The sequence below is a fragment of the Paenibacillus sp. DMB5 genome, assembly GCF_001517085.1.
In the GTDB taxonomy this organism is placed as follows: Bacteria; Bacillota; Bacilli; order Paenibacillales; family Paenibacillaceae; genus Paenibacillus_AQ.
The window spans coordinates 1-57671 of record NZ_LRAC01000133.1 but is presented as its reverse complement, the minus strand read 5'-3'; the positions used below and the strand labels follow the sequence as shown (position 1 = coordinate 57671).

Below are 57671 nucleotides of genomic sequence, written 5' to 3'. Positions count from 1 at the left end.
TCGGCGTGAACAAGGCTTACGGAATCGGCGAGGTCTGCAAGCTGCTGGGTATCGAGATGTCCCAAGTGGTGGCTGTGGGCGACAGCCTGAATGACCTGGCCGCGATTCAGGCTGCAGGTCTGGGCGTTGCAATGGGCAATGCCCAAGAGACGGTACAGCAGGAAGCGGATGCGGTCGTTGCCTCAAATAACGAGGACGGCATCGCTGAGGTGATTGAGAAATATATATTAGGTGTAACTGTAGAATAGCTGCAGAAGGTACACTTGAATTTGGCTACTATGCTATCAAAACGAAGAGTACGCTTCGAAGGAAGTTTGCGAAGGAATTCGGAGAAGCGGATGCTATCAAACAAAGCGTATGCTTCCGAGGCTGTTTTGCGAAGTATGTTTCACAGAAGTATATGCTAACAAAACTGGAGGCTAAAGGAATGGCAATCCTGGGTTGGATTCTGATCATTGCTTTGTTTGCGGTAGGGCTGGCGGGGGCGGTATATCCCATCCTGCCCGGTGCGCTGGCGATTTACCTGGCCTTTTTTGTATACGGCTGGTTCTTTTCGTTCGGATCGTTCGGGGTATGGTTCTGGATTATCCAGACACTTATAGTGGTTGTGCTGTTCGTAGCCGACTATGTAGTCGGGGCATGGGGCGTCAAAAAGTTTGGGGGCTCGCGTGCTTCCGTTATCGGCAGTACTATTGGCATCATTATTGGGCCGTTTGTCATTCCGGCTTTCGGCCTAATTCTCGGCCCTTTTATCGGTGCATTCATCGGAGAGCTGATCGCCGGCTCCCAGCCGGGTAAAGCGGTTAAGGTCAGCTTCGGCTCTCTGCTCGGCTTGTTCAGCAGTACCGTAGTCAAAGTAATTCTGCAAATTATGATGGTGGTCCTTTTCTTTATCTGGATCAGCGTAAATTAACAGCGAAGAAGGCGAAACAGTTTGTCGAAGAAAGAGTCTTTTGTCAAAGGCACGCTTATTCTGGCGGCAGCCGCGCTTATAGCCCGAGTTCTCGGGCTTGCCCAGCGGGTGCCGCTGGAGCATTTATTGAATGTTACAGGTGAAGCTGCATTCACACAGGCCAACCAGGTATATCTGCTGCTGCTTCCGCTGGCCACCGCTGGGATTCCAAGCACGCTCAGCAAAATGGTATCCGAACGCTATGCCCTCCACCGGCCGCATGAGGCGCAGCAGGTGTACCGGGCAGCTTTGATTTTCTCTGCAGTCGTAGGTGTGCTGATGAGTGTAGCCCTGTACATAGCAGCTCCTTATTATGCAGAATATGCGAAGGTCCCCGAGAGCACCCTCGCGATACGGGCTATCGCTCCAGCGCTGCTGTTGTTCCCCACCATCGCCATAATGCGCGGCTATTTCCAGGGACGGAACAATATGATGGCCGGCGGGATTTCCCAGATTGTTGAGCAGATTGCCCGGGTATCTACTGCGATCCTGCTGGCCTATATTCTGCTGAAGCAGGGCTATGACAATACATGGATGGCGGCAGGGGCTTCGTTCGGCAGCGTGTTCGGCAGTGTCGGAGCATTCGGAATTATGCTGTATTATGCAATGAAAATGCGCCGCACGGAAGATAAGGCAGCATTGTATGATTCAAGTTCCGCCAGACTTCCGTTGCTCGGTATTTATAAAGATATTTTTAAATTATCCATCCCGATTGTACTGTCTTCTGTAACTGTGCCGGTCGTGAACTTTATCGATTCATCACTCATTGTACCGCTGCTCAGCGGTCAGATCGGAATAGATGAAGCTACAGGTGCCCTTGCGATTTATGGCAGCCGGGCGATCAGTGTTGCCGGCATTCCTCCAGTGCTTGCAATCGCGCTGAGCACTTCACTGATTCCGATTATTTCAGCCGCTTATGCCCGCAGGGATGAGCAGCATCTGCAACGCCAGGTCACATTGGCTATGCGGATTTCCATTTTGACCGGGACACCTATTGTAGTTTCGCTGGTGGTCGCTGCCTATTCGATTAACGGCCTGCTGTTCACCACTCTGGACGGCAGCGGCATCGTCGCCATGCTGACAATCGGGACAATTTTCCAGATTACCATGATGACGACGAACTCCATCCTGCTGGGGATGGGAAAATCACGGATTTCGATGTATTATGTGCTGGCCGGGATTCTGGTTAAGCTGGCGGCAAGCTTCCTGCTAAGCAAGGTGTTTGGCATTTACGGAATTATCGGGGCAACAGCACTCTGCTTTATTGTCATTACGCTGCTTAATCTGCGTATGCTTAAGAATATCGTATCCTTTACTATTATGGGCAAACGCTGGGGCGGCTTCGCGGTTGCCGTGCTGGCTTCCGGCGGAATCGGCTATGGCCTGAACGAAGCGGGAATTATGCTGACCCGTCTGATGCCGGACCGGGTTGCTTATCTAATTACCTGTCTGGTCGTGGGAGCGGCAGTTGTCATCATCTACCTAGTGCTGCTGATTGTACTGGGCGTGCTTGGCCGTCAGGAGATTGCCGGTTATCCGCGCGTTCTCCAGAAGGTATTGAACCCGCTAATGAGACTGCAGCCTGCCAGGGTGCGTGCAAGCGAATAATGCTGTGATTTTTGTCTTATTTTGTTCCTTTTTGATTGACTTCCTGTGCACAATTTGCTTCACTTAGAGAAGAGTAAGATACAGTTTAACCTGGAAAGGATTGACCCTTACATGGATAAAATTTCTTCCGCTGCGGAGTTTCAGGTTGCGATCCAATCGCCGCGTTTAACGGTTGCCGTATTTAAGGCAGACTGGTGCTCTGACTGTAAATTTATTGATCCGTTTATGCCTGAGGTTGAGACCAAATATGCGGATCGCCTGACACTGGTTGAAGTCGATGTTGATGCTGTGGGCGAGGTCAGCCAGGAACAGAACATTCTGGGCATCCCCAGCTTTGTCGCTTACAGTGACGGCCGGGAGCTTGTACGCTTCGTCAACAAGCTGCGCAAATCCCGTGAGGAGATTGAGAATTTCCTGAACCGGGCGCTTGAGGTATATCTGAGTATTCACAAGTAAAGTAACAGTCAACTGACCAAAGCACCGCCTCCGCCCAGCCAGAGCAGAAGCGGTGCTTTTTTTAAAAGATAATAAAAAAGGCAAGCTGTAATCATAAATATCCTTCCTTTTATTCCTATACATGCGGGTGATCTGATGAAAACAGTTCATTTGAAATGGCTCAGCTACATAACCTGCCTCGTAATGTTTCTCGCCTTGTTTGGAGGCGCTGTAGTAACCAAAACAGGCTCAGGGCTGGAATGCGGGAACGAATGGCCGCTGTGCCATGGCAAGCTGATTCCGGCTTATACGCTCGGCTCCCTGATTGAATATACCCACCGATTGTTCAGCGGCTTTGCCGGCCTGCTGTCACTTGCCTCGATGTTTGCGTTCTGGCGTTATGCGCGTCAGCGGAAGGATCTGCTTGCCTATGCCCTGTTAACCCTTCTGTTTGTAATTGTGCAGGGAGGAATGGGAGCGCTTGCGGTCGTCCGGTCACAGTCTGCGGCAGTAATGGCGCTGCATATGGGTTTCTCGCTGATTGCTTTTGCAAGCTCGCTGATGCTGGCTCTCGGGACGAAACGGTGGCATGATTCCGCCGGTCTGCAGGATGCTACCGGAGCATCAGTGAGCCGGGGGTTCCGCAACTTAACCTGGATTACAGCGTTATATTCTTATATCGTCGTTTATATCGGAGCCTATGTCAGCCATACAGATTCACAGGGGGGCTGCTCCGGCTGGCCGCTCTGCAACGGCGAATGGATTCCTGAGCTCAGCGGCGGAGTGGGCATTGTGTTTATGCACAGGGTTGCAGCAGCACTATTGTTTATTTTGACAGCTGTATTGGGGCATCTGGCGTTCTGGAGATATACCAGGCTTCCGGAGCTGCGGATGCTGGGTATAGCCGCGGTTACGCTTTGCCTGCTGCAGGTCTTCAGCGGTGCGGCTGTGGTCCACACGCTCTATAACGATAAATTGTACATATTTGCCGCGCTTTCCCATATCGTGCTGATTGCCGGATTATTTGGAATCCTGAGCTACATGAGTGTACGCGTATGGCAGCTAAGCATGAATAACAAGTAATCTGTTTGTGTTAGGAGGTACAAGATAGTGGGATACGGAAATATACGCCAGTGGATCGAGCAGCTGCGCAAGGATAAAGAGCTTGCCGTAATAGATGCTCCGGTGGATCCTTATCTGGAGCTGCCGGAGATTCACCGGCGTGTGGTCCGGGAGGAAGGGCCGGCATTGCTGTTCACCAATGTTACAGGAACCCCGTTCCCTGTTGCGACCAACCTGTTCGGAACGGCCCGGCGCGTGGACAGGGCTTTTGGCCAGAGACCGGAGCAGCTGCTGAAAGCGGTAGCCGGGGCAGCCGAGACCCTGCTTCCGCCTTCGCTTCCCAACATGTGGAAGGAGAAGAAGCTGGTTGTCAATCTGTTGAAAACAGGCATAAGGAATGTACCGCAGGGTGAAGCCCCCGTTCTTGGAGTCTGCCGGACCAGTGATCCGCTAAGTGAGCTGCCGCATGTTACAAGCTGGCAGGAAGCAGGCGGACCTTATATCACACTTCCGCTTGTCTATACCGAAAGCCAGACCGCTCCGCAGAAGCACAGCCTCGGAATGCACCGGCTCCGCTTAATCGACCAGAGTACAGCCGAGATAGACTGGAATAGACACCAGGGGGCAGGGCTGTACCATCAGGAGGCTGAGGCCCGGGGAGAGGCGCTGCCGGTCTCTGTCTTTATCGGGGGCCCGCCTGCACTGATAGCGGCAGCCAGCGCCTCCCGCACAGCCTGGCTGCCGGATCTGGTGCTGGCTTCGCTGATACTCGGCAGCCGGCTGCCGATGGTTAAGGACCCGCTGGGCGGTCACTCCATTCCGGCCGAAGCGGAATTTGCGCTGCGTGGGCTTGTGCCGCCAAGGTCCGCACCACAGCAGGCACCGGTTATGCATGTACAGCGGATCTGGCACCGCAAAGATGCCGTCTATCCGGCGACCATTGCCGTTACTCCGCAGGAAGAAAATTTCTACCTGGTCGATTATCTTCAGCAGCTCCTCTCTCCTGTACATCATCTTGCGATACCTTCAGTGAATGCCTTCTGGACTTATTCCGAATCGGGCCCGAATGGACTGGCCGCAGCGGTCGTACAGGACAGCTCCCCGCATGAGGCGCTGAGTACTGCCTTCCGCATATTAGGGGATCGCCAGCTCTCAGGCAGCAGACTATTGCTGCTTACAAGCGAGCCGGCTGCTTTTTCCGATTTGCCCGCTATTCTGGAAAATGTCCTGGAGCGCTTCAATCCGGCGACCGACCTGTATGTATTTGGCAGCGGGGCGCGGCTTGGGGAAGAGCATACTGAAGGCAGGCAGGGTCCTGACAGCCAGGCTGTGCTGCTGGGTGTTGGACGTGCCGTAAGGGAGCTGCCGCGTACCTATTCAGAGGGCGTATTGCCAGGAATTAACGAGGTCATTCCTTATTGCGGGGGATGCTTAGCCGTTTCCGGTGCATCCTATGAAGAAGACCCTGAGCTGCCCGTCCGGCTGGTCGCCCAGCTCCGCGGGCAGCAGTCAGCCTGGCCGCTGGTTATTCTTACAGATCATGCCGCAGATGCAGTACGAACCCAAAGCTCCTTTTTGTGGACGGTATTTACCCGGTTTAATCCCGCCGAAGATATCTATGCCGAATCTGAAATCAGGCAGCATCAGCTCGGTTACAAGCTCCCTATCGTAATCGATGCACGCATGAAGCCGGGATACGAACAGGAGCAGACACCCTGCAGCAGTACACTGGATCTGGTCGACCGGAATTGGAGGCATTATTTTCAGCAGTAAAGTTCATGGTTTCATTCAAGACTGGAATTATACATCTTCTTTATGTTAAGGGGGACAAGTCATGCTGCGGATCTTACTGGGGGAGCCTCCGCGCCGCAACAGCGGCGTGCTGGCTGAAGCAATGGACAACATGGCGGAGGTAGCGTCCATGCTGCGCAAGGAAATGAACGCCCATGAAGACCATGACCATGAATTCCGCAAGCTGGAGATCTGGACCCGCGGTCTGATCTCATCGCTGGATGAGCTGGAGCAAAGCTGCTTCGCAGCCGGCTTTTACCGTAAACTCGTGGTTGCAGGATACATGGATGATATGTCCACCCAGGAGCAGGGGGATTATGCGCGCTACGTCTATTTTTACAAAAACGGCTTTATCCGCGTCTTCTCGCTGCTCGACAAGCTGGGAACAGTGCTGAACAGCCTGTACAATTTGAACACAAGCCAGAGTAAAGCCCATTTCTCCTATTTCACGGTGCTTCGGCAGTTTCAGCTGCTGAAGGAGCATGTTCCGCTGTCCGAGGAGCTGGAGCGTATCAAGGATTCTTACCGTGAGCCGCTGCAGAATCTGCGCAAGCGCCGTAACGCCGAGATTCATTACATGAACGCTGAAATGCAGGATGACCTGTGGCAGAGACACCAGGGGCTGCATGACAAAATAAGACTTGAGGATCTGGACAGCCATCTGGAGGATTTGAAGCAGGGACTGGAAATGGTCTGCAAATCCTTATGCGCAGCCTTCCGCTACAGCAATGAGCAGTGGCATAAGAACAAGGCTATGACTTCAAAAAACGCCGGGACAGAGTCGCGTTAATAGGGCAAAATCTACCTTTGACAAAAAAGCGTAAACTCACTATACTTAGGCTTGCATTATATTCTTACATTCTGCGACAACTAGTTTCATATTTTTCTTATCGAGAGCGGCGGAGGGATAGGCCCGATGAAGCCCGGCAACCGATTTGTGTCCAGCATTTAATTCTTTGCTGCATGCAAATGTCATGGTGCTAATTCCTACAATGCGGCAAGCTCTGGGCATTGGCAGATGAGAAGGCATTGTAAATATACGCACAGGGCCTCTTACGATCTGCAATGATCGAAAGAGGCTTTTTTGATTTTGGCATCAGAATAAAGGGGGAACGACGGAAATTGATAGAGCTGAAAGAGTTGACTAAGGTGTACGGAAAGGGCAGCAAGGCTGCTACAGCGCTCTCGGGCTTGAATCTGTCCATTAAGAAGGGCGAAATCTTCGGTGTAATCGGACACTCCGGCGCCGGAAAAAGCACGCTGATCCGCTGTATCAACCTGCTGGAGCGCCCGACTACCGGCGAGGTCTGGGTGGACGGTATCGAATTGACTGCACTCAGCAAGGGGCAGCTGCAGGAAAAGCGGCGCAAAATCGGAATGATCTTTCAGCACTTCAATCTGCTGTCCTCCGCCACGGTATATGATAATATTGCCTTCCCGCTGCGGCTGGCCGGAACTGCGAAGGCAGGGATTGATCAGAAGGTCAAAGAGCTGCTGGTATTGGTCGGCCTGGAGAACCATGCGAACAAATACCCGGCCCAGCTCTCAGGCGGACAGAAGCAGCGGGTGGGTGTAGCCCGGGCGCTGGCCAGCGACCCCGATGTGCTGCTCTGTGACGAAGCGACCTCGGCGCTTGATCCGCAGACAACCGATTCAATCCTACGGCTGCTGCTGGATATTAACCGGAAGTTCCATCTGACCATTGTGCTGATTACCCACGAAATGCATGTCATTCAGAGCATCTGCGACCGGGTGGCCGTTATTCACGGCGGCGGGATTGTAGAGCAGGGCGAAGTGGCTGAGGTATTCCTGAAGCCCAAGCATGAGGTAACCAAGGACTTTATCCGCAGTGAAACCCAGCAGGACGGTCCGTTGCGGGCAGCACTGGAGGCGGGAAGCAGAGACAATGCCCAAGCGGTCAAGATTACGTTTCTGGGACAAAAAACATACGAATCCACCTTATCCGATGTGGTTCGCGGTACGGGCGTCAGCTTTGCCATTCTCCAGGGGACTATCTCGACGATCAAAGATGTGCCGTACGGCCAGCTGATTGTCCGGTTTGAAGGAGAAACCGGCGCTATTAACGCCACGCTTACTGAACTGGCAGCGCAAGGACTCGATGTGGAGGTGATTTCGTAATGGGCGGTCTCAATTTTAATGATATTAACTGGCAGGAAATGGTGGAGGCATCGGGTGCTACACTAAAAATGTTGGCTTATTCCGGAATTTTCACAATTATTCTTGGTTTACCACTCGGAATTGTGTTATATTTATGGGGAAGATCAAATAACAGTATTATCAGAGTAGTTTACTCGGTATTATCGTTGGTTGTTAATATCCTGCGCTCCGTCCCGTTCCTGATTCTGATGGTGGCCCTGATTCCGCTGAGCAAGACAATTATGGGGACTTCGATTGGTGTACTCGGAACGATTCCGGCGCTGGTTATCGGCGCAGCCCCGTTTTTTGCCAGACTGGTGGAGACATCGCTGCGGGAGGTTGACCGCGGGGTGATTGAAGCAGCTCAGGGCATGGGGGCATCAACAGGCCAGATTGTCATGCGTGTGCTTTTGCCGGAAGCCCGTCCAGGTCTGCTGGCCGGAGTAACGATTACGCTCGTAACTCTCGTCTCTTATACAGCAATGTCGGGGATGATTGGCGGCGGAGGTCTTGGTGACCTTGCTATCCGTTACGGTTATTACCGTTATGAGAAAGAAGTTATGATTATCTCTGTAGTGCTGATGGTAATACTGGTTCAACTGCTGCAGATGGCCGGCGACAGGCTGGTTCAATATTTCACCCGGAAATAAGGTACTACCAAATATAGCCTTATTCATAAACACATTTTAGAGGGGGATTTACAGATGAAAAAAGTACTACTGACGCTATTCAGCCTGACCTTGGTAATGGTGCTGGCTGCTTGCGGCAACAATAACACTGCCAATAACGCTGCGAACTCTGCAGCAACTAACGCTCCGGCTGCTGATGCTTCCGCCGAGCCGACTACAGAGCCTGCTGCTGATCCGGTAACGCTTGTTGTGGGTGCTTCTCCTGTACCTCATGCCGAAATTCTGAACGCCATCGCTCCGCTGCTTGAGGCACAAGGCATCAAGCTGGAAGTTAAGGAATTCACTGACTACATCCTGCCTAACACACAGCTGGCCGAAAAAGCACTTGATGCAAACTTCTTCCAGCACAAGCCATACCTGGATGACCAGAACACCAAGAACGGAACAGATCTGGTATCTGTAACTGCTGTTCACGTTGAGCCGTTTGGCGCGTACTCCAAGAAGATCAAATCGGTCGACGAACTGGCTGATGGTGCAAAAGTGGCAATTCCTAACGATGCAACCAACGGCGGACGCGCTCTGATCCTGCTGGCCAAGAACGGCCTGATTACGCTGAAGGATGACACTAACATCACTTCCACTAAAGCGGATATTACCGAAAACCCTAAGAATCTGGAAATCATCGAACTGGATGCAGCAATGCTGCGCGCCAGCTGGATGAAGTTGACCTGGCTCTGATCAATACTAACTTTGCGCTTGAAGCCGGTCTGGTTCCAACGAAGGATGCCCTGTTCATCGAAGGTGCTGATTCCCCTTACGCCAACCTGCTGGTTGCCCGTCCTGACAACAAGGATTCCGATGCGATCCAGAAGCTGGCTGCAGCCCTGAACTCTGCAGAAGCCAAGGCATTCATCGAAGAGAAATACGAAGGCGCCATTATCCCTGCATTTTAAGCAGCGGATTAAAGCGGCTATGGAATGAACAAGAGGCTGTTCCGGACAGGTCATCTGATGACCCTGCGGGACAGCCCTTTTTGTACTTTGCCAGTAGTATGCGGGTTGTGGCTCTGCATGAAATCCTCTATAATAGAAAAAATCCCGCCCCCTGAATTAGGGAGACGGGACGGTATAGAACGGGATTAGAATACTTGGATAACTTCTTCCACGCCTTCTACTTCTTCAATCAGGGCGCGTTCGATCCCGGCTTTCAGCGTGATCGTGGAGCTCGGGCAGCTGCCGCAGGCACCCATAAGCTTCAGCTTGACGATGCCGTCTTCAACGTCGATCAATTCCACGTCGCCGCCATCGCGCTGCAGGAACGGACGAAGTTTATCGAGTACTTCCAGAACCTCATCATACATCGTGGTGCTTTGTGCATTCTCACTCATTTCTCAATCACTCCTTTCGTAAACTTATTATAGTACAAAAAGTTAAAAAATAAAATGGTTAGCACAGAATAAGGAGAACAACATGAGGCCAATTATTGAATTTTGTGCCAGTAATATCGGGCACGGGACAGGACCGCTTATGAACAAGCTGGAACAAAATCCCGAATATGACGTTGTAGAATACGGCTGTCTGAATAACTGCGGAGAATGCTATCTTAGACCGTTCGCCATGGTTGACGGCGAGATTATTGAGGCCGATTCTCCGGAGGAGCTGGAGCAGGCCATTGAGGCTGCCATCAAAGAGCAGGAGGCCTGGGACAGCCTCGAAATCGACTAAGCAGCCTGGCAGCAGCTTAGCCGAAATGCCGCTTGGACATCCAGAGCACTCCGCTCTTGAGCAGGCGGGGGACCCGTCCCATTACAGAGCGGCGGCCCATCAGGCCGAACCCGGCATTCTTGCCCAGCGATCCCAGTGTTCCCTTCAGCTTCATGGCATGCAGTCTGGGGGTATCCCCCCGCCAGAGTGAACGGAGCACGTATGCCACCTGTTCTCCCTGCGCGCCTGCAGCCTGTGCGCTCGGTGCAAAAGGCAGGCTGGCGCAGTCACCGATTACGTATACCTCCGGATAATCGGCCAGATTAGAGTGCGGGCCAACAATGAGCCGGCCGCCGCGGTCTTTAGGCAGCTCCAGCTGCTGGACAACCTTGACCGGCTGGATGCCCGCAGTCCATACCGTTACATCCGCTGCAATCGCCTGGGTGCCGTTAAAGACGGCATCCTTTTCGACGTGGGACACAGAAATCCGCCCAAACGTCTTAACCTGGTGCTCGCTGAACCATTCCTCTACATACCGGGACAGCTTGGCCGGAAAAGCGGACAGAACACGCTCCCCGCGGTCCAGAATGCTGATGTTCAGATCCGGACGGCTCTCTCGCAGCTCTGCAGCGATTTCAACCCCGCTCAGTCCTCCGCCTACGATATTGACTGATCCGTAAGGCTTGATGTCATTCAGGCGGCGGTATGTTTCGCGGGTGGCGGAGAAGCTCTGGATGCTACAGGTATACTGCTCTGCTCCCTGGATACCATGGTAATTATCCGTGCACCCGAGGGCAATTGCCAGAATATCATAGGGAACCGGCTCTCCTGATTCCAGGAAGACCAGCCGGCTGTCCAGATCAATCGAGCCGACCTCCCCGTAGCGTACGGTGAGGCGCGGATGAACAGGGAATTGGATACGCAGATGATAGTCATTCACAGTACCTGCGGCAAGCGCATAATATTCCGTCTTGATTCCCTGATAAGGCATCCGGTCAATCAAAACAATCTCCACATCGTGGGGCAGATGGTGGTTGAGCAATTCCTGGATCAGGGCAAGGCCGCCGTAGCCGCCGCCAAGGACAAGTAGTGTTCTCATGGGACCAGTCTTCCTTTCGCATATGGTTGTAATATGGCATTGCAACAGGCACTGCAGTACTAATCTATTAAACTATTCGTACACTTTAATTTCATTGTAGAAGGTATCCCGTTCAACCGGAATACGGCCGGCGCCTTTGACCAGCCAGATCAGCTCTTCGCGGGTCATACCCTCCGGCGTCAACGCCCCGGCGGCGTGGCTGATCCGCTCCTTCAGGATTGTTCCGTGCACATCGGATGCGCCGAAGCTCATGGCAACCTGGGTCAGCTGCACACCTATATTAATGAAGTAAGCCTTGATATGGTCAAAATTATCGAGCATCAGCCGGCTGACCGCAATCGTCTTGAGATCCTCATACGCAGAGTTGCGGCGCATAATGCCGGCATTGCGGTTCTTCGGCTGCATGGACAGCGGAATGAACACCATGAAGCCGTTCGTTTCGTCCTGCAGCTCACGGATCTGCAGCATGTGGCGGATGCGATCCTCCCGGGATTCAATCGAACCGTACAGCATCGTAGTATGTGTTCTCATGCCCATTTTGTGGGCGGTCCGGTGAACCTCCAGATACTCCTCGACATTCGCTTTATCAACCCGCATTTTTTTGCGGTACTGGTCGGACAGAATTTCTGCTCCGCCGCCGGTCAGTGACTTCAGCCCTGCCGCGCGCAGCTGTTCCAGCACCTCGCGGATGCTGAGTCCGCTGATGCGGGTGAAGAAATCAATCTCTGCTGCTGTATAAGCCTTGAGCGTTACCTCAGGGAAGCGTTCATTCAGCGCTTTGAGTGAATCAACGTAATACTGGAAGGGCACCTTATCATTATGGCCGCCGACAATATGGAACTCGCGGACGCCCGGATGAATATGCTGTTCGACATATTGCACCATTTCCGGACCGGACAGGGTGTAGGCTCCTTCTTCGCCGTCATCTTTGCGGAAATTGCAGAATGCGCAGCGCGATTCGCAGACATTGGTGAAATATAGGCTCATATTTTCGATAAAATAAACCTTTTTCCCGTTTTTGCGCAGATTTACCTCATTAGCCAGCTGGCCGATCGTGAGCAAGTCATCGCTTTCATATAAATAAACGCCATCTTCCAGATTTAACCGTTCTCCGCCGCGGACCTTCTCAATAATATGCGCCATTCTGGCATCGGTGTGTGGGGTTATAAGTGTAGACATATGAATTCCTCCTGAAGGTTAGACTTCCTGAACCGGCGGTTCATGAACATAAATAAAGAGGCAACCAGCCTCTATGACAAATTTCCGAATTTTACAGATCATCGCTTAACCTATTATAAACCTCTCTCCAAAGGTGAGCAACCGCTGCTGAGCGTTAGCATTTCCTGCCGTGGCTGCTGCTGCTGGGGAGTTATGACTTGAGCGGCGGGGCAGAGTGGAGTATACTGAATTTTATATAGAGTATAACTTTTAGCCGGAAGGCTTATGACATTATATAACTTATAGGAGGCTAGGCCATGATTACAATCAGTGAAACAGCTGCCGGACATCTGAAGACGATGCTGGCTGAACAGGAAGTACCCAATATGTTCCTCCGTCTTGGCGTAACAGCGGGCGGCTGCAGCGGATTCTCTTACGCAATGGGCTTTGACGATAACGAGACCGAGCAGGATGTTTACATGGATGTTGAAGGGCTCAAGGTAGTAGTCAGCAAGGACGATATCCGTTACCTGAACGGCCTTACGATCGACTTCGAGGAATCCGGCATGACGGGCGGGTTCACCATCCATAATCCGAATGCAACAGTAACATGTGGATGCGGATCGTCGTTCCGTACGAAGGAAGAAGCGGGGAATCCGAGCGCAGAGCCTTGTTAAGCAAGGCGTAAGAAGCAGTGTGGATTGAACACAATAATCTATAATCAGAACCTCTTGGAATGTGTACATTGCAGAATACACTTTCGGGAGGTTTTTTATTTGAAGGAGGAGATATAATGATGAGAATGTTGCCCTTTGAACGGCCGACGGAGCACTATGATGAACGGATTATTGAATTGGATGAGCAAATATGTGCGTTGATCCAGCAGCGGAAGGAAGTTTCGGACAATAATCCGGGTTGTCCGCCTCTTGAAAGGATTGCTGAGTGGTCAAGCCGTTTTGGACTCTACGAGGAGTTTCTGAGATCCATGTTCGCCGCTATGCTGAACGAGGAGAATTTTCGGCCGATCGTGAAGCCTGCTGATTTCAGAAAACATATTCCCCTTCTGAAGTCAGTGGAGCAGGGAAAACGCTTCTACACGCTGACTTCCATTCACCAATACAGTAATGCCAGTGTAATTATCCTTAATATAGACTGGGAGGCTCCGGAGCAGCCATTCGAGCGTCCTGAGATTAGACAGCATTACAGCTACGAATTATCCATAGGGGAGGGTTATGACTGCCGGATGATGACTAGCGGGAGCAGGTCGGATCATGCCTCCTACAGATTTTTGGTGTCTCCACCATTGCCTGATGACCCGTCCGGAACGGAGTTCAGGTTTCAAGAAAGCAGTGGCCGATTTGATAAAATGGAGGCGGGAGAAGAGATTGTTTTTAAGATGTGAGCATGGCTGAGGATTGCGGGTCTGCGGTTTCCGTGTGCGGCAAAGAGCGGTCGGCAGATTTTAACGGACCGTATCGCTTTTGCCATTTTGGCGAAATAGGATCATCTGGGTCCGTTAGACGGAATCCGGCGGTTATGCAGCCACTGTACAACTCAGGGAGATGGTGAGATGCTGACATTCAGGTACATTAAGCGAAGTAAGGCCCGTAAGGAGTTGATGGAGCTGCAGAGGGATTTGCTTTTTTATGAGCCTCTCTATTTAGCAGTGCATCCTTTCCATGAATGGTTCCAAGAAAAATGGGAGCTGATGCGTGCCAGGAGTAAAATGAAGCTGGAAACAGATTCTGACCTCTACAGAGAAGTGATATTGCACATCCCGGTGCATCTTATGGTGTTTAAGCAGGCTATTAGGGATTACGGGAATGAGGCAGACACCAGTTTTTTTGAAGAGACAATCGAATATATAGAACATTTGCTGGATACAGGCGATGAAAAACATCATTATATGATTATATTTGATCAAATGCAGATATTTGAGCGGGCGGAATTTTATTTATATCTGAAAAAAAGGGAAGCGGAGCTGCTAACCCTATTGGGCATTAAAGGGGATGAAAACTAATTAGTATGGGGCATTAGCGTCCGTTATAGTTCTTCACCAATTCATCCATAACACGGCTTGTGCGGATAGCGGTTAGACCCGTGCTGAGAGCGGTGCCGCGCCCAAGCAGCTCGTCGGTAATGGACTGGATCAGCGGCTGCTGGATATGAACAGGGTGGGGAATAAATACCGGCTGCTCGCCGTTCTCTGTCCGTAGAATAACCGGCTGCTCTGAAAAGGTGGAGAAGGTGATGCTGCCAAGGCTGCCCACAATTTCAGTTACATCTTCGTTGGAATAGGCGTTGAAGCACCAGATTCCGGTTCCATGGACGCCAGATTCAAACTGGTATCGTCCAGAAACAGTATCCTCCGGCGCATAAGGGCTTCCCAGGTTGGAGGCATGTCCATCCGCGTCCTTGACCGGGCCGAGCAGGAAATCCAGCAAATCCAGGGTATGGCTGCCCAGATCCATAAACAGGCCGCCGCCTGAAATGGCCGGATTTACCCGCCAGTAATGCCCGTCTACAGCTTCGAGCGGTTTGGTCATATGCAGAGTACGTACAAACCGGGGTTCGCCGATCGCCCCCGAATCCAGCCATTCCTTAACCTTACGGTAACGGGGTAGTCCTCTCCGGTAATAAGCCACATACAGCGGAACACCGGCCTGCTCACAGGCAGCCAGCATGGACTCGCACTCTGAAGTGTTTAGACCCATGGGCTTCTCGACATAGACGGGTTTACCGGCCCTTGCCGCAGCCAGTGTGTATTCCATATGCGTAGAGGGCGGTGTGGCTATATACACGGCGTTAACGCCAGGATCGGCAATCAGCTCAGATGCACTGGAATACCAGCGGGGCACGCCGTGCCGCCGTGAATAATCTGCTGCAAGTTCGCTGTTACGGCGCATGACGGCAACAAGCTGCGAGCCTTCCGCCTTCTGGAGCGCAGGTCCGCTCTTGACCTCGGTTACATCCCCGCAGCCGATGATACCCCAGTGAATGATTTTATTCATATATATCCCCTTCCGCCAATAAGGCCAATCTCCTGATACATGTAATATTAAATAAATAGTATATATAGTAGAAAAAAGTTTTTGAGCGGATTAACCAGTCTATCTGCACAAGCCATCGGCCGGATTTTTCATAGAGTAAATAGTATCCTCGAATGACAGCAGGTTAAGCGGGGATAATGAACTTGAAGTTGATCATAAATACGATCAGGGCGGCGGTGGCGAGAGAAAAAGCGATACAGCCAGCCCCCAGAATCCGGCGGCGGTCGCGGATAAATCTGATGCCGAGTGCACACACAAGGATAGTAGTACCTGCCAGAACAACAGACATGCCGACCATTGCGAACCAGTACAATACCTCGAATAATTGAGCCATCATGAAGCCCCCTCTCACATGGTAATAATACAGTTAATTTTTAGGGATTTCCAGTGAGGAGGTCAGGCGGAAGCGGATGAATTTCAGATGTTGATACCAGTGAACTAATACTTGGGGCTTGGCCCGTACTGGTTGTCTCCTTCGCTGTCAAGGCAGGCGAAAATAAACAGGATCAGGAAGCCGAGATAAGGGATAAAGGCGATGAGAACCCACCACCCCGTTCTTCCGCTATCATGCAGCCGGCGGACCAGTACGGCCCAGGAAGGAATGAATATAAACCAGTGATAGATCGTGCTCAATAAGGGAGAGATATCCAATAGAGGCTTCTGCAAAAGCGAGCAGAAATCCGATTAAAGTGTTGACCAGTGCAAACATCCAGAATTCGGTGCGTTTCTGCGTTCCTATTTTACAAAAATATGTATATGCGGTATAGCGTAATCTTGCGTTGAAATTAGCTGGCGGATAGAGAAGAGTGCATTTACCACGGACATAAGGCCCGCAGCCATATGCCCTTTTTTGCTGTGAGCGGGCTTTACACGGACAATCATACAGGAGGGCGGCTCCTTTTCTGAGTAATCTATAGGGTAGGCTGGGATTGCGAAAGGAGAGGGGAAAATGGCGGGAAGACAACTGGCCAGCAAGTGGCTGAAAACCGAGGCGCTGCTCAGCGATTCACGGGTTGCCGGTTACATTCCGAGAACGAAGGGATATAACGCTGCCGCACTGTCAGCTATGCTGAAAGCGTATGGGAATGTAGTAATTAAGCCGATTGTGGGCGGCGGGGGCCATGGTGTGATAAAAGTGTTCCGGGACCACCGGGGGTACGGATTCACCTACAATCACAGCACCCGGGTATATGGTGATTTCGGATCGATGAAGCGCGCGCTTGACCGGGTGAAGCTGAAGACGGCGGCTATATGATCCAGCAGGGGATCTCACTTGCCCGGATTGCCGGACGCCCGATCGACTACCGGGTTAAGGTTGTGAAAAACGGCGACCACTGGGAATTCCGGTCCATGGTGGGCAGACTGGCTCGCCCGGGTTTGTTTGTCACCAATCTGTGTAAAGGCGGTACGATGATGAGCTGCCGGCATGGTCTGCGCCTTTCACTTCCAAGAATCAGTACGTCGGCCAAAAAAGCGGAAATGCGCCGGCTGACACATGTCTGCATCGAGCTGCTGGAAAGACATTTTCCGGGCATCGGCGAGCTGGGGTTTGACTATGCAGTGGATCACCGGGGAAAAATCTGGATTTTGGAAGTAAATACAAGACCAAAGTAATTAATGTTTTTTTTTGAATTGACGATAATGATAACTATAGGCTAAAATTGCGTTTAGTTATGCTGCTTTCGAGGTAATATGAGGTAGAAAATTCTAAATTTTGTGAACGTTTTGGATTTTTTTTACTTGCTGCCAGTGTGGAAATCTCCTGTGCATAACTATTATCCCCATATTCCACTGTGTAGGAAATGGCTTTATTATCCTTACTAACAAATTATGCACAGGATTTCCACAGTAGCTTGTGGATATTGAGAACGCTTGTTCGATTTATGATAGTTTGCTATGATAGATTCAGATTCAAACAAAGGAAAGGTAGGTGAACGTTGTGGTTGAATTGTCGGATGAGATGCTGCTCGACTCGTACCAAAGAGCGATAGAGCTACAATTGGAGCATGATTTCATCGCTCTGTTGCTCGCTGAAATTCGCAAACGGAACTTACACTCTCCAGTACATGCGGTTCTACACTAGGACATTGGTTTATTTTTCTGCAGCAGCTGCTCTGTCTAACCGCAAGCGGCACAAAATAGGGTATCTTTTCAAGTTGGAGTGGAATCAACCTGAAAGGATACCCTTTTATTTGTTTTATAGCTTACGGTTATGTGCTAAAGCTTGAGGTTACTGCTATGTCCCGGTGAAAGCTTGGCATCCGGATCAAGGTATACCTTTGCATTGTTGACAGCCGTAGGCGCTTCCCCGAATCCGACAGCGATCAGCTTCAGCTTGCCCGGGTAAGTAGTGATATCGCCGGCAGCGAAGATGCCGGGAATATTGGTCTCCATGCGCGAATCCACCACGATGGAATTGCTCTCGATCTCAATGCCCCACTGCGCAATCGGGCCCAGCGAGGATACAAAGCCGAAGTTGACAATTACACTGTCCACTTCAATTTCCTGTGTCTCCTTGGTCTTGATGTGGGACAGGGTCACCTTGGTAATGAATTCATCCCCGTGCAGCTCGGTAATCTCTGAAGGGGTAATAACATTTACCTTCGAAGCCATCAGCTGCTCTACACTATGCTCATGCGCGCGGAACTTGTCGCGGCGGTGAATCAGTGTAACCTGCTCAGCGATCGGCTCAAGCATGAGGGCCCAGTCTACTGCGGAGTCGCCGCCGCCGCTGATCAGCACCTTCTTGCCCTGGAAGGCATTCAAATCACTTACAAAGTAATGCAGGTTGGCTTTCTCGAACCGCGGTGCTTCCGGAAGCTCCAGACGGCGTGGTTCGAAGGCGCCTACACCGGCAGTTATAATAACAGCCTTGCTGTGGTATTCCGCCTTGTCAGTAGTGGTTACGAAGTGGCGCTCGTCCCGCTTCTCAACAGATACAACCTTCTCTTCGAGGCAGATATTGGACTGGAACAGATCCATTTGCCGGGACAGGTTGTCTACCAGCTCCTGTGCGGTGATTTTCGGGAAACCAGCCACATCATAGATATATTTTTCAGGATAAAGAGCGGCGAGCTGCCCCCCCAGCTGGGGCATGCTTTCAATAAGGGTTACCGACGCCTGGCGCATACCGCCGTAGAAGGCGGCAAACATGCCGGCAGGACCGCCGCCTATAATTAACAGGTCGCTCATAGGAACGCCGGATTGCTCTAGTGTCACGTAATATTACACCTCCGAGTGATAGTTTCAAAATGCCATACTTAACTTACCTACTCATTATAAACATTGTGGGACTGCCCTGCAAAGGCTTAAAATGGCCGGATAAGTGTGACGTTATTTTGAAATATAAGAATTTATATGTTGCCCATCATAAATTATCCTTCTATTTCTCGAGAAACGATACCGTCCCTTAATGGTCGGCAAATCCGTTTCTTCTTGTATGATTATATTTGATTAAAACGATACTAAGGTTTACAATGGATATGGTTATTTTAGAAATCCTTTAAGTTTTATTGGAAATTCTCCTGAATTTAAGTGTATAAATTCACAAAAGACACTAAAATATTTTACAAAAAATAACACATAGACAGATTCACCTGTTGGAAGGAGCCGGAACATGAGCAGTATTCCCAAAATTGTCATCCTAGGCGCGGGATATGGAGGTATATTGACCGCCCAGCGGCTGCAGAAAGCTTTGAATTATAATGAAGCTGATGTGACGCTGGTGAACCGCCATGAATATCATTATTTCACTACCCATCTGCATATGCCAGCTGCGGGAACAGACAGCATTGAACATACACGCGTATCTATATCCAAGCTGATAGACGAATTTAAGATCGATCTCGTGAAATCTTCCGTGCAGGAAATCCGCACCCAACAGAAAAAAGTGATTCTTGAAGACGGCACGCTCTCTTATGACTATCTTGTTATTGCCCTCGGCGGCGAACCGGAGACCTTCGGTATTCCGGGACTTGATAAATACGCGCTGACCATCCGCAGCATTAATTCCGTGCGGCTGATCCGCGAGCATATTGAATATCAGTTTGCCAAATACAAAAATGAAAACAACGCGCAGGAGCATATTAATTTTGTAGTTGGCGGAGCGGGCTTCAGCGGCATTGAATTTGTAGCAGAGCTGGCTGACCGGATTCCTGCCCTCTGCAAGGAATATGATGTGGACCCGAGCCTGGTGAATATCTACAACGTGGAAGCTGCCCCTACGGCGCTGCCAGGATTCGCGCCTGAGCTGGTTGAGCATGCGATGTCTGTGCTGACCAAGAAGGGGGTTACCTTCAAAATCGGCGTAGCGATCAAGGAATGCCTGCCGGGCGGTGTCATTCTCGCAACCGGTGAAGAAATCAAAGCCTCCACCATTGTCTGGACCGGCGGTATCCGCGGCAATCGGCTGATTGAAGCCGCAGGGTTTGAAGCGATGCGCGGACGGGTGAAGGTGGACGAGTACCTCCGCGTTCCGGGGCATGAGAATATTTTTATCATCGGAGACGGTTCCCTGATGATTAACCCGGAAGGGCGGCCGTACCCGCCGACAGCGCAAATCGCCATGCAGCAGGGCGAATGCTGTGCCCATAATCTGGTGGCAGCGATCCGCAGCCAGCAGCCGAAGAAGTTTGTCTTCAGCAACAAGGGAACTGTAGCCTCGCTCGGCAAAGGCCAGGGTATTGCCGTAGTGGGTGACAAGACATATAAGGGCTGGACGGCAGCGCAGCTCAAAAAAGTAGTCGATATGCGCTACCTGTTCATCATCGGCGGCATTCCGCTGGTGCTGAAGAAGGGAAGATTCTTCTAGGATGCGCCACTGCAGTGTTCAGGTCCGCGGGCTGTTGACGCGTGAGGAGCTCGACCGCTATAATGCCCTGATTGAAGTAGGCTCCTACCTGGAGGACCAGAGCCGGTACGATCTGGCTTATAACATCCAGAAGGAGATTGATCTGCTTATTCTGCCGGCCATTGAACGGCTGAAGGATAAGAGCCGGGCCCGCGACCGGGCAACGGCGGAATATCTGGAGAGCCTTCGCGGAGAGAATGACGAGGACGAGGACGAATAACGTTACGCGGCATGCATAAGGTGCGGAGAGCCAAGCTGCTAACACGGCTTTCCATTTACAATAGGATAAAGACCGCTACCTTTAACGGGGGCGGTCTTTTTTTGCGCCGGAACGGGATTTACAACTAAACAAAAAGGATGATCTCCCGCAGGAAACCACCCTTATCTTCAATATAAATTACAGTTTAAGCATCTCTTCGAACGTCTCCGGTGTCAGCAGGTTGCCGACATAGAACGGGCCGAACTCACCGTAACGGGCGCTAACCTCGTCAAAGCGCATCTCGTAGACCAGCTTCTTGAACTGCAGCGCATCCTCGGCAAAGAGGGTTACGCCCCATTCCCAGTCGTCGAAGCCGACGGAGCCGGTAATGATCTGCTTCACTTTGCCGGCATAGCCGCGGCCGATCAGCCCGTGCGAGTGCATCAGCTCCCGGCGTTTATCCATATCGAGCATATACCAGTTATCGGCCAGCTCGCGCTTCTTGTTCATCGGGTAGAAGCAGATATGCTTCGCCTGCGGCAGAACCGGCTTCAGGCGTGCCGCCACATGCGGGTTCTGCATCGGATCACTGCCGTCTCCGGCACTTCCGCCTGCAGCGTAGTTGCTTAGCTCGACGATACTGACATAAGAGTAAGCTTTTGTGGTGTATTGGGCGAAGGCAATTTTGTTAAACGCGGTTTCAAGGGCGTTCAGCGCTTCCAGGCTTTCCCGCAGAAACATCATCACGAAATCGGCCTTCTGGCCGACAATGGAATATACTGCCGTGCTTCCTTCCTTGGCTTCCTCTACCGGTCCCCATTCCTCCATGAAGGCATGCAGCTCTTCCAGGGCTACTGCGCGCTCCTCGTCATCGGCGGCTGTCCACGCCTTCCAGTCCAGTGAGCGGAAGTCATGCAGGGCATACCAGCCTTCCAGGGTCAAAGCGGCTTCGTTCATGTTCTCACTCCTTCAAAGTTTTACGAAGCATGAGCTCCGTTGAATGTACTGCGTGTAAAACTTGCTTCGAAAGCATACGCTCAGTTTTACGAAGCATGGGCTCCGTTGAATGTACTGCGTGTAAAACTTGCTCCGAAAGCATCAAGCTCTAGCGTAAAATCCGGTTCCAAAGCATACGCTTCTATGTATGATCCGGTTAATCTATATGCATTGTATCGCAAGCAGACGGCCAAGAGCAAACGCTGAGCCGCCGATTTGCCTGAAAGCGGATTCGAATGGCAATAATGTTCATTGCTTCGCTACATTTTTTCTAGTAAACTTACTATTAATCAGGTTTTGGTGTGCGGTTCTTTATAGAGAGAGGGGATGGCGGTACGATGGGATTTATTCCTGTATTTGTTCTGGCCGTGTTGTTCTTTGTCATGATGTTTGGCATCGGCTTTATCCTTAATATGTTAATGAAGACCACCTGGTTTCCCGCCTACCTGTTCGTAATTGTCATCCTGCCGGTAGTGGTCTATTCCATCTGGGACAGGAACGCCATGACCCTCTGGGAGCATCTGGGCAGCTTCCATATTGTTGATTACCTGACCGGGATTGCCGGGCTCGGCGGCGCGGTGCTCAGCGGCTGGACGATCCAGAAGCTGCGTCTGGGCGGCTATAAGATGTTCTAAGTATCAAGATTATGCTGAAAACGGCTGCTATTCCTGCTAGGGGACGGCGAAGCCGTTTTTTCTATTATTGGCTCAGATCCGGTGCCCGACGTTTTTCTTATTTTCCGCTACAGTCAGCAAGGTTTCAAAAGTTGTCGATTATAGGCTGAAAACCGGGTTATTTGGTTCTTTTTTTACATTTCCGGCCGGGTGTTTTGTGATAGAATAGAAATCTGCATGAATTCGTGTAAAAAAGGGGGAGTTAACCGCAGATGCGCATGAGTAACCTGCATCATTTCACCGAAAACCACCGGTACTGCGTTTCCCGCGAATTCGGTCTTAGCCATGTAGATTCACGTATGCTGGGTTCCGTCTATCAGCCAATGGTAGGAGCCTTTGCAATCAGCCTGTATAGGCTGCTGTTTGAGCATATTCCGGCTGAATCGATCGGCTATTCTGCTGTAGAGCAGCAGCGCAGGCTGTTTATGACGCTTGGCGTTGAACCGAACGAGAAAGGCCGTAAATATTTAGTTGATCAGGCTTCCCTGCTTGAGGCAGTAGGCCTGCTTGCGACCTGCCGGATATATACGCCGGAGAATGATGATTACCTGTATGAATATGAGCTGCTGCCGCCGCTTACGCCGGCTGACTTTTTTGCGACCCAGCACCTGACACTGCTGCTGCGTGACAAAATCGGCAAGTTTGCCGTCCTGTCGCTCCGGGAGCAGTTCTGGAACCGGGAACCGGAGGATTGGGGCCGCCGGTCGGCCCATAAAGAGAATATTTCCCTGCCCTTTTATGATATCTTCCAGTTAAATACACATGTGATCGACTATGAGCTGGAGCAGGCGCTGGCTGAAGTGGCTACAGTGAAGCAGCCGGGCATCAGTCAAAGCAGTGAAACGGCTATCGGGTATAGCGACATTATTCTGCGCTTTCCGCGCGAGTCGGTGAACCGGATGCATGTCGAGAAGCTGCGCTTTGACCATGCCCAAATGGGTGTGATTAACTATGTGGCCCGCAAATATGATCTGGGACCGCAGGATTTATGCCGTTTGCTGGATGAGGACGGAATGTTCACTCCGGACGGCGAGGTGATTCTGGATACGCTGCAGTACAGGGCAAGCCAGCATTTCCGCCAGGATATGAAGCGCCAGGAGAAGCGGGAGATCGCTGCGGCCAAGGTTGTGTCGCTGCGTGCAGCGGCGGCGGGTGACCATGAAGAGCCGGTGATTCCGCAGGAGCAGCCGGTGGAGATGGAATATTACGTTGAGGTTCCTCCGCAGTTCCTGTCCAAATGCGATATTCACCAATATAATATGATGCTGCGCAACGAGCCTTATACACGGCTGCTGCAAACCTTTTTTCCGGGAACGGTTCCGGGCCAGCTGATGGATATATTCGAGAAAATTGATCTCAACTACAAGCTGAGCGGTGAAGTCATCAATGTGCTGATCCATTATCTGATGACAATGGTGGCTTCAGGCGGAGAACAGCGGATGAACCGTAATTTTGTGGAGGCAATTGCCTCCAACATGCTGGTCAAGCAGGTCAATACCTACGAGAAGGCCGTACGGTACATCCGTGACCAGTCCAAGGTCAAAGGCAAGAGCGCTGCCTCCGGCACGGCCGGAGCAGCTTCCGGAACGCGTCAGCGTTCGTATAATAAAGGCGGCGGCCGGGCCGCGAAGCCGGAGATTCCGATTGTGACCGATGACGGAAGCGCCGGTGCCGTATCGGAAGAAGAATTCGCGGCGATGATGAAGAAAGCGGCCGAAATTAAGGCCAGCAAGAAGAAGGGCGCCCTGAGGACGCCGTAAAGAAAGCGAGGTGCAGCAATGGAGTCGATGGGCGAAGTGCTGCGTTCGATGAACAATCCGGCCCTGCGCCAGCGTTCCCGCGATCTTCAGCAGAACCTGCTGAATGATCCGCTGGTGAAGCAGCTTCAGGCTGAGCACCCGGAGCTGGATGATTCGCGGCTGAAGCTTCACATGAGCCGGCTGTTCCAGTATGTGCGGGAGAGCCGGAACTGCGCGAACTGTCCGGGCCTCGAGCATTGCCCGAATGATTTTCAGGGCCATTACAGCAAGCTTACGGTAGAGAATGTTAACGGCTCGCCGGATTTGTTCGAGCGTAAGACAGCCTGTAACCTGAAGATCGCCCAGGACAGCCAGGACAGCATCCGCAGACGGATCCGCAGCTTTTACGTGGATGAACGCGTGCTGAACGGCGGCTATGATGAGATGGATATTATGGGCAAGGACCCGCGCCGGGCTTCTGCCGTAAATAAAATTTTTGATTATATTACCGGGGTAAAGGAAGACGGTCTGAGTCCGCAGGGAATCTATCTGCACGGCACCTTCGGCACAGGCAAAACCTTTCTGATGTGCTACCTGCTCCACGAGCTTGCGGTTGCCGGGTATAGCGGCGTCATTGTCTATATGCCTGATTTCATTGAGGATCTGAAGTCGATTATGCTGGACGGGCAGAAGCTGAAGGAAACCGTGGACACGCTGAAGAACTGCGACCTGCTGATTTTTGACGATATCGGTGCGGAAAATCTCAACCCGTGGGCGCGTGACCATGTGCTGGGGGCGATTCTGAATTATCGGATGAACCGCAAGCCGACCTTCTATACCTCAAATTATCCGCTGGACGGCCTGGAGAAGCACCTTAGCTTCACCAGCAAGGATGGCGAGGAGCTGTACAAGGGGCAGCGCCTGATGGACCGGATTGCTCCGTTTGTGGACGTGATTCCGCTGCACGGGGAGAATCAGCGCGGCCGTAACCGGTAGGCTGAGGAATTGTAATAAATAAACAGCGGTGCAGGGACGGAGAGTCCCTGGCACCGCTGTTTATTTTGCCAGCCTGTTAATCGAGAAAGACAAACTTGACTATTACCATTCCAAAGAAAACCAGAGTCATGAAGCCGGTCATTCCGAAAAAGCCGGTCAGTAAATCACCCAGATCGTTGCGGGGTTCCTCGTTAACATGCTCCCGCGGGTCCCGTGCCTTGGCATTGATCTCCATTGCTTCCTCCTCCTTGCCTTGCAAGACTGCACTGCAATAGGTTACAGTAGTACGTGTGAGAGAAGTCATTGACAATAAATGCGTTTTCCTAAAGTATACGAAGTCTCATGAGCGTTGTAAAGAAGCGATATCTGTTAAATAATTGATTTTATACAATGTAATTGTCTAAAACATTTCCCAAAAGCACAGTATCTATGTTATACTGGGGATGTGTCGGTAAATGGTAATCTGGTTATCATATTACATGAAGCATTTTTTCCAGCTAACATTACGGAGTGAATTCGTTTCGGCTAGCGCACGCTATAGAGGCGTATACAGCTCCGCAAAATTAAAGGAGGAACAATATCATGGCTATCGTAAACGTGTCTGACCAGTCCTTTGTAGGCGAAGTTGAAGGTCAGGGTACTGTAGTAGTAGATTTCTGGGCACCTTGGTGCGGCCCTTGCAAAATGCTTTCCCCGATCCTCGAGGAATTGTCCGCCGAGCTGGGAGACAGCGTAAAAATTGCCAAGCTGAATGTTGACGAGAATCCGGAAACGGCTTCCCGCTTCGGAGTAATGAGCATTCCTACCCTGATCTTCTTCAAAGACGGTCAGCCGGTGGATAAGGTTGTCGGCCTGAACTCCAAGGATTCCCTGAAGAACATCGTAGCTAAACACCAATAATAAGTAGTTATCACTACTGAATAAGATCTGATTACAAGCGCCTTCGGTTTATCCGGGGGCGTTTTGTGTGTTAAAATTACTATAGTAAGCAGTCCCGCTGACCCGGGGAAGCTTCATGAATGTGCAAGTGACAGGTGGGGGAGAAATTATGGATTATAGCGATAATATCCGCAACAAGCTGGCGCTGCTGCCGGATCTGCCCGGGTGCTACCTGATGAAGAATGAAGAGGGCACCATTATTTACGTGGGCAAGGCGAAGGTGCTGAAGAACCGCGTCCGCTCTTATTTTACAGGCAGTCATAACGGCAAAACCCAGCGTCTGGTCGCCAACATTGTTGATTTTGAATATATAGTTACTTCCAGCAATATGGAAGCGCTCATTCTGGAGTGCAATCTGATCAAGAAGCATATGCCGCGTTACAACGTGCTTTTGAAGGATGACAAGACGTTTCCGTATCTCAAAATAACGAACGAAGCGCATCCGCGCCTTGAAGTTACACGCCGGGTGCTTAAAGATAAAGCCAAATATTTCGGGCCGTATCCGAATTCTTATGCCGCCCAGCAGACCAAGAAGCTGCTCGACCGGATGTATCCGCTGCGCAAGTGCGGTGTGATGCCGAAGGAGGTCTGTCTCTATTACCATATGGGCCAGTGCCTTGCCCCGTGCGAGAAGGAAGTGCCCAAGTCGTCTTATGATGAGATTATCCGCGATATATCGGCTTTCTTAGGCGGCGGGCATGAGGCAGTCAAAAAGGATCTGCAGCAAAAGATGCAGGAGGCCGCAGAGGAGCTGTACTTCGAGCGCGCCAAGGAGCTGCGTGACCAGATCATCACATCGATGCCCTGATGGAGAAGCAGAAGATCAATACGGCTGATACAAAGGACCGCGATGTGTTCGGTTACGCCGTGGACAAGGGCTGGATGTGCGTGCAGATTCTGTATATGCGCCAGGGGAAAATGATCCAGCGGCACTCGTCCGTATTCCCGTTCTACGGCGAGGCTTACAGCGACTTCATGTCGTATGTAACGCAGTACTACAGCGAGAATCCGGCGCTGCCGCAGGAAATTCTGCTGCCGGAGCTGGTAAGCGAAGGCACCGAGAAGCCTTCGGCTGCTTCCGCCGGAGCTGCAGTGGCCGCGAGCAGGCTGGCGGCGGCTGTTGACGAGGAGGATGAAGAGTTAGCTGACGGGGCAGAGGCTGTGACGGCTGCGGAGTATGAAGGCGGGCGGGCTGTATCCGCTTCGGAAACCGGTGAAGCCGGGACTGCGGAGGAGGCTGCTGCGCGCGAAGCTGCGGCGGCTGAGGCTACCGCAGTTGGTATGGTGGACCCGGCCGGCGGGGCGGCAGCCCTGCAGGAATGGCTGGGCCTGAAGGTGCTGGTGCCGCAGCGCGGACTGAAGAAGCAGATGGTCGGCATGGCCTGCCAGAACAGCCGGGTCGCGCTGGATGAGAAGTTCCGGCTGATCGAGCGGGACGAGGAGCGGACCTCCGGCGCGGCGTTCAGCCTCGGCCAGAGTCTGGGGCTGGAATCGCTGAACCGGATTGAAGCGTTCGATAACTCGAACATCCAGGGTGCCAATCCGGTGTCGGCGATGGTCGTGTTCATTGACGGCAAGCCTGCCCGAAAGGAATACCGCAAGTATAAGGTCCGCACCGTACAGGGTCCGGATGACTACGAAACGATGCGCGAGGTTATCCGGCGGCGGTATGAGCGGGTGCTGAAGGAAGACCTGCCGCAGCCCGACCTGATTGTGGTCGACGGCGGTAAAGGGCAGATTTCCTCGGCGATTGATATTCTGCAGAACGAGCTGGGGCTGTACATTCCGGTCTGCGGCCTGGTCAAGGATGACAAGCATAAGACGGCGCAGCTCCTGATCGGCGACTCCGCCGAGCCGGTTCCGCTGGCGCGGGACAGCCAGGAATTCTACCTGCTGCAGCGTATCCAGGACGAGGTTCACCGCTTCGCAATCACGTTCCACCGCGAGCAGCGGGGCAAATCGATGGTGACCTCGAAGCTGGATTCGATCCCTGGGATCGGGGAGAAGCGCCGGAAGGCGCTGCTGAAGCATTTCGGCTCACTGAAGAAGATCAAGGAGGCCTCTGTCGAGGACTTCCGCGTACTCTCCATAGGCGAGAAGCTGGCCGGGCAGATCCTGGCTGCACTTAATGATGAGGAGCCGGCCGTAGAGGCTGTTTCTCACAGTGAGGATGAGGCATAATATGTATTTTCGGGCTGGCCCTATGGGGCCGGCCTTTTTGTTATGTTGCGGCTGGCGGAAGAGCTGAGCGGCGAAAGGAGAGGCAAAAATGCCCTTGATTTCGCTCCAAGTGGGGAAATGGGCGAAATGAAAGACAAAAATGCCCTTGATTCCAGCCGAAGCCGAGCTGAGCGGCAAACTGGAAGGAAAATAAAGGATATTGTAAATTGAGCGGAAATATTTATATATATAAAAAATAATCATATCTGGAGACAGGAGGTTACTTGTGGAATACATATTGCTGCTTCCCCATTTTTTGATGGAGGTATTTATGATAGTGGTTGCTCTGGTAATTTATGACCGGTTTTTCAAGAGAAGATAAATGGAGGTCCGGCAAACAAAGAGTAATCCGCAAAATAAAAGGTGCTCCTGGCTGCTATATCAGCAGACTGCGGAGCACCTTTTTTATTAAGGGGAATCTAGCCCTGCGGGCTGGAGCGGCCCGTCAGGACCTTGAGAGTCCTGGCGGCCGGTCCGGTCCGGCGGATTGAACCGGTACACGATATAGCCGACAATGAGCGGCAGGAGGATGGTGACAGTACCAGCGGCTACATTTACACTTTCCCGCATGAAGATCAGGGTCATGCCGATCAGAATGCTGTCAAATACGACGTGGGCGAACATGACGGCGATAAAGCCGTAACGCAGAAAAATATAGCTGAACAGCAGCCCGATGACAGTCAACTCAATCGGCCTTGAGATAACCGGGTAGATCGGGTACAGGGTATGCCCGAAAGCCCAGATCAGTGTGGTGATCAGGGAGGCGATCAATGTGTTTTTGACGAGCTTTTTGAGCATCTGGATGCCGAACAGGCGGTAGACCGCTTCCTCGGACAAGCCGGCAAGCCAGGCAACAATCGGCATCAGCAGGGCGTACCTCATATTATAAGGAGACTGGCTGGCGTCTGTTGTGGACCAGTTATCCAGGGTGAACGTCAAAATAATAAACATAATGGTCTGCACGCCAAGCAGGATAAGGGCCCAGATATAACCGGCAGACATGCTGTCCAGCACATATTTGCCGTACCCCGGCTCTTTGGCACGCGGCCACGGGTTCAGCCCTTCCTCCTTACGCCACAGTCCGTTGCCCCCGACGAGGGAGAAATAGAGCAGCGACGACATCAGCAGGCTGTAAAGGGCATAGATAATAAACATAATTACAGAGGTTATTCGGGCCTCAGCAGTGTCGGAAACCGGCTCGGGCAGCATATTGTAGGTGCTGATCATCATGATGGTGAAATGGATCGAGCTTAAAGTGATGCCGCGTACAAAAGAAGTATGACTGCGCCGCAGAATGCTGAAGATCAGCGCCAGCAGGCCGAGTGCCAGCGTCGGCAGGGCATAGCCGAACAGGGTCAGCTTCGTAGCCAGCGATTTCTGGTCCTCCACGTAGGAGTCATGCCAGGCCGGGGCGGAGAATCCGGCACGGAAATAAGACAGCTCTCCGTCCAGAAAATGAAACTGATAGCACAGAGCAGCTTCTCCTACTTTGACGGAGCTGTCGGAATAGACGAGACCGTAGCCATCGGAATCTGCTTCAATCTGCAGCTTGGCGGGGTTTGCTCCCCATAGCTGCAGCCAGGGTCTGGCGAGGGTTTCCTTTTGCTGCAGGCTGAGTCCGCCGTTCACGCTGCTGTCCAGATAGACGCCTTTCGAATTCCCGGGTGCCGGCGGATCGCCATAGTCCCTTCCGTCACTTGCATGGGCATATCCGCCCAGGGCAAAGGCGGTAACCTCGCCTGTATACATATTGAGATCAACGGCAAGAACAGGATCGGCTTCACCGTCAGTATAAAGAACCGCATGATAGACGTCGAACGGATACCGCTGATCAAGCTTATTGTCATTGTAACTCTGCAGGAGCTTTTCACGGGACATATAGCCATAGAAGGAAGAGTCGGTCTGGTAGCTTACTGTCCAGTGATCCTGGTCTGTCTCCTGATGGCCGAGCTGCTGTGCTGCGAATGCGGCCGCTTTGCCGCGGGCTTCGGTCTTGCTGATCGTGGATGCCGATCCCCCGCTGTAAAGCTGGGGTACAACCTGGAACATAAGGAAAACGATAAGACCGATTATACCGGCGAAAATAAGTCTTTTGGTAAGGGGCCGCTGCTGTAAAGGCTGGCCGACGGAATTCATGAAACGCCTCCTTGCATGGATTCATTTGTAGTATGCATATTCTGTTTCATTATACGGGACAGGCCTGGCAGTTACAAAAAATACCTGTTAGAAGATGCGGGCTTATCTAACTTTACTTTTACGTAAACGAGCCCCGGCTTATGCCTGCTTTTTCCCGGCGGGCCGGCTCAGGCTGAGGTGATAATATCTGGCGCCTGCCGGAATACAGCAAAATGCTGCAGGCAATCCGATCAAGGCGATCCAGCCAAGCAGACTCCAGTCGGGCAGAATCCCGGTGTGCAGCTCAGCAGGCAGAAAAATGAATTTATTCAGGAAAACACCGCCCATAAGCCCTAATAAAGATACCGGGAACATCAGAATACCCACACCGGTGCTTTCAAAGTATAGTATTCCAGCTGCAGCAGACACAGCATGACAGTTAACGCCAATACATAAAACAGGAAGAAATATAACAGCCAGATCAAGGTTTGAGACCAGTCCTGCAGCCCGGTATTGCCGGCAATCAGGGCGGCGACGCTGCCGGCAACGGCTGAGAGCAGCAGGATACCCATAATCCGCATCGCAGTAGTCCATACCACGGCCACACCGCTTAGCAGCAGAGCCAGCCGGCTCTGCGGAAAGCCCAGTAGCTAAGGTAATTGTTTGCGCTCGCTGCTGCTGCGCAGGAGAACCCAGACGCTGCTGAAGGTAATCACCAGCCCAAACAGTGATCTCATGAGGGACAGGACTACGGATTCCACATTTGAGGTTATGCCGAAGTAAAAAACGGCTGCCACCATGGGCGGAACAGCGAATTTCAGGCTGAGTACAGCCGGATGCTTCTCTGTCCGGCGCTTCCGGCCGGCATAGAGCCGGTACAGCATCATGAATGCGGGGGTATCCTTCTGCAGACCGGCATTCCGGCCAATCCGCAGCGTCCCGGATCTGAAACGGCGTGAAGCGCGGAAGGACTGGAAGAACGGACTTCCTGCCCTTCCGCTTCCAGGCCTCTGGCGGCAACCAGCAGCATCAGCAGATGGCCAAGCGGCCAGCCGGCAGCGGCTGCTGCAAGTGAAGCATACAGCATAAAACCGGGTGAGCCGGGGGCTGCTGCCTGCACACCGGAGTACCCGGTGCCATAAATGCCGTCAGCTATAAACGGTGACATCCATAATGCAGTGTACGGAATGAAGAGCAGCAGTGCTAATTTGGCCGGCTGCAGAAACAGGCAGATTGCGAGTCCGAATATCACGGCGAACGGCAGAAAAATCAGAATGAACAGCGTATATGCCGCAACCAAATAGAGAAGTTCAGGCATGGATAACGGTGGATACCAGCCGCTTCGGACAGAATAGAGATATAGCATAACGGCGGCCAGGAGAACTGCAAGCGTCAGCTGAAGGCTATGTCCGAGAAGACTGATCATTTTGGCATACAGCAGCTTCAATCTGGAGTGGGGAAAGGAGAGTATCCAGTCGCGGGAGCCGGCGTTCATAAAGCTTAACATACTGACTGCCGAAAGGACTGTCACCGCTGACCATACCAGCAAAGCGGCATAGATGAAGGGTGTGCGTTCCGATGATCTGGAGCCGGGAAGGTAGATGCCGATTAACACCGTGCCGAAGACCAGAATCAGGGCTGTCAGCAGCCTGTAATGTTTACCAAGTCTTGAAAGGTTATAACGGCTGTACTCCAGCCGGACCAGCGTCTTCATCGCGTTCATGCGAACACTTCCCTGTAGTGAGATTCGACCGATTTCCCGGAGCGGCGCAGCCTATCTACATCTTCAATGCTGCGGATCGTTCCTTCGCCGATCAGAATCAGCCGGTCGAACAGCAGCTCCATTTCCCGGATGTCGTGAGTGGCAATCAGAAAGGTGCGCCGGCCGTCGGCAAGCTCACCGACTACAGCGGAAGCAATCCGTTCGCGGGAGAGAAGATCAACACCGGTGAACGGTTCGTCGAGGATAATCAGCGGTGCTTGGCGGGACAGGCAGGTCAGCAGCTGCAGCCTTGCCTCCTCGCCGCGGGACAGTGAAGAGATGGCCGGCTCCATGGAAACATTGAGCTCTGCCTGCAGCTCCAGCGCTTTGACCGGGTCCCAGTCCGGATAGATTCCGGCGGCAAAATCCAGCCATTCCCTGACGCTCAGCCAGCCGGGCAGATTGCTGCGGTCCGGCAGGAGTGACAGCATGCCGAGCTGCTCTATGCCCGCCGGCTGGCCGAAAATCCGTACAGAGCCTGTATCCGGGGCGGCCAGTCCGGCTATAATCCGCAGCAGCGAGGATTTGCCGGCCCCGTTAGGGCCGAGCAGGCCGGTCAGGCTGCCCTCGGGAATATCGAAGCTGATGCCCTGGAGAATGCTCTTTTTTCTTCGCGCAAGCCCGAGTCCCCGGCACTCTACCGCCGCAGGCCCTGCAGCCGCCTCCATACTGTAACGATTAGCTGTCATGTGAATCCTCCTTATCAAATTCCAGCAATTGCGCGGCCGTGAGGCCCAGCTTTCCGGCAGCCGACTTAAATTCCCTGATTGCCTTGCGCATAATATCTTTACGTGCCTCGCCAATCACAGCTGCATCCCTGGTGACAAAGGTTCCCTGCCCGCGGTAGGTAACAATCAGGCCCATGCGCTCCAGCTCCTGATAGGTTCTGGCTGCGGTGGTAGGGTTGACGCCCCTGCCAGCCGCAAGCTCTCTTACGGAGGGCAGCCGCGAGCCGGGCGGTATATGTCCGCTGACAATTCTTCCTTGTATAGCCCAGGCGAACTGTTCGTAGATTGGCAGTGAGGGGTTGATCTGAAACGGTTCCGGCAAAAGCTCAAAGGACTGATCCATGGAATACCCCTTCCTTCTCTGACTGATTCCTGAGGTCATGTGTATGGAGGATAACCATACACTTTATATTTGGAGTGTACCACTACACACCATACAATTTCAAGCGAGATTAATCACATTGAAAAATCAGGCTTTGTGATGTTGGACAATAACGTATATAATTTGTATGTTTATTGGAACAATACAAATTTTTTATGCTGTTATGAAGCATGTGAAAGGATGAGCCGTTTGGCCTCGCCATTTCCTGAATTTCCTAAATTCAGATTTTTTAAGCTGTCGCCGCCCCAGATTCTGGTGGGGGGATTTGCTGCAGTCATCCTGATTGGAACACTGCTCCTGATGCTGCCCTTTGCCAGTGCATCCGGTCATTCCCTGACATTTATAGATGCGCTTTTCACGGCAACTTCAGCAACCTGTGTAACCGGGCTGGTTGTAGTGGATACCGGCACCCATTTCAGCCTCTTCGGCCAGATCGTTATTCTGTTGCTGATACAGGTCGGGGGCCTCGGTTTTATGACGATGGCAACCCTGTTCGCGCTGCTGCTCAAACGCAAAATCTCGCTGCGTGACCGGCTGATTCTCCAGGAGGCAATGAATCAGAGCTCGATGGAGGGGATTGTTCGGCTGATCCGCAAGGTGCTTGTCTATTCGCTGGTTATTGAGACAGGCGGTGCGGTTCTGCTGGCGCTCCGCTGGGCGGCGGATATGCCGCTGGGCCGTGCATTGTATTACGGTGTGTTTCATGCCGTTTCCATGTTCAACAACGCCGGATTTGATCTGTTTGGGGAGTACCGCAGCCTTACCGCTTATGCCAGTGATTCTGTTGTGAATCTGGTTGTCATGCTGCTGATTGTCTCAGGCGGTATCGGGTTCATTGTGATGGCCGACCTGATTGAATACCGCAAAAGCCGCCGGCTGCAGCTGCACAGCAAGGTCGTTCTGTCGATGACGGGGGCGCTGATCCTAACCGGTGCAGTAGTGATTTTTGTGTTCGAGTTCACCAACACCCGTACACTCGGTTCTCTTAACTTCGGCGGCAAAATCTGGGCCTCATTCTTTCAGTCGGTAACACCGCGTACAGCCGGTGCCAATACGGTAGACATCGGAGGCATGCGTCAGGCCACACAGTTTTTTATAATCATCCTGATGTTTATCGGCGCCTCTCCGGGCTCCACCGGCGGGGGAATCAAGACGACTACCTTTACGCTGATGATCGGGGCGGTTGTCTCTATGCTGCGGGGGCGTGAAGATATTGTTCTGTTCCGTTACCGCCTGGCCCAGGAGCGGGTATTTAAGGCGCTGACGATTACGCTGCTTGCCCTGCTGCTGATTGTCTCTGTGTCGATGGTTCTCTCAACCACAGAAGGCGCCCGTTCCTGATGATCCTGTTTGAGACGACATCGGCGTTTGCGACCGTCGGGCTATCGATGGGGCTGACACCGGAGCTGTCTGATGCCGGGAAAATCCTGCTCTGCCTGACGATGTTTGCGGGAAGGCTTGGTCTTTTAACACTGGCCTATGCACTCGGTCCGAAACAGGGTAAACCATTGTATAAGTATCCGGAAGGTAAAATGATCATTGGATAAGGGGTTAAAGTGATGTTAAAAGCACAGCAGTTTGTTGTGATCGGCCTCGGCCGTTTCGGCTCCAGTCTGGCGCTTGAGCTGATGGCTATGGGCTACGAGGTGCTCGGAATCGACCATCTGGAAGATCGTGTAGAGGAAATGAATGGGCAGCTGACCCATGCGGTCATGGCAGATGCGACTGATGAAGGCATCATGCGTTCTTTGGGTGTACGCAATTTCGACTGCGGGATTGTTGCCATCGGGGACAATATGGAGCGGAGTATTTTGACGGCGATTCTGCTGAAGGAATTGGGAGTAAAGCAAGTGGTTGCGAAGGCGATTACGATCCTCCACGGGCGTGCGCTATCCAAGCTAGGCGTGGACCGGGTTATTTTTCCGGAAAGGGATATGGGTATCCGTGTAGCGCATCAGCTGGTTACTCCCCATCTGCTGGATTATATCGAGATTTCCAAGGACTACAAAATCGTCGAGCTGACCGTTCCCTCCTGTATGGACGGAAAAAGCCTCTCTGAGCTGAACACCCGTGCCAAATACGGCTGCAGCATCATCGCCCTCAACCGCAAAGACGGAATTATCGTTGCCCCTACTGCCCATGATTATGTAAGCCAGGGAGATATTATGGTTGTCATCGGCTCCAATGAGAGTATCGAGGAGTTTGAAGACGGGGCGGTTAACGCGGATTAAAAGGAAAGATAGAGCAATAGCTATAATACACTGTAAGCCTGGACTCCCGTCTTGGCTTTTTTATTTTACCGGCCAATTATTAACGGCTTCGAATACCGACGAATAGGCAGATTTGATATTAGTGCGGTTGACCTTGTCATTGTAGAGTCCGGTGGCCCATACCTGGGCTTTGCCTTCTAAATTCAAATACCCCGTCGCATACATCCCGTTGTTCATGTCCGGAACGTCCTCATAGGCAACATCTTCAAGAATAAACGGCACATAGGATTTCTCCGACTCGATAAAAAAGAACGGAATACCCGCGCTCTGATACACCTCCGCATACCGGGCGTCCGCAGCTTCAGATAAATGCTCCTTCATAATGAATACAGCGTCATATTCGGCTGACAGTGATCGGCTGTTATCGTATATCTCATCCATGGTAACAGCAGAGAACACTACCTGCCGTTCTCTGACGGACGGTGCTTCTCCTATAACGGCTACATTCAAGGCCTTGCCTGCATATAGAGGGGTGTCTATGGAATCGGACGTGGTGTCCAGAACCAGGGTACAGCCTGACAGAATAAATGCCGCCACAATGATCAGGGGATAGATAAGTTTCATGTCACAAACTCCTTGTCTGCTAGTCAATAGTTACTAAATGATAGATGACTCGTGCTCATATTCAAAATAAAAATGTCACAAATGGATAATATTTAATGTTTCTAAAAAATGTCCGTTTTCAACATTTTAATTATTTTTTAATTGGTATTTATTTGTTTTCACAAAATTTTTTCGAGAAATTTCACTGAAGATATATATTAACTGATTCTTGTAATGTTAAAATAACTGTAAGCTTGCCAATGTTTAACGGTTTCCACAATATAACTTGTAAGCGTTTAAAATTTCATCTAAATTAAAGTAGGGGGAAGTAACATGAGCTTGCGTTTTGATTTTGGAGCTGCCGGAGCAGCAGAAGGATATACCAAAGTGTCCGCTGCAGACAGCTACGATGCCGGAAAAGGGTATGGCTTTACAGATGTGTCACAAGTAACGGAGCATGTCCGGGGGGAAGAGCCGCTTGCCGGAGATTTTGTTATACCTTTTAATACGGCGTTTGTGGCGGACGTGGAAGACGGGAACTATATTGTCTCTATTCTTACAGGGGATGAGGCGGCGCCGTCCTGCACGACATTGAAGACTAACGGTGAAAGGCTGATTCTTAACAATTACCGCACAGTCACCGGTCAGGTCTCCCGTGAGCTGTTCGGTGTTAACGTGCGCGGAGGCCAGCTGAAGCTGAGATTCGGCGGAGTTGCCCCAAGGATCAACGCACTGGAAATCACGAAGACAAGTGAGCAGATCACGGTATATCTGGCCGGCGATTCAACAGTGACGGATGTCGGCGATGAAAAGGGCTTTCCGTTCTCCGGCTGGGGGCAGATGCTCCAATACTTTTTCAAGCATGATGTCACGGTTGCCAATCATGCTGTGGGAGGCCGCAGCTCCAAAAGCTTTATCGGGGAAAACCGGCTTCAGCCCATTCTGGACGAGATCAAGGAAGGCGATTATTTGTTCATCCAGTTCGGGCATAACGACCAGAAATGGGATGAGGCCCGCCATACTGATCCGCTCACAACCTATCCGGAGCATCTGCGCCAGTATATTGAAGGTGCGCGGGCCAGGAAGGCGATCCCTGTGCTGGTCACTTCTGTGCACCGCCGGTATTTCGATGCTGCAGGCAAGCTGACAGACACACACGGAGCCTATCTGGAAGCTGTAAGAAAGCTGGCTGAGGAGGAAGCGGTTCCGCTGATTGACCTGGCCGAGAAGAGCAGACGCCTGTTTGAAGAGGCTGGGCCGGAGGCAACCAAGTCGATTTTTCTGTGGGGAGCGCCCGGGGAATGGATGAACCATCCCGGCGGTACCGTTGACAATACGCATTTCCAGGAGCGCGGCAGCCTGCGCATAGCTGAGCTGGTGGTTCAGGGAATAAGGGAGCTTGGACTGCAAAAGCTCATTATGTTCCTCAGATAGCTGCTGTAGTCATCTGCAGGGATTAGAGATTAAGGGGGGCACACTATGAAAAAAATACCGATGATGCTGCAGCTAGCGTTAATTCTGTTCTGTATCATGGCTATTCCCACGGCCATCCTTACCTGGTACAGCGGGTCGCAGATTATTGAGAACTCAGAGGCAGCCATCGGGGAATCAACGCTTGCCGGACTTAATGCCAACCGCAAGCTGAATGAAAATGCCCTGGCCAATTTGGCCCAGGACACGTCACGTCTGGCGGCAACGAGTGTGTTTGACCGGATCCGCAGCTTCGAGACGTACGACGAGATTAATTCCAGCTTTAATAATTACAGCCGCGGCAAGGATGTAACGAACGAACTGCTCAATCTGAACCGCCGTGTAGATGGCGTATCCTCTTCCTACTTTTATCTGGAGGGTTCCGATTATGTAGTTTCTACGGACAAGAGTGTGACCAAGCTGGAACGCTATGAGGCGATGGACTGGGTGAAGGAGGCCCTTGAGGGCCAGAGGGGGATCAGCGGTGTATGGGTTCCCCGCAAGCTGGATTCGGGCGAGAATGTCGTTTCCTATGTGTATCCGCTTAACCGGCTGTCGTCCAACACACACGGAATAATTGTAGTCAATATGAAGGAAAGCCAGATCGGCAAATACCTGAATGCCACAGAGGTCGGTAACAGCAGCAATCTGCTTCTGGATGCAGACGGCAAGGTGATCTCCTTCAATGATAAATCACTGCTGCTGTCAGACGGCTTTGAGCTGCCGTTTCTCCGGGAATTGCTGGATCAAAATATAAGCGAAGGCTACACGTTCCGTGAACTGGACGGCAAACGGATGGTGTATGCCTGGACCCGTTCGGCATTATCCGGATGGTGGAACGTCAGCTGGAGCTCACTGGATGAGATGATGGCCGATTCCCGGGAGATGCAGGGAAATATTATTCTGCTTACCGGCGCTATTATTTTGCTTGGAACCTTATTGGCTATCTTTTTTGCCACCTGGCTGTCCAGACCCCTCCGGCAGCTAGTGCAGACCATACGTTCCAAAAGCGATTTGAACGTGGCAGGCAAAAATGAGCTGGCTTTCCTGGACATGGCCTTTAAACGGATGCAGGAGGAGGAGGAGAGCCTGTTCCAGCTGCTGCAGGAGCGTGAGCAGGATACCCGGAGTCTCGCTGTTCACCGTCTGCTGCGCGGCGAAATTCCTCCGCGGATTAACGAAATTTTTCCTGAAGCTTACTACCGGGTAGTTGTTGTCTCGATCGACCGTTACAGGGTATATGTCGGCAATACCAATGTGGAGACACGCAGCTATCACCGTTATCTGCTTAACACGAAGTACGAGAGTCTGTTCCCGGAGCAGATTCTGGCCAGTTCGGTTTATCATAACGACGGCTGCATGGTCATCGTGCTGAATTTTGCGCCGGATGAGGATGGAGCCGGCAGAGGGCTGATTCAGCAGGTGCTGGAAACGATACGGGATGAATCACTTGCGCTGCTGGAGCATACCGTCACGATAGGGGTAAGCGATGTGGCGGATGCGCCTGAAATGGTAGCCGAGCGGCTGTTTGAAGCGATGGAATTGATCAAGCAGCGGATGATCAACGGGGCCGGAAGCATTATGTACTGGGAGGATGAGGAGGAGCACAGCCGCAAATATATCGACTTCGACTGCAGCGAGCGGCGGATTCTCAATTTCCTGGACGCCGGTAACCTGGAAGGGATTTTCAAGGAGCTGCAGACTATCCGCAGCCAGATCAGCGCAGAAGAGAATATTTCGTACGATAATATTATGTTCATCTATCACCAGCTGATGGGAGCGACGATCAAGCATCTGCGCGAGAATCATATCGGTACGGGAAGAATGATCGTAGGCAAAGGTAATATCTACAGTATTCTGGCTGCTATGGATACGCTGGAGGAGCTGGAAGAGTACCTGCATGAAATGTTCCGCGAAATCGTTCAGAGCCTCGACCACAGCCCGGGTGAAACGAATCACGGGGAACGGATCGTTCAATATTTGAAGGAGCACTACCGTGAAGAAATTGTTTTCGAGGATATGGCAAAAGAAATCGGAATCAGCTACTCCTATATGCGCAAGATTGTGTATGAGCAGACCGGTAAAAGCATGATTGATTTCCTGAATCAGCTCCGCATCGAAAAGGCCAAGGAGCTTCTGCTGGACACCGACCTGACCATTAAACAGATTGCCGCAGAGGTAGGATACTATAACCTGCAGAGCTTCAACCGCTTTTTCCGCAAATATGAAGGTATGCCGCCGAGCAGCTACAAGTCGGCCAAGAGTAAGGGCTCTTAGGAGCCCCCTCGGGGCCGCCAGCCGGCGGTTTTTATTTGTTTTTCTTATTAATGAAAGCGTTTTATTTTTGGGAATGCCTATCATATTTGATTATAAACAAGCTGCAAAAGCCGATAATACCGCGCTCTAATCAAATTTGATGGGAATCATCAATACTCATGATTTTCAAAACCGGATAATCGGGATACATTGGACTCACACCGGATCACACAGCCGGCCAAAAGATAAAAATGTTGCAGGGGGTGAGACTTTGAAAGCTGCAAGCGCTTCACAAACAAATCAGGCTCTTATATTAAGAAAAAAATACGGCCCGCTCTATTATTTGCGCCGTGACTGGCAGCTGTATCTGCTGGTATTATTTCCGCTAGCTTTTGTAATCGTTTTCAAATACATGCCGATGACCGGGCTTGTAATCGCTTTTAAAGACTACAAAATTGCCAGAGGCTTCTGGGGCAGTGACTGGGTAGGATTTGAAATCTTTCAGGAGATCTTCTCCAAGCCAGACTTCACACGGGCTGTGCGCAATACGCTGCTGCTCAATGTGCTTGACCTTGTATTCAGCTTCACGATGCCGATCATTCTGGCGCTGATGCTGAACGAGGTAAAGAGCATCAAGTTTAAAAGGGTAAACCAGACGCTGCTGTATCTGCCGCACTTTCTGTCCTGGGTTATTATCGGGGCGATTGCGTACCAGCTGCTCAGCGAAGGAAGCGGTGCCGTCAATAATGTCATTGAATTGATGGGCGGGACCCGCGTGCCGTTCCTGCAGGAGGATACAAACTGGCTGGTCAGCTATCTGGCCATCGGAGTATGGCACAGCATGGGCTGGGGAACGATCATCTATCTGGCCGCAATCAGCGGAATCAATCCGGAAATGTATGAGGCGGCAACCGTGGACGGGGCCGGACGCTGGAGAAAGGTATGGAATATTACGCTTCCTTCCATCCGGGCTACGATTGTAACGCTGCTGATCATGAGTCTGGGGAAAGTGATGGACGGCTCGTTCGAACGGATCTGGTCCCTGCAGAATAAGGCGACTACTGAATTCACGACCACCATACCTGTTCTCGTATACCGCTGGGGGATTGAATCGGGTAACTTCAGCCGGGCGACTGCAATCGGGCTCTTCCAGTCCGTCATCGGGATTATCCTGGTCATATCAGCTGACCGCCTGGCCAAGAAGCTTGGCGAGGACGGAATACTATAGAAAGGAGAGGAACCATGAAAGCATCAACCGTAACTCCTGCCGCAACCGGCAAATGGCGTATAGATATCTATGATCTGCTGATCAAATTCGGTCTGATCGTTGCTTCGCTGGTGTGTCTGCTGCCGTTCGTGCATGTGGCCTCCAAATCCCTCAGTTCAGATTCCTACGTTATAGCCAATAAGGTTTTTCTGTGGCCTAAGGGCTTTACCCTGGAAGCTTACAGCAAGATTTTTGCCGATGCCAGTATCCTCCGGTCCCTGTACATCTCGGTTATCGTAACCGTACTGTTCACGATTCTGGGGATGATCCTGACCATCTGCGCAGCTTATCCGCTGTCCAGAGCCCAGTTCAAGGGCCGCCGGGTCATTACCTTCATCTTCCTGTTCACGATGTATTTCAGCGGAGGGATTATTCCGGATTACATGAACATCAATAATCTGGGACTGATGGATACGATCTGGTCACTGGTACTGCCGCTATCCTTTAGTGCATTTAACCTGCTGATCATGAAAACCTCTCTGACGAGCAGTATTCCGGTCAGCCTGGAGGAATCCGCACGGATTGACGGTGCCGGACATTTCCGGATTCTCTGGAACATTGTGATTCCGCTTTCCAAGCCGATTATCGCGACGCTGTCACTCTTCTACGCGGTTGGACGCTGGAACGCCTATCAGGACGCCTTGTTCTATATCAAGCATGCGACTGATCTGCGGCCGCTGCAGCTCAAGCTGTATTATCTGGTCATTCAGGCCAGTGAGAGCTTCCAGCTCGAAGCCACTACGGTAACGCTCAGTAATCCTGAAGTTCTGAAAGCCTCAGTCGTTGTGTTTGCTACTTTGCCTATTCTCTGCATCTATCCCTTTGTCCAGAAATACTTTGTACAGGGTGTAATGCTCGGAGCAGTCAAAGAGTAATTATATGTTTCACAGCAGGAATACTTCAATACGAAAACTATAATTGGGGGAATTGCGATGAACAAAAAAGGGTATGTATCATTAATGATGGCCTCGGTCATGACGGCCGGCATGCTGGCCGGATGCTCCGGCAACAACAATAAACAGAATGCCGCGGCCACTAACAGCCCTGCAGAGACAGCGGCAGCTACAAACGCTGCTGCCGAAGGGAAATACCCGGATTATTCACAAGGCTTCAAAGAAAAGGTTACGCTGGATATCCCGGTCTATGAGCGTGCGTTCGAAGGCTGGAATGTCACAGACAACTATTACACCCGCTGGGTTCAAAAGGAATTCGGCGACAAGTACAACATCGACGTTAACTACATTCCGATTACCCGCAAGAGCGAAGTTATCGACTTTGAACAGCTGCTGGCGTCGCACAAAGCTCCGGATATCATTTTCCACTACGACATGCCGCAAGCGCTTACTTACTATGGTGAAGATGTTATGCAGCCGCTGGACTGGTCTGAGATCGAAAACTACGCCCCGACTTACTGGGCGAACATGGGTGAGACCATCAAGCAGTACGGTATTGTTGACGACAAGAACATTTTCTTCTACGCAGCACGTCCGGAAGCTGACAACTTCACTACCATCATCCGTAAGGACTGGGTAGAGAAGGTCGGTATGAAGGTTGAGGACCTGACTTCCCTTGAGAAGTACAATGAGATGCTCGTGAAATGGAAGGAAGCCGGACTCGGTGTAACCGGGGGCAGCTTGACTGCAAACAGCTTCAACTATAACTATGCATTCCGTGACTGGCCGATTGATGCCAATTACCGTGCACTATACTCCGACCTGAGCGTTGCCGACTTCACTACTGCTGATACTGAGCGCTGGCTGCGTAACCTGAACTATCAATACAACAACGGACTTATTGATAAAGAATTCTATCTGCGCACCGACGAGCAGAAGATCAAATCGGAATTCGTTTCCGGCAAAACAGGTACCTTCGGCCTCTATCTGACCAATAATACGGATGTTATTTCGGCAACACTGGCCAATGATCCTAACGCTGAATTCGCTATTGTGCCTCCGTTTGCAGGAGTTCCTGAAGGCCGTCAGCCGCAAGGCCGCGCCTACTGGCCGTTCGGCTTCATCATGGGGATCAATTATGAAACCACTGACGAAGAACGCGCTGCAGTGTGGATGTATCTGGAATGGCTGAGCCAGCCGGAGAACCTGTTCAAGTTCCAGAACGGTGTTGAAGGCGAGAACTATACGCTTGACGCAGAAGGCATTGCTGTTAAGAATCCGGACTTCAAAGGTGAATCTGTATTGTCCCAGAACAACAACAAAGACTACTGGGGTCTTGTAACAGAAATCGCCCAGTACCCTGATCCTGAGAAAACACTCAAAGCAAACCTGCGCAACTGGGCGCCTGCCGGCTATGAATATCTGGCTGACGATCTGGTGAAATACTATAACGAAGTAGCGGAATTCCGTACACCGGATGCTATGTTCACTACTGTACTTGAGAAAGTTAACGAATACAAAGCAGACCTTAATACCCTCTTCCAGGAGCTGTATGTGAAGATTGTACTGGCACCGGAAGCTGACTTTGACGCCAACTATGAAGCAGCGAAGAAGACTTACCTGGATGCAGGGTACCAGGAAATCCTCGACGAGAAGCAAAAAGCAATTGATGCAGGCCAGTTCCGTTAATCCGGGAGTACCCCTGTATAACTGAACAGCGCCACAGTTAAACCGTCCCCGGCGGGCCGATCCATAGCGATATGGAAGGCCTGCGGGGATTTGCGTTTTACTCACGGCCTGCGAGGAACACTTCCTCTGTAACCTGTACAAGGCAGCGGGCAGCTGTGCTCAGTCCGCCGCTGCTCGGATAGATCAGGCAGGTGGTGCGCTGGGTCTGCTCCAGCTCCTTGATGTGCAGGGAGACCAGCCCGCCTCCGTTCAGCAGCTCCGGACGCAGGTAGGATTTCGGCAGCAGCGCAGCGGCCTTGATTGTCGGCAGGAGCCGGACGATTGCCTCGAAGGAGTCAATCTCCATCCTTACGTCAGGATCGGTGCCGCAGCGCTGGAACAGCTCATCGGTCATGCGGCGGTACCAGGTGCCCTTGGAGAACAGGATCATCGGCAGCCGGCTGAGGTCATCCATCGTCAGCTTTGCATTCAGGGTCAAGGGATGGTGCTCGGAGACAACAAGCCGGAGCTGGTCCTCAAACAGCGGAATGCAGCGCAGGCCCGGCTCCTGAATGGAGGAGGCGACAATGCCGACATCGCTCCGGCCTTCGCTGACCGAGGAGACAATCTCATGCGTCCGGCCGGTAACCAGCTTCAGCTCGGCAGCCGGATATTTCTCCATGTAGGCGTTCACAAGCGGCGGCAGCGTCGTCTGCAGGGTGGTAAGGCTGGCCCCCAGGGTGACGAGCTGCGGCTCGCCTTCCTTGAATTTGGACAGCGCTTCAAGGAAATTGGAACGCTGCTGACGCTGTTCAAGCGCATAAGTATAAGTAAGGCGTCCCACCTCAGTCAGCTCCAGCCGTTTACCGAACCGGTTGAACAGGGTAACGCCAAGGCGTTCCTCCAGCTTGGAGATTTTACGTGAAAGGGCAGGCTGGGACAGATTGAGCTGGCGCGAGGCCCGGTTGAGGCTGGAATGCTCTACAACCGCGGCAAAAATGTCCAAATCATCGAACATAAGGGTTCTCCTTTGACCAATCTAGGGTAATGCTGATACTGTACGCTCATTGTCTATGGATGAAAGTGATATTACTCATAGCATAGCCGCCACTACAAGCTTGTCCTGTATAGCAAAAAGGCAGTATAGCCGGGAAATCTCTGCTCTAAATGAGAATTATTATCATATTAAAAATATTCTTATGCAAATATAGTATAACGATTAATAATTAGATTGCAATTCCCTTATAAGACAAAAAAGAGTAACATAAAAAGTGACACAAGATATTCACATATTGTGAATGTTAGAGCAAAGTCCGGGAAAACAATGGATAACGGTGAAAATAGATGTCTGGTGAGCTGACGAGGCCTTTCTTCCCCTGTTTCAACTGTACTCCCGGCGGTGTATGCTCATTAATGAAAACGCTGTTTTAATCGGAAAGGGGACACTTTGCATGAGAGGATTTTATTCCAGAAAGATTCATTCCTTGCTCGGCGTTATCCCGCTCGGATTCTTCTTCATCGAACACATGATGACGAATTTCGCGGCAGTAGAGGGTGGCGCTTCAGGCTTCACCGACAGTGTGCTATGGCTGAACAGCCTGCCGCTTGTCTTCTTCCTGGAATTGTTCGGGATCTGGCTTCCGCTGCTGTATCACGGGGTTTACGGGCTGTATATCGCATACCAGTCCAAGCCGAACCTGAACCGCTTCAACCTGGAAAGAAACTGGCGTTATACCCTGCAGCGGATCAGCGGCGTCATTACCTTTATCTTCATTGTCTGGCATATGTTCGAGACGCGTTTTCAGGTCGCCGTAGGCAATGTTGAACATGAGGAGCTCGGCGGAGTCATGCATGAAATTGCGACCCAGCCGCTGATGCTGGCGATTTATGTGATTGCAATCATTGCTGCCTGCTTCCACTTCTCCAACGGCCTGTGGTCCTTCCTGATCAGCTGGGGAATTACCGTCGGCCCGCGCTCGCAAAGAGTGTCCTCTATACTTTGTCTCGGTCTTTTTGTCATCGTAACCTTTATGTTCCTGATCTCCCTGTTCACCTTCCGTGACAGTGAATTCCAGACCGCGGCCAGTGCCGCACAGCATCTCCGTACACTGCTGTAAGCGGGTGGAGGTCTGTTACAAGAGACGGTTTTGTATGAACCTATATTAAATGTATCCCTACAAAACTTTAGGAGGAACTCTCATGGCATCAGCCGATATCATTATCGTGGGCGGCGGGCTGGCTGGCCTGATGGCTACCATCAAGGCAGCGGAAGCCGGCGCACATGTTCATCTATTCTCTCTCGTTCCCGTCAAAAGATCGCACTCGGTCTGTGCACAAGGCGGCATCAACGGAGCTGTCAATACAAAAGGTGAGGGCGACTCGCCCTGGGAGCATTTTGACGATACCGTCTACGGCGGTGACTTCCTGGCGAACCAGCCTCCGGTCAAGGCGATGTGTGAGGCGGCGCCGGGAATCATCCACCTGATGGACCGGATGGGTGTTATGTTCAACCGCACGCCGGAGGGGCTGCTCGATTTCCGCCGCTTCGGGGGTACGAAACGCCACCGGACGGCTTTTGCGGGGGCGACCACCGGCCAGCAGCTGCTGTACGCGCTTGATGAGCAGGTACGCCGCTGGGAGGCCGAAGGCCTTGTGACCAAGAGCGAGAACTGGGAGTTCCTCTCGGTTATTCTCGACGATGCGGGCGTCTGCCGCGGCATTAGCGCACAGAACCTGAAGACGATGGAAATTCAGACCTTCCCGTCCGATGCGGTTATTCTGGCCAGCGGCGGTCCGGGGATTATTTTTGGCAAAACAACCAACTCGGTTATCAATACAGGAACTGCAGCCAGTGCGGTCTATCAGCAGGGTGTGCATTATGCCAACGGGGAATTCATCCAGATCCATCCGACGGCAATTCCGGGCGACGACAAGCTGCGGCTGATGTCGGAATCGGCGCGCGGTGAAGGCGGACGCATCTGGACCTACAAGGACGGCAAGCCATGGTACTTCCTGGAGGAGAAATATCCGTCCTACGGAAACCTGGTGCCGCGTGATATTGCGACCCGTGAGATTTTCAACGTATGTGTGGATCAGGGCCTGGGCATTAACGGGGAAAATATGGTCTACCTTGATCTGTCGCACAAGGACCCTAAAGAGCTTGATGTCAAGCTGGGCGGCATTATCGAAATCTATGAGAAGTTCATGGGTGATGATCCGCGCAAGATTCCGATGAAGATTTTCCCGGCGGTCCACTACTCCATGGGCGGCATGTGGGTCGATTATAACCAGATGACTAACATTCCGGGACTATTCGCCGCAGGCGAATGTGAATACCAGTATCACGGCGCGAACCGTCTAGGCGCGAACTCGCTCGTCTCGGCGATCTACGGCGGTATGGTGTCGGGGCCGAAGGCCGTGGAATATATTAAAGGGCTTAAGAAATCCGTCCAGGATATTCCGTCCAGTGTATTCGACAGCTTCCATAAGCAGCAGGTTGGCAAATACGAGACTCTGCTCGGCATGTCCGGTACAGAAAACGCCTATGTGATCCACAAAGAGCTGGGTGAATGGATGACTGCCAACATGACCGTGGTGCGCGAGAACAAACGGCTTGAAGCGACCATCGGCAAAATTAAAGAGCTCAAGGAGCGTTACGGCCGCATTAATATGAGTGATACTTCACGCTGGAACAACCAGGGTGTAGCCTTCACCCGCCAGCTGTGGAACATGCTGGAGCTGGCCGAGGCGATGACGCTGGGGGCGCTGCTGCGCAATGAGAGCCGCGGAGCCCACTACAAGCCGGAATTCCCGAACCGTAACGATGAGGAGTTCCTCAAGACGACCAAAGCAACCTGGACACCTGACGGCCCGAAAATTTCCTACGAGGAAGTGGATGTCTCGCTGATCCCGCCGCGGGTGCGTGACTATTCCAAAGATTAAGCATAAAACTTTTAGGAGGTAACCGATATGGCGGAAACAGCTGCAGCTCCCAAAAACGTGAAATTTATCATTACCCGCCAGGACGCACCGGAGAGCTCGCCCTATACAGAGGAATTTGAGCTGGCTTACCGGCCGGGGATGAACGTAATCAGCGCTTTAATGGAAATCCAGCGTAACCCGGTCAACGCCAGCGGCGACAGCACGGTTCCGATCTGCTGGGACTCCAACTGTCTGGAGGAAGTGTGCGGCGCCTGCTCGATGGTCATCAACGGCAAGCCGCGCCAGGCCTGCGCAGCTTTGATCGACAATCTGGAGCAGCCGGTGCGGATTGAGCCGATGAAGACCTTTCCGGTAGTGCGCGACCTCGTTATCGACCGCAGCCGGATGTTCAATGCGCTCAAGCGCGTCAAAGCATGGATTCCGATTGACGGTACGTATGATCTGGGTCCGGGACCGCGGATGGCCGAGAAAAAACGCCAGTGGGCTTATGAACTGTCCAAATGCATGACCTGCGGTGTCTGCCTGGAGGCTTGCCCGAACGTTAACGAGAAAACCAATTTCATCGGGCCGGCTGCCATTTCCCAGGTACGGCTGTTCAACGCCCACCCTACGGGTGAAATGAACGCCGACGACCGCCTGGAAGCGCTGATGGAGGATGGCGGGATTGACGGCTGCGGTAACTCGCAGAACTGCGTACGCGCCTGTCCGAAGGGCATTCCGCTGACCACCTCAATCGCCGAGATCAACAAACAGACCACCAAGCATATGTTCAAGCGCTGGCTGGGTGTGTAACTCCATATTACTGGGCATAGGCGGCTGATAAAAAGGAAGCCGTTCAGACAGCTATACCGCTGTTTTAAGCTGTTCCTTAAGGCGAATTCCGCCTCAGGGAACGGCTTTTTTGTATATGTTCGGGACATGAACAGGCTGCGCTTTGCGGGGAGATTTTGCCGGAAACGCCTATATAAAGTACGATTGGTACAGTTCTGTGAATTATCGGCTCAGACATCACGCTGGTAAATGTTTGTATGTTTCTTTTTGCTGCCATAACGGGTACATGATATACATTCCGCAGATACATAAGCAGTGCAGGGTATAAGGGAAACTTAAACAAATTTAGGTCCATATGTTATAATCTCCTTAGTTAATGCGCTTTCAGGCCAAGGAGTACCGGGGAGGAATGACGTTGATTTGTAGAGAGCAGGATGGATTCATTGTAATGGTTAAGCAGCATGATCACGGACGGCTGGCCGGGGAGCTTGCGGCCTGGTTCAAAGAGGAGCAGGTGCCGGAATCCGTACGCCGGGATGAGGTGCTGTGGGCTATCGCCAACCACGACCGCGGCTGGATTGATCTGGATGAGACGCCTTTCTGGAATGATGCGGAGGATTCGCCTTACAGCTTTATTGATTTTCCCGTTGTACCCAAGCTGACCTTTTACCGGCGCGGGCTAAATGAGATTGAAGCTGTGTCATCTTATGGTGCACTGCTGTGCAGCCTGCATTTTGAACGGCTGATTGAAGTGTCCGGAGAGGAGAATCCGGAGCTTGCGGAATATCAAAAGGATGAGGCAGAGCGCAGAGCCCGCATTCACCGCGAGCTGGAGCAGCGTAATGTGCCGATTGGCGAGGATGAGCTGTACTATGACGCCAGGCTGCTGCAGTTCTGCGACGATCTGTCACTGTATATGGTGCTCAACAGGCCGGGAAGCCCCAAATCCGAGGAGCATCCCTGGTGGACAGACGGCTTTTCCGGCAGTGAGGATTTCAAGTTTACTTCAGGCCGGACCATTACCGCAGAGTGGAAGGATGAATCGGCGCTGATGCTTGAGCCGTTCCCGTTCACACGGGAGGTAGAAGCGGTCTTCAAGCTGCGCCGGGTCAGCCGGCAGGAGATTGCAGCCAAGGGCATTGCCCGCGCCTACCGTGACACACCGGAGGAAGAATGCCGGATTAGGCTGACCGGGCGTCCTGAGGAAGAGTCTGCTGGCGCATAGGGAAGCGCGGAGAACATTACTTGCCGCAGTGCTTTAATGTGTATAACGGCACCGTGCGAAACGAAGTTCCAATGAACAGGAGTGTGATAGCGGTGACCGGATGGATATGGACCTTTAATGCGGGTGTAATAATCCTGCTGTCGCTGCTGTTCTACCGGCTCAGAAGGAAGTGGGTAGGAAAGGCGGTACTGCTCGTTCCGGTGCTGATTTATGCGCTGATCTCAGCGGAGGATTTGCTGAACTGGATTGACCTGGGTTCGATTGTTCCGGGTCAGCGCGGGCTGCGGGCGCTGATTCTGCTGTTTGTGCTGGCTTCGGTGCTGTTCTATATCCTGTTCATATTTCATGAAATCAAGTTATCCAATGACAAGGAGGTCAGGCTGCAGCAGACGCTGGTCCGCATCAGTATTGCCGCCTTTACCTGCATTCTTTTCTTTACCATCGTATATACATCCATTTATAAGCTGTTTGGACAGTCCTCCTTTCAGGGAAAGGGGCTGGGAGAAGATTTGCTCAGCCAGCTGATCACCTTCCTCTATTTTAGCGTTGCTACCTTTACAACGGTGGGCTACGGGGATGTGGCACCGAGTGACAATACTTCGCGGCTTGTTGTCATTATGCAGATCAGTTTCAGTTTCATCACTGTGGCTTATGCCCTGTCCATGCTGGGACTGTTCCGCAAAATTCTCGGGCCGGGTACAGAGGAAGAAATTGAGGCTGAAATTGACGTGAAAATTGATGATGCAGTCGAAGACTATGAAGAAGAGAAAAGTGAAAAGGAATCTGGGCAGGCTGGTACAGCTGAAGATACACCTTCTACCAAATAGTACGAAAGGAGAATCTCCCTATGAATAGAGACTCGTCCGGGGCTTCTCCCAATATTATACAGGTTCCTCCGGGCGCCGGCCGCCGCTCAGGTGCTCCGGAACCCGGCAAGGCCGGGAGCCGCAAAATCACCCGCCGCCAGTTCCTGGCCCGGGGAACCGCGACCCTGTTCGGGGCAGGGCTGCTTACAGGAGGATATGCCTGGCAGGGGGAGCCTAACTGGCTCGAGGTTACGGAGCTGGAGCTGCCGCTGGGCAAGCTTCCTTCCGCTTTTTCCGGTACCCGGCTTGTTCACTTCAGCGATGTCCATCTGGGCTTCAATAAAGATGCCGGTGATGTGAAACGGCTGGTGAAGCATATTAAGGAAGCCAGGCCGGATATGATCTGCTTCACCGGGGATATAGTGGACAGTGAAGCCGAGGATTTGAACGATTCGGTAGCCCTGCTGGCTGAATTAACCGCTCCGCTGGGTAAATACGCGATTTTTGGCAATCATGATTATAAAAATACAGAGCTGCTCACCCGTCTGCTCCAGGCTGCGGGTTTTGTTGTCCTCCGGAATCAGTCCTATGTGGTCAGCCGGGGGGGCGCGCGGATTGCAGTTGCCGGACTGGAGGACATGCTCAAGGGTACTCCCGATCCTGCCGCTGCACTGAAGGACATTCCGGAGGATATGTTCACGGTGCTGCTCATGCATGAGCCGGATTATGCCGATACGGCGGAGGGTTATCCCTTTCATCTCCAATTATCGGGACACAGCCATGGCGGCCAGATCCGCATGCCGTTCATTGGAGCACCTTATACGCCTTACGGTTCGCTTAAATACATAAGCGGTTTATACTACACCGCAGCAAAAGCCATGCCGGTCTATGTGAACAGGGGCTTCGGCGAAACCTATATGCCCTTTCGGCTGCTGTGCAGGCCGGAGCTGACGGTGCTCACCCTGCGCCAAGCTTAGCGGTGTATATATCAGGCCGAAGCTGCTGAACCGCCATTAACTGCAGAGGAGAGGGAATTATATGATTACTTATGAAACGGTATCATTCACCGCCCGGCAAGGAACAGCAGTTGAACTTAGGCAGATGCAGCCCGCTGAAGCCGGCAGGCTGAAGGCTCTTCTCTCGCATCCGGAGGTTCAGCCGCATATCGTGATGCGCTGCGGAGCCGGATCGCAGCAGGCGGTTCTGGACAAACTGGCCCAGCGGATGATTCATGCCCATGATCCCTGTGCCCTGCATGCCGGGATTTATGCCCGAGGCGGGCAGGACCTGATCGGAACAGTGTCCCTGCAGAACTGGAACCGGCATGAAGGCAAGGCCGTGTTAGGTTACATGCTGCATCCGGACTGGTGGGGGGCAGGCTTCACCACTGAAGCTGTCGGGCTGATGCTGAGGTATGCGGTGCAGGAGCTGGGCCTGCTGAAGGCGGAGGGGCGCTGCCGCGGCAGCAACCTGAGAAGCGAGCGGGTCATGCTCAAAAACGGACTTGTCCTGGACCGGATTCTGCCGGTGGCAGACGGCTCGGGCGATGTCATAAAAGTGTTCAGCATTGTTACACAATTGAAATAAAGCCGTTATCAAACTCTAACAGTGTCCGGTTAAACTAAGTACATGACCCCCTTTTGAAAATATAACTGCTGTTGGGACCCGGTGCTCCGGGTCCATTTTTTTTTGTGCGTAGAGCTGTGGCAGGGCTGAGCTGGGCTTTATGCCCGGAAAACTGGCGGCTGCCGATGCTGCCGGGTTATGATAAGGAACAAGAATAATGTTCATTACAGCCTTAGGAGGAATCAACCATTGAATGAAGTGCTGAACACCCTAAAGAATCACCGTTCGTTCCGGAAATATGCGGATAAGCCTGTGGAGCCCGAGAAGCTGCGGATGATTATCGAAGCTGCGCAGGCAGCCCCTTCCTGGGTTAATGGACAACAGGTTACTATCATTGCTGTGCAGAACAAGGAGCGCAGGGAGAAGTTTGCAGCGCTGAGCGGTAATCAGAAGCATGTGGCGGAGGCACCGGTCTTCCTGGTGTTCTGTATGGATTTTTACCGCACCAAGCTGGCCGCCGGGCTGGAGGACCAGCCGTTTGAGGCAGCGGCGGATGCCGATGCCCTGCTTGTCGGGGCCGTCGATGCAGGAATTGCGCTGGAAAGTGCAGTGGCTGCTGCCGAATCCATGGGGCTTGGCATTATTCCGATCGGCGGCATCCGCCGTAATACCGCGGAGGTTATTGAGCTGCTGGAGCTGCCGGAGTTTGTATTCCCGGTAGTCGGTCTGTGTATCGGCTACCCCGGTGAGGAGCTGCCCAAGAAGCCGCGTCTGCCCCTGGAGGCCGTGTACCATGAAGAACGTTATAACCGCGAGCTTGAAGGGAGCATCCGTCAGTACAATGCGGAATTCCGGGAGTATCTGAAGTCGGCCGGCCAGACGGAGCGGGACTGGAGCGCGGTCATCGCCCACTTCTATGCGCTGAATCCGCAGTACGGGGATGCCGGTAAGACCCTTCCTAAGCAGGGCTTTATCTGCAGCAATCTGCAGAAATAAACAGAGCACCGCAGCATTAAAGGACAGTCAGGGCAGCAGATACGCTGCCCTGGAGCCTTTGTTGCTGCGGTGCTTTTTTTTGACAAAGAGTGGTCAATTATTCAATAGGTACGGCAATCTGTTCACGCCGCTTGTAATACACCCACTCTTTAAAGCCGATTTCCTTCAGCCGTGCTTCTACAGCACCCCGCTGGTCGGCTACCCGGGAAGGCTTATGCGCATCAGAGCCGAAGCTGACCTTTACGCCGTAGTGCAGGGCACGCTCCAGAATGTCATCCGAAGGATACCAGCCGCCGCACAGCTTCGTGCCTCCGGAGGTATTGATCTCAATTGCGGTTCCGCATTCCCCGATGACCCGAAGTGTTTCATCAATCTCTGCGGCAGCAGGAATATCACAGAACTCCGGATAGTTGCCCTTCATCGCATCGATATGGCCGAGAATCTGGAACATGCCGCTGCGGGCGGAATCAGCGATCAGCCGGTAATATTCCGCTTTGACGGCCTGCCTCTGCTGCTGGCCGAGCTTTTTCCAGCGGCTCTTATTAAATATGCTGACGCCGTGAACGCTATGTACGGAGCCAATTACATAGTCAAAAGGGTAGGCGGCCAGCGTAGCCCTGTACAATTCTGCATGCTCGGGGAAATAATCCGATTCAATGCCGAGCAGGACGTCAATTTTGCCGGCGTATTCTTTTTGCAGGTACAGTACTTCTTCTATATAGTTTACAATCTCCGATTTAGCCATGGCGATATGGGGAAAGGCCTGCTCCGCCTTGTGACCGAAGTATGGGGTATGGTCGGAAATTCCGATAACGCTAAGACCGGCGGCGATTCCGGCCTCTACATAATCCCTGATGGTTCCGTCGGCATGGCCGCAGCGGAAATGATGGGTGTGCAGGTCGAACTTCATATGTGTGGACATCTCCTTTGGCCATAGTGTGTGTACGTCAGCAGTACATCATACCGTTTATTCTGAACCGATGAACTGGGTTTCCGGCATGCCCTTCAGATCGCTTAGAAACTGGCGCATGGCTGAATTGACATATTTGCCTGATTTGGTTATGACACCTACGGGATGAGTAACCTCCAGCTCGATAATCGGGACAATTTTGAGTGTTCCATTGCGGACCTCGGCCGTTACAGACTGCTTGGAAATAACGGCTGCGCCAAGATCAAGCTCGACCATCCGCTTCACTTCCTCGCTGCTCGTCAGCTCCATGATAACCTGAGGCTGGATGCCGTGCCTGGCCAGTACATCATCGACGAATCTGCGGCCGACCGTATCAGGAGAGAGCAGAATAAGCGGTGTGGTGCCGAGCGCTTCAATGCCCGCTGTTTTCATCTGGGCCAGCGGATGCCTTGGTGATACTACCAGCTCAAAGGTGTCATAATACAGCACCGAAGTCGTCATTCCCGGATTTTGCCCGATCAGGTAGCCGATGCCGACATCGACAATCCCGTTCTCCACCTGCTGATAGATCTGCGATGAGGACATGGAGGAAATCGAGGTTTTGATATGCGGGAACTGGTCCTGAAAATAGGACAGGATGCGCGGCAGAATCTGTATTGCAATGGAGGTGGTCGTTCCGAGAATAATATGTCCCTGGGGATTCTCGTCCAGATCGGCAAGCCGCTGCTTCAGCTCCTCCACGATGCCCACAATCTTCTCTGCATGCGTAAGGAATACTTTGCCCCTGTCCGTCAGGGTAACCGGCTGGTTCCGGTCTACAAGCTGTGTTTTGAACTCTTCCTCCAGACTTTTGATCTGTGCCGAAACTGCCGGCTGGGTCAGGTTAAGCAGTTCCCCTGCCTTGCGAAAGCTCATCGTCTTGGAGATTGTGATCAGTGTCTCCAGCTGGCTAATGTTCATAGATGTGCCCCCTTTTGCCTACCGAATCGTTCGCCGAATAGCTGAATTGTTATATAGTGTGGAAACCGGGCGTTCTCGCAGGATAATTAATCTGAAATGCTGTACAGGGAAATTGATGTTTTAAACAGGCTTATCTTACGCGGAGTGTTGGCATTTGATTAAATTATAGGAGATTACCTCCGGCAGGGCAATGCGGGGCATAAAACTATCTTTTGAATTCCTTCGACAAGAGCATTAATTTTTGGTGAATAATGCCGATATATGAAGTATAATTAATCATTATCGCTTAGGACTTTTGGTATATGACTAAAGCCAGGTAGAGGGGGGACAGCACTTTCATGAAAGCAGAAGTAATCAATCCATTTCTAGAGTCTGCACGCATTGTAATTGAGCAGGTGGTTCAGGTCTCGCCATCCACCGGAAATCTGGGCATCAAGGAAATTGAACTGATCGATAATCATATATGGATTCAGGTGGGAATGACAGGGCAGCTCAGCGGGGATATTATTTTCGGGCTTGAGGAGCATGTGGCGCTGAAGATGGTATCCGCAATGATGGGCGGCTATCCGATCGCAGAAATGGATGAAATGGGGCAGAGTGCCATTTCGGAGCTGGGCAATATGATCAGCGGAAATGCCAGTACGATTCTTTCCAATCAGGGGGTATCCGTTGATATTACGCCGCCCAAGCTGATGAAGCTGGAGAGCATGGCTATTGTTCCGCGCAGAGCACTCAGCATCCCGCTGCTGATGGAAGGCATTGGAGAACTCGATATTCAAGTGATGATTTCTTAGGCGGACTTTAGGAGCTGAAAGATATTCATGCAACAGCTTAAAGACAAGATTGTTGTAATTACAGGAGCTTCAAGCGGGATCGGAGCCATTACTGCCCGGATGCTCAGCGCCAAGGGAGCGGTTCCCGTTCTGCTGGCCCGTTCGGAGAAGAAGCTGAAAGAGACGGCGGCCGGAATTCCGGGCGTTTTTGGATTGTATATCTGCGATGTTACTGACGAAACTGAAGTGGCACGGGTGTTCACTGAAATCCTGGCGGCATACGGCAGAATTGATATTCTGCTGAACAACGCCGGCTACGGCAAATTCGCGGGATTCACCGAGATGGAGCCGCAGGAGTTCGATGATATGATGGACGTCAACTATATGGGCATCGTCCGCTGTACCAAGGCGGTTGTTCCTCATATGCTGCAACGGGGCAGCGGGCAGATTGTCAATGTAGCCTCAATGGCCGGCAAAATCGGCACAGCCCGGTCGGTTGCCTACACGGCGACCAAGCATGCCGTGCTGGGCTTCACCAATGCCCTGCGCCAGGAGCTTCGCAAGAGCGGAATCACCGTATCTGCGGTCAATCCGGGACCGATTGCGACCGACTTCTTCAAGACGGCAGATCCCTCCGGCAATTACCAGAAGAATGTGGCCCGGATGATGATGACCCCCGAGTATGTCTCCGCCAGAATCGTCAAGCTGATGGAGAAGCGCAAGGAAGAAATCGATCTTCCCGGAATTGCCGGCTTCGGCATCCGGCTGTACGGTTTGTTCCCCCGCTTGGCAGACAAGCTGACTTATAACGCAATGAACCGTAAATAGAGGTGTATTTACAAGGAAATGGCCTTCCATTTGGTGGAGAGGCCTTTTTGGCATATAATGAAGATATTACTTAGCGAAAAGGATGAAACATACTTATGACTAACGCTTCTTTTGCGGCCATCGGCATCCAGGAGGACCTTGTTGCCCGATTGTCGGAATTCGGCATTACCGCCCCGTCTCCCGTCCAGGAGCAGACGATCCCGCTGCTGCTGGAAGGCAGGGACGTGCTTGCCGCTTCCCAGACCGGAACAGGCAAGACGCTGGCTTACCTGCTGCCGCTGCTTCAAGGGATTAACCCGGAGCAGAGAGTGGTGCAAAAGCTGGTGCTGGCCCCGACCCAGGAGCTGGCCATGCAGATTCTCCGCGAGGCGGAGCGGTACGGCGATCACCGCGGCATCAAGGTGATGGGGCTTATTGGCGGAGCGGCGATCAAACGCCAGATTGACAAGCTGCGCGAGCATCCGCAGCTTGTTGTCGGCACACCGGGACGCATCCGCGAGCTGATCGGCCTGCGCAAGCTCAAGATGCACGAGGTCAGCACGATTGTCATTGACGAGGCTGACCAGATGTTCCAGCTAAGCGGAGCCGGCGAGGTGGCCAAGATTGTCAGCAGCGCGCTGCGTACCCGCCAGCTGGTCATGCTGTCTGCGACCATCGGCCCGGAGACAAAAGCACTGGCCGCGCGGGAGATGAAGAACCCGGCCGAGATCGGCATTGACCCGGGCGTAATGACCGCCCAGACGCTGGAGCATCATTATGTGGTGACAGAGGAACGGAACAAGGTGGATATGCTGCGCCGGATTATCCGCCACTACAATCCGAAACGGGCGATTGTGTTTGTTAATGCAACGGAGGACATCGCCGAGGTGGAGGCAAAGCTGAACCATCTTGGTCTTACGGCGGCGGCATTGTACGGCGATGCCGACAAGGTTACGCGCAGCAACGTGCTGGCCAAATTCCGGGACGGCAAGTTCCGCGTGCTGGTCGCCAGCGACGTGGCGGCGCGGGGTCTCGACATCGAAGATCTGACGCTTGTCGTCAGCTTCGATCCGGCCTTTGACGCCGAGCACTATGTGCACCGGGCCGGCCGTACCGGGCGCATGGGCAAACGCGGGCTGTCGGTGACGATCGTCACCGAGCAGCAGACGTTTATCATGCGCAAGTTCGCCCGCGAGCTGGATATTCAGCTCGAGGAACGGGCCCTGTCCGCCGGCAAGGTGCTGCCGGCGGATGAAGCCCGCAGACCGGCGCCCGGCCAAGGCAGCGGGGGTTCGGGGCGGCCAG

Annotated in this window: 57 protein-coding genes, 4 pseudogenes and 1 riboswitch (1 of these 62 running past the window's edge); of the genes and pseudogenes, 41 read left to right on the top strand and 20 right to left on the bottom strand. The window is 52.2% G+C overall.

The genetic code is table 11. The annotated features are described in order from the left end of the window. The 10 genes and pseudogenes from AWJ19_RS20330 to AWJ19_RS20285 form a co-directional block, all read left to right on the top strand. On the top strand, positions 1-248 hold the final stretch of the coding sequence (locus AWJ19_RS20330) for a Cof-type HAD-IIB family hydrolase (RefSeq protein WP_068726522.1). 505 nt of this gene lie to the left of the window's left edge; only the last 248 of its 753 coding nucleotides appear in the window; its start codon lies beyond the left edge, outside the window; the stop codon is at positions 246-248. Between the two features lie 179 nt (positions 249-427). Next, entirely contained in the window at positions 428-913 is a 486-nt protein-coding gene (locus AWJ19_RS20325) for a DUF456 family protein (protein ID WP_068726520.1), read from the top strand. 21 nt (positions 914-934) lie between these two features. Then, positions 935-2560 (top strand): polysaccharide biosynthesis protein, encoded by a 1626-nt coding sequence (locus tag AWJ19_RS20320; protein ID WP_068726518.1) that lies wholly within the window; start codon positions 935-937, stop codon positions 2558-2560. Positions 2561-2671: 111 nt separating this feature from the next. Continuing rightward, positions 2672-3016: a thioredoxin family protein gene (locus AWJ19_RS20315; RefSeq protein WP_068726516.1), complete on the top strand. Its 345-nt coding sequence runs from the start codon at positions 2672-2674 to the stop codon at positions 3014-3016. A 135-nt stretch (positions 3017-3151) separates the two neighbouring features. Next, positions 3152-4078: a COX15/CtaA family protein gene (locus AWJ19_RS20310; protein WP_068726514.1), complete on the top strand. Its 927-nt coding sequence runs from the start codon at positions 3152-3154 to the stop codon at positions 4076-4078. 27 nt (positions 4079-4105) lie between these two features. Further along, positions 4106-5830 carry a UbiD family decarboxylase gene (locus tag AWJ19_RS20305; protein WP_068726513.1) on the top strand — a complete coding sequence of 575 codons (1725 nt, stop codon included), beginning with the start codon at positions 4106-4108 and terminating at the stop codon, positions 5828-5830. A 61-nt stretch (positions 5831-5891) separates the two neighbouring features. Continuing rightward, positions 5892-6638, top strand: a complete 747-nt coding sequence (locus AWJ19_RS20300) for a Cthe_2314 family HEPN domain-containing protein (RefSeq protein ID WP_068726511.1) — start codon at positions 5892-5894, stop codon at positions 6636-6638. 94 nt (positions 6639-6732) lie between these two features. Further along, a riboswitch (SAM riboswitch) is annotated at positions 6733-6873 on the top strand. A 97-nt stretch (positions 6874-6970) separates the two neighbouring features. After that, positions 6971-7987: a methionine ABC transporter ATP-binding protein gene (locus AWJ19_RS20295; RefSeq protein WP_068726509.1), complete on the top strand. Its 1017-nt coding sequence runs from the start codon at positions 6971-6973 to the stop codon at positions 7985-7987. Continuing rightward, the gene (locus AWJ19_RS20290) at positions 7987-8655 is read left to right on the top strand and encodes a methionine ABC transporter permease (protein ID WP_068726507.1); all 669 of its coding nucleotides are present in this window, start codon (positions 7987-7989) and stop codon (positions 8653-8655) included. Before AWJ19_RS20295 ends, AWJ19_RS20290 begins: the two co-directional genes overlap by 1 nt. Positions 8656-8709: 54 nt before the next feature. Next, a pseudogene (locus AWJ19_RS20285) lies at positions 8710-9587 on the top strand (MetQ/NlpA family ABC transporter substrate-binding protein). 185 nt (positions 9588-9772) lie between these two features. Here the strand turns inward: AWJ19_RS20285 and AWJ19_RS20280 are convergent. Continuing rightward, a complete protein-coding gene (locus AWJ19_RS20280) occupies positions 9773-10021 on the bottom strand; it encodes a NifU family protein (protein WP_068726505.1) in 249 nt (82 codons plus the stop codon). A gap of 82 nt (positions 10022-10103) precedes the next feature. Here AWJ19_RS20280 and AWJ19_RS20275 point away from each other — a divergent pair, with 82 nt between their 5' ends. Further along, positions 10104-10358: a YuzB family protein gene (locus tag AWJ19_RS20275; protein ID WP_068726503.1), complete on the top strand. Its 255-nt coding sequence runs from the start codon at positions 10104-10106 to the stop codon at positions 10356-10358. A 16-nt stretch (positions 10359-10374) separates the two neighbouring features. Here AWJ19_RS20275 and AWJ19_RS20270 read toward each other — a convergent pair whose 3' ends face one another. Both AWJ19_RS20270 and mqnE read right to left on the bottom strand, forming a co-directional pair. Then, complete coding sequence (locus tag AWJ19_RS20270) at positions 10375-11436, bottom strand: FAD-dependent oxidoreductase (RefSeq protein WP_068726501.1); 1062 nt, start codon at positions 11434-11436, stop codon at positions 10375-10377. Positions 11437-11508: 72 nt separating this feature from the next. Beyond that, positions 11509-12615 carry an aminofutalosine synthase MqnE gene (mqnE, locus tag AWJ19_RS20265; RefSeq protein WP_068726499.1) on the bottom strand — a complete coding sequence of 369 codons (1107 nt, stop codon included), beginning with the start codon at positions 12613-12615 and terminating at the stop codon, positions 11509-11511. A gap of 296 nt (positions 12616-12911) precedes the next feature. On the opposite strand from mqnE, the gene AWJ19_RS20260 reads away from it, so the two are divergent. The 3 genes from AWJ19_RS20260 to AWJ19_RS20250 all read left to right on the top strand — a co-directional run bounded on the left by AWJ19_RS20260 (position 12912) and on the right by AWJ19_RS20250 (position 14614). After that, positions 12912-13271: an iron-sulfur cluster assembly accessory protein gene (locus AWJ19_RS20260; RefSeq protein WP_068726497.1), complete on the top strand. Its 360-nt coding sequence runs from the start codon at positions 12912-12914 to the stop codon at positions 13269-13271. Between the two features lie 116 nt (positions 13272-13387). Next, entirely contained in the window at positions 13388-13996 is a 609-nt protein-coding gene (locus AWJ19_RS20255; RefSeq protein WP_128083655.1) for a hypothetical protein, read from the top strand. 168 nt (positions 13997-14164) lie between these two features. Then, a complete protein-coding gene (locus tag AWJ19_RS20250; protein ID WP_068726495.1) occupies positions 14165-14614 on the top strand; it encodes a hypothetical protein in 450 nt (149 codons plus the stop codon). A 13-nt stretch (positions 14615-14627) separates the two neighbouring features. Here the strand turns inward: AWJ19_RS20250 and AWJ19_RS20245 are convergent, their stop codons facing one another. The 3 genes from AWJ19_RS20245 to AWJ19_RS20235 all read right to left on the bottom strand — a co-directional run bounded on the left by AWJ19_RS20245 (position 14628) and on the right by AWJ19_RS20235 (position 16277). After that, entirely contained in the window at positions 14628-15605 is a 978-nt protein-coding gene (locus AWJ19_RS20245) for a Gfo/Idh/MocA family oxidoreductase (RefSeq protein WP_068726493.1), read from the bottom strand. A gap of 163 nt (positions 15606-15768) precedes the next feature. After that, entirely contained in the window at positions 15769-15981 is a 213-nt protein-coding gene (locus AWJ19_RS20240) for a hypothetical protein (protein WP_241781821.1), read from the bottom strand. Positions 15982-16082: 101 nt separating this feature from the next. Beyond that, positions 16083-16277, bottom strand: a complete 195-nt coding sequence (locus AWJ19_RS20235; RefSeq protein WP_241781820.1) for a DUF805 domain-containing protein — start codon at positions 16275-16277, stop codon at positions 16083-16085. Between the two features lie 316 nt (positions 16278-16593). Here AWJ19_RS20235 and AWJ19_RS20230 point away from each other — a divergent pair. Together AWJ19_RS20230 and sda are read left to right on the top strand one after the other, a co-directional pair. Continuing rightward, positions 16594-17258, top strand: a pseudogene (locus tag AWJ19_RS20230) (YheC/YheD family protein). A gap of 325 nt (positions 17259-17583) precedes the next feature. Further along, on the top strand, positions 17584-17727 hold the full coding sequence (gene sda / locus AWJ19_RS34220; RefSeq protein WP_076112513.1) for a sporulation histidine kinase inhibitor Sda: 144 nt from the start codon (positions 17584-17586) through the stop codon (positions 17725-17727). A 134-nt stretch (positions 17728-17861) separates the two neighbouring features. Here sda and AWJ19_RS20225 read toward each other — a convergent pair whose 3' ends face one another. Further along, on the bottom strand, positions 17862-18863 hold the full coding sequence (locus AWJ19_RS20225; RefSeq protein ID WP_068726490.1) for an NAD(P)/FAD-dependent oxidoreductase: 1002 nt from the start codon (positions 18861-18863) through the stop codon (positions 17862-17864). Positions 18864-19260: 397 nt separating this feature from the next. Between AWJ19_RS20225 and AWJ19_RS20220 the strand changes: the two genes are divergently transcribed. Further along, positions 19261-20454, top strand: a complete 1194-nt coding sequence (locus AWJ19_RS20220) for an NAD(P)/FAD-dependent oxidoreductase (RefSeq protein ID WP_068726488.1) — start codon at positions 19261-19263, stop codon at positions 20452-20454. A 1-nt stretch (position 20455) separates the two neighbouring features. Further along, a complete protein-coding gene (locus AWJ19_RS20215) occupies positions 20456-20713 on the top strand; it encodes a hypothetical protein (protein ID WP_068726486.1) in 258 nt (85 codons plus the stop codon). Positions 20714-20890: 177 nt separating this feature from the next. Here the strand turns inward: AWJ19_RS20215 and hemQ are convergent, their stop codons facing one another. Beyond that, a complete protein-coding gene (gene hemQ, locus AWJ19_RS20210; protein ID WP_068726484.1) occupies positions 20891-21649 on the bottom strand; it encodes a hydrogen peroxide-dependent heme synthase in 759 nt (252 codons plus the stop codon). A 377-nt stretch (positions 21650-22026) separates the two neighbouring features. Between hemQ and AWJ19_RS20205 the strand changes: the two genes are divergently transcribed. The 3 genes from AWJ19_RS20205 (at position 22027) to dnaI (ending at position 25097) form a co-directional block, all read left to right on the top strand. Beyond that, positions 22027-22323: a YuiB family protein gene (locus AWJ19_RS20205; protein ID WP_068726482.1), complete on the top strand. Its 297-nt coding sequence runs from the start codon at positions 22027-22029 to the stop codon at positions 22321-22323. Positions 22324-22574: 251 nt separating this feature from the next. Beyond that, positions 22575-24122 (top strand): DnaD domain protein, encoded by a 1548-nt coding sequence (locus AWJ19_RS20200; RefSeq protein ID WP_068726480.1) that lies wholly within the window; start codon positions 22575-22577, stop codon positions 24120-24122. An 18-nt stretch (positions 24123-24140) separates the two neighbouring features. Continuing rightward, positions 24141-25097 (top strand): primosomal protein DnaI, encoded by a 957-nt coding sequence (gene dnaI, locus AWJ19_RS20195; RefSeq protein ID WP_068726478.1) that lies wholly within the window; start codon positions 24141-24143, stop codon positions 25095-25097. A 76-nt stretch (positions 25098-25173) separates the two neighbouring features. On the opposite strand, the gene AWJ19_RS34860 is transcribed toward dnaI, so the two are convergent. Next, on the bottom strand, positions 25174-25332 hold the full coding sequence (locus tag AWJ19_RS34860) for a YqzM family protein (RefSeq protein ID WP_128083654.1): 159 nt from the start codon (positions 25330-25332) through the stop codon (positions 25174-25176). 347 nt (positions 25333-25679) lie between these two features. Between AWJ19_RS34860 and trxA the strand changes: the two genes are divergently transcribed. Together trxA and uvrC are read left to right on the top strand one after the other, a co-directional pair. Beyond that, positions 25680-25997, top strand: coding sequence for a thioredoxin (gene trxA / locus AWJ19_RS20190; RefSeq protein WP_039876829.1), 318 nt, complete (start codon positions 25680-25682; stop codon positions 25995-25997). A 148-nt stretch (positions 25998-26145) separates the two neighbouring features. Further along, positions 26146-28217 (top strand): annotated as a pseudogene (gene uvrC, locus AWJ19_RS20185) (excinuclease ABC subunit UvrC). 447 nt (positions 28218-28664) lie between these two features. On the opposite strand, the gene AWJ19_RS20180 reads toward uvrC, so the two are convergent. The 7 genes from AWJ19_RS20180 to AWJ19_RS20150 form a co-directional block, all read right to left on the bottom strand. Then, positions 28665-30392 carry a CPBP family intramembrane glutamic endopeptidase gene (locus tag AWJ19_RS20180; protein ID WP_068726476.1) on the bottom strand — a complete coding sequence of 576 codons (1728 nt, stop codon included), beginning with the start codon at positions 30390-30392 and terminating at the stop codon, positions 28665-28667. Positions 30393-30530: 138 nt separating this feature from the next. Continuing rightward, entirely contained in the window at positions 30531-30746 is a 216-nt protein-coding gene (locus AWJ19_RS20175) for a hypothetical protein (protein ID WP_068726474.1), read from the bottom strand. Beyond that, positions 30746-30970 (bottom strand): hypothetical protein, encoded by a 225-nt coding sequence (locus AWJ19_RS20170; protein ID WP_068726472.1) that lies wholly within the window; start codon positions 30968-30970, stop codon positions 30746-30748. The genes AWJ19_RS20175 and AWJ19_RS20170 overlap by 1 nt, the downstream gene beginning before the upstream one ends. Before the next feature lie 51 nt (positions 30971-31021). Then, on the bottom strand, positions 31022-31258 hold the full coding sequence (locus AWJ19_RS20165; protein ID WP_068726471.1) for a hypothetical protein: 237 nt from the start codon (positions 31256-31258) through the stop codon (positions 31022-31024). After that, positions 31255-32094, bottom strand: a complete 840-nt coding sequence (locus AWJ19_RS20160) for a hypothetical protein (protein ID WP_068726469.1) — start codon at positions 32092-32094, stop codon at positions 31255-31257. Before AWJ19_RS20160 ends, AWJ19_RS20165 begins: the two co-directional genes overlap by 4 nt. Next, positions 32091-32822, bottom strand: coding sequence for an ABC transporter ATP-binding protein (locus tag AWJ19_RS20155; protein WP_241781819.1), 732 nt, complete (start codon positions 32820-32822; stop codon positions 32091-32093). Before AWJ19_RS20155 ends, AWJ19_RS20160 begins: the two co-directional genes overlap by 4 nt. Further along, positions 32812-33204, bottom strand: a complete 393-nt coding sequence (locus tag AWJ19_RS20150; protein ID WP_068726467.1) for a GntR family transcriptional regulator — start codon at positions 33202-33204, stop codon at positions 32812-32814. Before AWJ19_RS20150 ends, AWJ19_RS20155 begins: the two co-directional genes overlap by 11 nt. Before the next feature lie 219 nt (positions 33205-33423). Between AWJ19_RS20150 and AWJ19_RS20145 the strand changes: the two are divergent. Continuing rightward, positions 33424-34790: pseudogene (locus tag AWJ19_RS20145) on the top strand (TrkH family potassium uptake protein). A 12-nt stretch (positions 34791-34802) separates the two neighbouring features. Beyond that, positions 34803-35474: a TrkA family potassium uptake protein gene (locus AWJ19_RS20140; RefSeq protein ID WP_068726465.1), complete on the top strand. Its 672-nt coding sequence runs from the start codon at positions 34803-34805 to the stop codon at positions 35472-35474. Positions 35475-35534: 60 nt separating this feature from the next. Here the strand turns inward: AWJ19_RS20140 and AWJ19_RS20135 are convergent, their stop codons facing one another. Beyond that, positions 35535-36077: a hypothetical protein gene (locus tag AWJ19_RS20135; RefSeq protein ID WP_068726463.1), complete on the bottom strand. Its 543-nt coding sequence runs from the start codon at positions 36075-36077 to the stop codon at positions 35535-35537. 312 nt (positions 36078-36389) lie between these two features. On the opposite strand from AWJ19_RS20135, the gene AWJ19_RS20130 reads away from it, so the two are divergent. The 5 genes from AWJ19_RS20130 (at position 36390) to AWJ19_RS20110 (ending at position 43631) form a co-directional block, all read left to right on the top strand. Continuing rightward, a complete protein-coding gene (locus tag AWJ19_RS20130; RefSeq protein ID WP_068726461.1) occupies positions 36390-37490 on the top strand; it encodes a rhamnogalacturonan acetylesterase in 1101 nt (366 codons plus the stop codon). A 45-nt stretch (positions 37491-37535) separates the two neighbouring features. After that, complete coding sequence (locus AWJ19_RS20125; RefSeq protein ID WP_068726459.1) at positions 37536-39803, top strand: AraC family transcriptional regulator; 2268 nt, start codon at positions 37536-37538, stop codon at positions 39801-39803. A 250-nt stretch (positions 39804-40053) separates the two neighbouring features. Next, complete coding sequence (locus tag AWJ19_RS20120) at positions 40054-41010, top strand: ABC transporter permease subunit (protein WP_241781818.1); 957 nt, start codon at positions 40054-40056, stop codon at positions 41008-41010. A gap of 14 nt (positions 41011-41024) precedes the next feature. Then, complete coding sequence (locus tag AWJ19_RS20115; RefSeq protein ID WP_068726458.1) at positions 41025-41924, top strand: carbohydrate ABC transporter permease; 900 nt, start codon at positions 41025-41027, stop codon at positions 41922-41924. Positions 41925-41981: 57 nt separating this feature from the next. Further along, positions 41982-43631, top strand: coding sequence for an ABC transporter substrate-binding protein (locus AWJ19_RS20110; RefSeq protein ID WP_068726456.1), 1650 nt, complete (start codon positions 41982-41984; stop codon positions 43629-43631). 97 nt (positions 43632-43728) lie between these two features. Here AWJ19_RS20110 and AWJ19_RS20105 read toward each other — a convergent pair whose 3' ends face one another. Beyond that, positions 43729-44628, bottom strand: a complete 900-nt coding sequence (locus AWJ19_RS20105; protein WP_068726454.1) for a LysR family transcriptional regulator — start codon at positions 44626-44628, stop codon at positions 43729-43731. A 433-nt stretch (positions 44629-45061) separates the two neighbouring features. Between AWJ19_RS20105 and AWJ19_RS20100 the strand changes: the two genes are divergently transcribed. From AWJ19_RS20100 to AWJ19_RS20065, 8 genes are all read left to right on the top strand, one after another. Further along, positions 45062-45727: a succinate dehydrogenase cytochrome b558 subunit gene (locus AWJ19_RS20100; RefSeq protein ID WP_068726452.1), complete on the top strand. Its 666-nt coding sequence runs from the start codon at positions 45062-45064 to the stop codon at positions 45725-45727. A gap of 82 nt (positions 45728-45809) precedes the next feature. Beyond that, entirely contained in the window at positions 45810-47552 is a 1743-nt protein-coding gene (gene sdhA / locus AWJ19_RS20095) for a succinate dehydrogenase flavoprotein subunit (RefSeq protein ID WP_068726450.1), read from the top strand. Between the two features lie 27 nt (positions 47553-47579). Further along, on the top strand, positions 47580-48344 hold the full coding sequence (sdhB, locus tag AWJ19_RS20090) for a succinate dehydrogenase iron-sulfur subunit (protein WP_068726449.1): 765 nt from the start codon (positions 47580-47582) through the stop codon (positions 48342-48344). A 394-nt stretch (positions 48345-48738) separates the two neighbouring features. Continuing rightward, positions 48739-49548 (top strand): DUF3891 family protein, encoded by an 810-nt coding sequence (locus AWJ19_RS20085; protein ID WP_068726447.1) that lies wholly within the window; start codon positions 48739-48741, stop codon positions 49546-49548. A gap of 92 nt (positions 49549-49640) precedes the next feature. Further along, complete coding sequence (locus AWJ19_RS20080; protein ID WP_068726445.1) at positions 49641-50375, top strand: ion channel; 735 nt, start codon at positions 49641-49643, stop codon at positions 50373-50375. Between the two features lie 20 nt (positions 50376-50395). Beyond that, a complete protein-coding gene (locus AWJ19_RS20075) occupies positions 50396-51331 on the top strand; it encodes a metallophosphoesterase (protein ID WP_068726443.1) in 936 nt (311 codons plus the stop codon). Positions 51332-51392: 61 nt separating this feature from the next. Further along, positions 51393-51941 (top strand): GNAT family N-acetyltransferase, encoded by a 549-nt coding sequence (locus AWJ19_RS20070; RefSeq protein ID WP_068726441.1) that lies wholly within the window; start codon positions 51393-51395, stop codon positions 51939-51941. A gap of 237 nt (positions 51942-52178) precedes the next feature. Continuing rightward, positions 52179-52916 carry an NADPH-dependent oxidoreductase gene (locus AWJ19_RS20065; protein ID WP_241781822.1) on the top strand — a complete coding sequence of 246 codons (738 nt, stop codon included), beginning with the start codon at positions 52179-52181 and terminating at the stop codon, positions 52914-52916. Positions 52917-53013: 97 nt separating this feature from the next. Here the strand turns inward: AWJ19_RS20065 and AWJ19_RS20060 are convergent, their stop codons facing one another. Next, the gene (locus tag AWJ19_RS20060; protein WP_068726437.1) at positions 53014-53826 is read right to left on the bottom strand and encodes a histidinol-phosphatase; all 813 of its coding nucleotides are present in this window, start codon (positions 53824-53826) and stop codon (positions 53014-53016) included. A 57-nt stretch (positions 53827-53883) separates the two neighbouring features. Beyond that, positions 53884-54786 carry a LysR family transcriptional regulator gene (locus AWJ19_RS20055; protein ID WP_068726435.1) on the bottom strand — a complete coding sequence of 301 codons (903 nt, stop codon included), beginning with the start codon at positions 54784-54786 and terminating at the stop codon, positions 53884-53886. 338 nt (positions 54787-55124) lie between these two features. Here AWJ19_RS20055 and AWJ19_RS20050 point away from each other — a divergent pair, with 338 nt between their 5' ends. The 3 genes from AWJ19_RS20050 to AWJ19_RS20040 all read left to right on the top strand — a co-directional run. Beyond that, positions 55125-55580, top strand: coding sequence for a chemotaxis protein CheX (locus AWJ19_RS20050; RefSeq protein ID WP_068726433.1), 456 nt, complete (start codon positions 55125-55127; stop codon positions 55578-55580). A 27-nt stretch (positions 55581-55607) separates the two neighbouring features. Continuing rightward, positions 55608-56387, top strand: coding sequence for an SDR family oxidoreductase (locus tag AWJ19_RS20045; protein ID WP_068726432.1), 780 nt, complete (start codon positions 55608-55610; stop codon positions 56385-56387). A 95-nt stretch (positions 56388-56482) separates the two neighbouring features. After that, on the top strand, positions 56483-57671 hold a 1189-nt coding region (locus AWJ19_RS20040; RefSeq protein ID WP_068726431.1), incomplete at its 3' end, for a DEAD/DEAH box helicase.

Bases quoted from the DNA above. Each gene is read 5' to 3' on its own strand.
- AWJ19_RS20135 (WP_068726463.1), bottom strand. From the start codon at position 36,077: ATGAAACTTATCTATCCCCTGATCATTGTGGCGGCATTTATTCTGTCA.
- AWJ19_RS20250 (WP_068726495.1), top strand. From the start codon at position 14,165: ATGCTGACATTCAGGTACATTAAGCGAAGTAAGGCCCGTAAGGAGTTG.
- AWJ19_RS20165 (WP_068726471.1), bottom strand. From the start codon at position 31,258: ATGATGCTGTACCGGCTCTATGCCGGCCGGAAGCGCCGGACAGAGAAG.
- AWJ19_RS20055 (WP_068726435.1), bottom strand. From the start codon at position 54,786: ATGAACATTAGCCAGCTGGAGACACTGATCACAATCTCCAAGACGATG.
- AWJ19_RS20175 (WP_068726474.1), bottom strand. From the start codon at position 30,746: ATGTTCCCGGTATCTTTATTAGGGCTTATGGGCGGTGTTTTCCTGAAT.
- AWJ19_RS20215 (WP_068726486.1), top strand. From the start codon at position 20,456: ATGCGCCACTGCAGTGTTCAGGTCCGCGGGCTGTTGACGCGTGAGGAG.
- AWJ19_RS20260 (WP_068726497.1), top strand. From the start codon at position 12,912: ATGATTACAATCAGTGAAACAGCTGCCGGACATCTGAAGACGATGCTG.
- trxA (WP_039876829.1), top strand. From the start codon at position 25,680: ATGGCTATCGTAAACGTGTCTGACCAGTCCTTTGTAGGCGAAGTTGAA.
- AWJ19_RS20100 (WP_068726452.1), top strand. From the start codon at position 45,062: ATGAGAGGATTTTATTCCAGAAAGATTCATTCCTTGCTCGGCGTTATC.
- AWJ19_RS20160 (WP_068726469.1), bottom strand. From the start codon at position 32,094: ATGAACGCGATGAAGACGCTGGTCCGGCTGGAGTACAGCCGTTATAAC.
- AWJ19_RS34860 (WP_128083654.1), bottom strand. From the start codon at position 25,332: ATGGAGATCAATGCCAAGGCACGGGACCCGCGGGAGCATGTTAACGAG.
- AWJ19_RS20110 (WP_068726456.1), top strand. From the start codon at position 41,982: ATGAACAAAAAAGGGTATGTATCATTAATGATGGCCTCGGTCATGACG.
- AWJ19_RS20275 (WP_068726503.1), top strand. From the start codon at position 10,104: ATGAGGCCAATTATTGAATTTTGTGCCAGTAATATCGGGCACGGGACA.
- AWJ19_RS20075 (WP_068726443.1), top strand. From the start codon at position 50,396: ATGAATAGAGACTCGTCCGGGGCTTCTCCCAATATTATACAGGTTCCT.
- AWJ19_RS20310 (WP_068726514.1), top strand. From the start codon at position 3,152: ATGAAAACAGTTCATTTGAAATGGCTCAGCTACATAACCTGCCTCGTA.
- AWJ19_RS20115 (WP_068726458.1), top strand. From the start codon at position 41,025: ATGAAAGCATCAACCGTAACTCCTGCCGCAACCGGCAAATGGCGTATA.
- AWJ19_RS20200 (WP_068726480.1), top strand. From the start codon at position 22,575: ATGCGCATGAGTAACCTGCATCATTTCACCGAAAACCACCGGTACTGC.
- AWJ19_RS20270 (WP_068726501.1), bottom strand. From the start codon at position 11,436: ATGAGAACACTACTTGTCCTTGGCGGCGGCTACGGCGGCCTTGCCCTG.
- AWJ19_RS20180 (WP_068726476.1), bottom strand. From the start codon at position 30,392: ATGAATTCCGTCGGCCAGCCTTTACAGCAGCGGCCCCTTACCAAAAGA.
- AWJ19_RS20130 (WP_068726461.1), top strand. From the start codon at position 36,390: ATGAGCTTGCGTTTTGATTTTGGAGCTGCCGGAGCAGCAGAAGGATAT.
- mqnE (WP_068726499.1), bottom strand. From the start codon at position 12,615: ATGTCTACACTTATAACCCCACACACCGATGCCAGAATGGCGCATATT.
- AWJ19_RS20255 (WP_128083655.1), top strand. From the start codon at position 13,388: ATGATGAGAATGTTGCCCTTTGAACGGCCGACGGAGCACTATGATGAA.
- AWJ19_RS20325 (WP_068726520.1), top strand. From the start codon at position 428: ATGGCAATCCTGGGTTGGATTCTGATCATTGCTTTGTTTGCGGTAGGG.
- AWJ19_RS20045 (WP_068726432.1), top strand. From the start codon at position 55,608: ATGCAACAGCTTAAAGACAAGATTGTTGTAATTACAGGAGCTTCAAGC.
- AWJ19_RS20155 (WP_241781819.1), bottom strand. From the start codon at position 32,822: ATGACAGCTAATCGTTACAGTATGGAGGCGGCTGCAGGGCCTGCGGCG.
- AWJ19_RS20060 (WP_068726437.1), bottom strand. From the start codon at position 53,826: ATGAAGTTCGACCTGCACACCCATCATTTCCGCTGCGGCCATGCCGAC.
- AWJ19_RS20290 (WP_068726507.1), top strand. From the start codon at position 7,987: ATGGGCGGTCTCAATTTTAATGATATTAACTGGCAGGAAATGGTGGAG.
- AWJ19_RS20245 (WP_068726493.1), bottom strand. From the start codon at position 15,605: ATGAATAAAATCATTCACTGGGGTATCATCGGCTGCGGGGATGTAACC.
- AWJ19_RS20300 (WP_068726511.1), top strand. From the start codon at position 5,892: ATGCTGCGGATCTTACTGGGGGAGCCTCCGCGCCGCAACAGCGGCGTG.
- AWJ19_RS20125 (WP_068726459.1), top strand. From the start codon at position 37,536: ATGAAAAAAATACCGATGATGCTGCAGCTAGCGTTAATTCTGTTCTGT.
- AWJ19_RS20070 (WP_068726441.1), top strand. From the start codon at position 51,393: ATGATTACTTATGAAACGGTATCATTCACCGCCCGGCAAGGAACAGCA.
- AWJ19_RS20240 (WP_241781821.1), bottom strand. From the start codon at position 15,981: ATGATGGCTCAATTATTCGAGGTATTGTACTGGTTCGCAATGGTCGGC.
- AWJ19_RS20280 (WP_068726505.1), bottom strand. From the start codon at position 10,021: ATGAGTGAGAATGCACAAAGCACCACGATGTATGATGAGGTTCTGGAA.
- dnaI (WP_068726478.1), top strand. From the start codon at position 24,141: ATGGAGTCGATGGGCGAAGTGCTGCGTTCGATGAACAATCCGGCCCTG.
- sdhB (WP_068726449.1), top strand. From the start codon at position 47,580: ATGGCGGAAACAGCTGCAGCTCCCAAAAACGTGAAATTTATCATTACC.
- AWJ19_RS20050 (WP_068726433.1), top strand. From the start codon at position 55,125: ATGAAAGCAGAAGTAATCAATCCATTTCTAGAGTCTGCACGCATTGTA.
- AWJ19_RS20205 (WP_068726482.1), top strand. From the start codon at position 22,027: ATGGGATTTATTCCTGTATTTGTTCTGGCCGTGTTGTTCTTTGTCATG.
- hemQ (WP_068726484.1), bottom strand. From the start codon at position 21,649: ATGAACGAAGCCGCTTTGACCCTGGAAGGCTGGTATGCCCTGCATGAC.
- AWJ19_RS20220 (WP_068726488.1), top strand. From the start codon at position 19,261: ATGAGCAGTATTCCCAAAATTGTCATCCTAGGCGCGGGATATGGAGGT.
- AWJ19_RS20315 (WP_068726516.1), top strand. From the start codon at position 2,672: ATGGATAAAATTTCTTCCGCTGCGGAGTTTCAGGTTGCGATCCAATCG.
- AWJ19_RS20140 (WP_068726465.1), top strand. From the start codon at position 34,803: ATGTTAAAAGCACAGCAGTTTGTTGTGATCGGCCTCGGCCGTTTCGGC.
- sdhA (WP_068726450.1), top strand. From the start codon at position 45,810: ATGGCATCAGCCGATATCATTATCGTGGGCGGCGGGCTGGCTGGCCTG.
- AWJ19_RS20150 (WP_068726467.1), bottom strand. From the start codon at position 33,204: ATGGATCAGTCCTTTGAGCTTTTGCCGGAACCGTTTCAGATCAACCCC.
- AWJ19_RS20105 (WP_068726454.1), bottom strand. From the start codon at position 44,628: ATGTTCGATGATTTGGACATTTTTGCCGCGGTTGTAGAGCATTCCAGC.